This is a genomic window from Flavobacterium sp. GT3R68 (assembly GCF_007109225.1).
GTDB lineage: Bacteria > Bacteroidota > Bacteroidia > Flavobacteriales > Flavobacteriaceae > Flavobacterium.
The window spans coordinates 346,030-402,549 of sequence record NZ_VJZK01000002.1; the positions used below are offsets into that span (position 1 = coordinate 346,030).

The window sequence follows — 56,520 nt, forward strand, 5'->3', positions numbered from 1 at the left end:
TTCAAAATACATATTATAAGTACCCATATCCCCAAAATAGAAACCACTTACCGGCCTCAAACCCATATACAGTATTACAAAAAGCAATATAATTTTTCCTGTAAACTGAAGATATGATTTATTTTTACGCTCATCTATCCCAAGTAATTGTGTATGCAGGACTGTTAATAATACCACCATAAACAACATATTATAGTATATTAGAGTATAGTTCTCTGAAGGGATCCAATCAAACATATTACTTGGTTTGTATGTTTATCAGCAACTGATTCCATTGCTCCATTACCTTCTCACTAGTAAAACGGATTACATTGAACTTTGCCGCTATTCCCATATCTTTTCTCTTACTTTCATTTTTTATGAGTTCTGCTAATCTTTGTGCAAATATACCTATTTCATTGTGAGACGTGAGCCATCCATCCTGATTATGGGTAATTATATTTCGAGGGCCATTTGGGCAATCATAAGAAATAATTGGCAATCCACAAACTTGTGCCTCAAGTAAAACCATCGGAAAACATTCTGTAGCAGAAGTCATAGCATAAATAGAAGCTTTTTGCATTTCTTTTTCCAAGTATGCTGAAGGCCCCGCTAAATGAATATTCGGCACTTCCAACTCCAGTATCAATTGTTTTAATTGTGTTAAAAGTTTATCGTCACCATCACCAAAAATTTTTACTTCCCAGTCCGGAAAATCGGTTGCAATCTGACTCCAGGCTTTAATCAAGTGGTCGAATTGTTTTACCGATGCAATTCTTCCGGCTGCGATAATTGTTTTTTCCCCCGGCAAAGATTTTGCTACGTTGTGAAGCTCTATAAAATTGGGAATAACATATAAATGCTGGAAAGGGTAATACTTTTTCTCGTCGGCACTAAGCACTACTTGTGCCTTATAGCGGCCAAGCAACAAAAAAAGTTGAAACTTGAGTTTCTCCATTATACCCTCCGGCTTTTTGAGTGTCACACCAGAGGAATGGAATTCTTTTATTTTCGGAATTTGCTTCTCGATATAAGGTAAAAAATACTGTTCGGGCGTAAAGTTGACGGATATAATGAAATCAGGCTGTTCGCTTTTAATGTGTTTTTTCAAAGCCTTAAAATGAAAGAAACTTTTTATGAGGTTTTTGGGATGGAAATAACTTTGATTTCGGGCATAATTAATTCCCAAATCAATATGTTTCAGTTTCGCATTTACAGGATATACAAACTCATTATTCCGTTGCTCAGAAGTACACAACACCACTTCATAATTATAATCTGTTAACCAATGGTTTATTTTTTGGGCTAATATTTTCTCAATTCCGCCATGCTGGTATAATTGATCTGTAACGTATAGAATTTTCATCGTTGCAAAGATTTAAATAAATCATCCCACTGCTTTATAATGTTTTCAGGTAAATAACGTAATACGTTTACTTTTGCTTTGGCTCCCATAGTTTTACGCAAATTTTCATTTTCAATTAAATGGGTTATTGCATTTGCCAAGCCCATGACATCTCCGTTGGCCACCAATATTCCATCGGCCTGATCCGTAATAATATCCGAAGGCCCATGCGGACAGTCAAATGACACACAGGGAACGCCGCATGCCATGGCTTCTATCAGAACCATTCCAAATCCTTCGGATCGGGATGGCAAAACCATAATGGAGGCATTCAAATATTTTTCTTCAATATTTTGCACAGGTTCGAAAAACGATACCGAATCTAAAAGGCGGAGTTCTTCTGCCAATTGCACAAAAGTACCTGGAGCATCGCTCTTGCCGTAAATTTCCAATTGCCAATCCGGGTAAACCGCAGTTATTTTTTTCCAAGCCTGCAACAGCAGATCATACCCTTTGTTATAACTGTGGCCTCCTACTGCAATTACCTTTTTTGCTGTAAGAGTTGCAGACTCTTTAGGATAAAACGAAATGGGATTTGGAATCACTTTTACATTACCCGAACTCCATTCTTTTAAATTCCCCTTTGTCAGTACTACAAAAGCGTCAAAACTTTCTGCTTGCCTTTGCATCAAATGGTGCAAAATATACTTTTTTAATTTCGATATATATCCGGTATGTTCTTTATTAAAATTTAAATTTATTGACGCATGTCGCTCATATATTATTGGACATGGTTTCGCTAAAAAGGTGGGCAAAAAGAAACCTTTTAGCCCATCATCACAAACGGAAATTACATTTGGTTTTATAATGTTGACAATTCGTTTTATACCTTTTGTGTATCTTTTCAAATATTCAAATGGATTGCCTCCTACTGCTATACTGTGAAATTTAACTTTAGAATTAAAATCATAGAAAGGTTTTTCCATATTCTCACTCAAACTCACTATATGTACTTCATAATTGTAGTGATCTACCAAATAATTTGTCTTGATGGACAAAACCCGTTCGAGACCACCTGCACCCATAATACCGTTAGTAATGTATAGTAATTTCATTATAGTTTTATTTTTTTCCGGCCAGTTTTAAAAAAAGGCCTGATGCGAATTTAAACAATGCCTGAAATTCTAAGTCTTTTTTAAAGAATAAATAAATAATGATATTGGGTATTATCAAACATAAAAATCCTTTTAGAATCATATTAATTAGCAATGAAAAATTCAAAAAATAGGATATGCCAAAAATCAACAGCAGAGAAACCAGTAATAAAAGCAAATATTTTATGTACTTTTTGACATACGTGATAGGATTTATTTGTAAGGCCAAAATATGAATTATATAAGGGTCGTACCATGCATTAGTAGCCAATCGCGCTATGGCAGTGGCAATTAATATCCCTAATAAACCCAAGTAGGAACCCAATACAAAGGATAAAACCAAATTGATTATTGCTGTTAGTATTATTAAATACTGGCCTTGCTTAAAATACCCTAATGTGGCTTTAAAAGTCCAAACCGCATTTTGCATTCCATATATATAGAAGTTAAAAACTAGAGCCAAAATGACGGAAAGCGGCAGGATAAATTTTGCTCCAATCCAAAGTTGAATAAAATCATTTAGCAATACAATCATAAAAACTGAGGCTAAACCGAACACCCAAAAATTAGCAAAGTTGACCATATTGAAGGTTTCTATTTTTTTTTCATGGCTTTCTTTTAAATTAACATTTGCAATACTCGCTGTTAATCCTGCAAAGACCTGCATGATTAAACCGGATACCAAACCGATCAGAAGATTATAATTAGACAATAAACCTACCATGACCAAACCTGAAAAATAATTTAAAATTAAATTATCCGTGTTATTTACCAGCAATCCTCCTATTTTAATTAAAGCGGTAGATTTTATATTAGAAATGATTTGCTTTTTAGTTGCCGCATCTACCTTTTCATCTTTATATTTATTTAAAAAAGGGTAATATTTATTGACTAGAAACGAAATTACCAGATTACCGCATAACTGAAAAACAGATTGTATTGCCAAGTATAGGATAAAATTCTGATAATAAAGTAAGACCGCAATCTGAACCGTGTTTTGAAGAATAAAAACAACAGTATTCGATTTGGAAATAATATGGCTTCGCTGATCGGCCTGAAAAAGACTTAATTTAAAATAAAAAAAATAGGTTGAAACAGTATTGAAAAGAAACAGCAGATAAATCACCGTTAAATCTTCCGCTATTTTTTGAGGCGGATTTATAACTATATTGTCTAAAAATGGCACGAAAAGCAAACCCCCTATGGCAATCACTCCCGCAATTACCATATAAATCTTACCATATAACCGAACTAAGGCTGCCATTTTACGATGGTCTTTATCAGCAATAGGTTGGTATAAGGCATACAACATCGCACTGCCGATTCCTAATTCAGCAAGCGATAGTAAAGATAAAACATTCGTAAAAAGTCCGTTTACCCCTAAATATTCAACGGCTAAGTATTTGATAAAAATTGTTCTGCAAATAAATCCAAGGATCATCTGGATGAGTTGTGCCATTAATCCAAAGGAAATGTTTTTTAAAGAATTTGATATTCTAGAATTTTCGTTCATTATTTATTCCAAATTGCAATATTGTTTCTATAACGTATTGGATTTCTTTTGCCAGAAACTGATTATAAATCATTCGAAAAAAAGACTAATACAAAGCAGTTTTGAAATCTCCGTTTTAAAGTTGTTTTTTATATAATTTCCAAGTTTGGTTAAATTGCTTGTCACCTTCTTCAAGAACGGAAATTATTCCAGTATCTGCTATTTTAAAATTATACTTTTCAAATAAAGTATCATAATCATGTTTAAACCAGTATAATGATTCTCCCATAAAATCAGAATCAGACATTTCGTTTATATAAACATGTAGCGATATCTCTGTAATTTTTCTAATTACTCTGTCGATATTATCGGGTAAAATTGCGGCTAAAACTCTGGTGGAAAGGATTAAATCGAAATAATTCTCTTCGAATTTTAACTTTTCAATATCCATCAAAATAAAACTACATTCAAGATCCGGATGTTTTTCTTTGCAAAGCTTTATTGCATTTTTAGAAACATCTTGAGCAAAAACTTTTTCGATATTTAATGACTTATATAGTGGAAAACACCTCCCGCTGCCACAACCAATATCCAATATTCTTTTTGGAGATATATTTTTTATAACCCCCTCTATTACACTAAAATCATTTTTTTTATCACCCCAATTTCTATCAATGTTTTTTGCATTTAAATTCCAATAAAAATTTCTTAGAAATAATACTTTAGATTTTAAAATGCGATTCATTAGTATGTTCGCTAACGAATAATAAATTTTTTTAATCATGTAATTTTTTTTTAAATAGTAAATAATAAAACTGGTTTACGCTTTTAGGTAATAAGCTTTTTATAAAAATAAATCTTCGAAAAATAGCATCAAAATATTTAGATCATATTTATTGTTCTCAATGTAAATCCTTGCGTAAAGGGCAAAATATCAAAATGTTGCGAATATACTCCAATTGCTTTGGTATCACCTTGCGAAAAATCAATTGCACCATCTCTCCGCGTAACTTTCATCAGATAATCTAACGCTTTTTCCTTTGATGATAGACACTCTTGTTTTATTTCATCAATTTGGGAAGCATTTGCCAAAAACCAGGCTAAAGTTGCTGTGGTGGAAGAATCAGGGCGGGATTCTTTATTACTCACCATCCAATTCCAACTTCCGTTTTCATTTTGAAACTGCATCGCCATTTTGGCAAACAAAATAACACTTTCGGTAAGTCCATTCTTTTCTATATGATCATTGGGTAATTCTTTCCAAACGTCAATTAATCCAATGGCATACCAGCCCAATCCTCTTCCCCAACCAAATAGCCCAACAGGAAATTTAGTTTTAACATGATAGGTATGACAAGGGATAAACGTGTCTTTGAACATCCCATATTTATTAAACTCTTTAATTTGGTGAATTCCCAAATTGACTGACTCTTCAATATTGAATTTTTTACCATAAGAAATTAAAAAAGGGCAAATAAACCCAATGGTGTCCACAAAACGATAGTCTTTGGCGTGCACTCTGTATAAAACAGTCCTATCTTCTCCAACGAGTTCTTTAAGCAGGTCCCATATGGCATCATAAGCGGGTTTATACTTATCATGATCCAACCAATCAATATTCAGGAAGGCGTAGGAAAGTATAACACCATCAATTTCTTTGGGGATATTTTTCCAACTTCCGGAAGCATCTATTTTTGAATTTACATACCTGTCGATTTGTTCTTTTGTAGCTGCATCATTGGTTTTATAATAGTGTTCCGTTAATCCTAAAACAAGAGCAGCTTCTTGCCAATGCTGAATCGCATTTCGCTTGTAGTTTCCTTTTAAAATGTCTATAATGATTAATCTGTCATTATCAGTAAGTTTTATTGTAGGAGTATGTTTGAGCCAAAACCTGGATTTTTGCAGCACCTTCTGTTTCCAAATGGATGCAGTATCAAATCGCCCAATATGGATACGGCCCTGCCATGTATTAAACAGCGGTACATAGTCGATTAACAGGGTAATTAATACCAGTACTACAAAAGTTATAAAAGCTACATTGAGAAGTAAATTATATGACATAACCTGATTGATTTTCTAATTCCATTGCCATTTTATTTTTCATGGCAGCGGATATTCCATTTTGGATAAGCCCATTTTCGCCATACATTTTAGCTGTTTTCATTAGTTCTTTATGCTTGTCCATCAGTGCATCTGTTTCCATGATAAATTTTGCCGGATTTCCACCGACAACCGTATTATCTTCAACCGATTTAGTCACAACACTGCCTGCTGCAACAATGGCATTTTTTCCAATTGTTACTCCCGGCATGATAACCGCTCTTGCTCCAATGAAACTATTGTCTACGATTTTGACCTTTCCAATCTTTGTGTAACCTAATTTTTTTTGTGTACTTGCATCATGCGCCAATATATAAGCATAAGGAGCAATAACGACATTATTGCCAATTTCAATTAGCCAGCAATGCGAAATATCAAAAACTACTCCCGGATTAATATCGCAATTTGAGCCTAATTTCAGACCCAATTTTAAATAGTCATCCATCCAGATTTCTTCGTTGAGCCATTTTCTAAATCTCGCTCTTAAAAAATTTATTACTTTCATTTTGATAATTATAAGATACCTAATTTATTTAATTATCAATAATTTTATAAAAATTATTGATTTCACTTTCAGTTCCGAAATCTTCTTTGGCCAGATTTTCTGAAAATTCGGTTCGCAGTTCCGCATTATTCATAAGGATCTCAATATTATGTGCAATCGATTCCGGGTCTAAATCGGCTATCAGCCCATTGTAATTATGCTTGATATGATTTCTTGCCACATTGAAATCTGATAACACTATTGGTTTTTTTAGAATTTTTGCTTCAGAAATCACAATTCCAAAACCTTCAAATCGAGCGGTATGCACAAAAATATCAGCCTGTTGCAAATAGGGATAATGGTTTTCTTTAATCCCCAGAAAAACAAAGAAATCATTCAATTGATTTTCATCAATCAAGGCCTTCAATTCCTCTTGATCTTCTCCTTTACCCAGAATATACCATTTGAATTGATATCCTTTATCCGCTAGAATTTTGCATGCCCGGATTGCTAAATCATATCCTTTTTGGTGCGTTAATCTTCCGACGGATAATAATTTAAAGCCTTCTGGAAAATCACTGACATGATATTGGCATAATTTATCTATTATGGATGGCGAGATTATATTTTTAAGTACTTTAAATTTATCCTCAAAATGCGGGAAATTTCTAATGAGTATAGCTCGGCTTTCATTAGAATCGGAAACAATAAAATTTAATTTTGAAAAATAATAATTGTCAATAGTTTTATCCATCATCAATTTTTCATAATCATTCATGACATAACCTATTTTTCGTTTGGCTATCACATTATCTACACAAAAATAATTGGGCATCTTTTCCAAAAAACCAATTGCCACATCATACTTTTTGTTTAATTTCGGAAGTACTTTTTTTAAATATTTCCAAGCTTTTTGCTCCCTTAATGCTGGTATTTTTTCGGTACTATAAATTAACCCCGCCAAAATTCTATACCAAACAAGCTTTAATTTACCAGCTTTTAAATTCTCAATTACTGCTTTTTTTATCGACATATCAAAATAATGATACTGTTCCGGTTCTGGCAATAAGGTCACTTCTGCGGGAATTTGTTTCAAAAAAAGACCTTCGTGTTTAAATAAATATAAGTCAATATTGAATTTGGAATAATCAATAGTCTGAAGTAACGATATCACAGATTTCTCTGCTCCGCCACAATTCAGATTATTAATAATAAAAAGCAATTCTTTTTTAGGGCTATTCATTGATTAAATGATAAAGTTTTGCAATTTCCTGCTCGGTTCCAAAATTTTCTTTTGACAAATTCGATGACAATTCATCTCTTACTTTCTCATTATTGATTAGGTTAATTATTCCATTGGCTATCGATTGGGGATCCATTTCCACTACTATTCCTGAGGCATTATTTTTTATCTGGTCGTTTACCGTACTGAAATTTGTAACCAAAATAGGTTTATTGAGTATCTTGGCTTCATCAATAGCAATTGATTTTCCTTCAAATCTTGAAGTCTGTAAAAAAATAGTTGCCTGTTTTACATACGGATAATGATTCTCTTTTATACCTAGAAAAGAAATGTGGTCTTCTAAATTATTATCTGCTATCTGTTTTAATAATTTTGGTTTTTCAGCCCCTTCCCCTAAAATTATCCAATTAAAATTTTCCCCCGATTCCTTGACTATTTTGAATGCATCGATAGCCAAATCATAGCCTTTTTGAATATCTAACCTCCCTATGGAAACTATATTAATGCCAAGAGGCAGGCTATCTATAGTTTCATCAGCCAATTTATTGATTAAGGATGGAGAAACTATATTAAAGAGTATTTTTATTTTTTCTTTATACTTCGGAAAATTATTGATTAAAACTGTTTTACATTCATCCGAATCGGTAACTATAAAATCTAATTTTTCAAAATAAGCATTGTCAATCGTTTTATCCATTTCTAATTTTTCATAGTCATTATGGATAAAACCTATTTTTTTTGTGGCATTTAATTTTTCAACACAATAATAAACGGGTGATTTTTCCAGAAACCCTAAAGCCACGTCATATTTCTTGTCCGATTTTTTTATACATCTGCTTATGTATTGCCAAACTCTTTGTTCACTTCTTGATTTGTTTTTCTCGGTTTTAAAAATATACCCTGCAACAATCCTATTATAGATAATATCGAATCTTCCCTTAAAAAAACATTCTTTTAGTGCCTTTGATATAGACATATCAAAATATTTGTATTCATCCAGAGGAGGCAAAATAGTAACATTATGACTGACCTGTTTTAAAAACAAACCTTCGTTTTTAAATAACTGCAAGTCAACATTATAAAGATCATAATCAATAGTCTGCAGCAATGAAATCAAAGATTTTTCTGCCCCGCCACAATTTAAATTACTCATTACGAAAATTATATTTTTTTTAATTTGGCTCATCGATTAAGTCATACAGTTTATAAATTTCCTCTTCGGTTCCTATTTTTTCGTTGCTCAAATTTAAAGCAAATTTTCCTATTAATTTTTGATTCTGAATGAGAGTCAGTATTGACTCTGCGATTGATATTGGATTCATTTCAGTAATCAGGCCGTTTTCGCCCGTATTGATTTGGTCTTTAGCTGTACTAAAATTAGTAACAATGATGGGTTTTTTAAGGATTTTTGCTTCATCAACAGCTATAGATTTCCCTTCGTATCTTGAGGGCTGGACATAGACATCAGATTGTTTTAAATAACCATAAGGGTTTTCTTTTAAACCCATAAGAAGGAATGATTCCTGTAATTGATATTCTTTTATCTTTTGCGTTAAAGCATCTCTTTCAGGGCCATCTCCTATAACGTACCATTTAATTTTACTGTTATTTTTCATTAAAATGGAACAGGCCTCAATGGCTAAATCAATTCCCTTTTCCTTACTCAATCTGGCAATAGTAAGGATGTTTATGGACTCTTCATCAAATTTATTTTCTTTTTCAAGTATTGACAAACTGTTGATTATTTGGGGAGACACTATATTTTCAATTACGGCAATTTTAGCATCAATTGCAGGAAAATAAAGATTTAATGACTTTGCACATTCTTCAGAAACGGTTACCAGATGTTGTAAGTTATTAAAATAAAAAGTGTCAAAAGCCGGGTTCATGCCCGATGTACTATAATTGGTATGAATCCATCCTATTTTATTAGAGGAATTGACCTTATCCACTACAAAATATAAGGATGATTTTTCTAAATAACCGATGGCGCAATCGTACTTTTTTTCTAAAGGACGTATAGATTTACTGATATATTTCCATGATTTTTGCTCTGATATGGCTTTATCTTTTTTGATTCTGTTTGCGAAAAAGAATTGTATCCTGGAAATGAGTAAGGAAAATTTTGCCTTAAAAAAATAATGAAGACATGACTTTACCAGTCCTTCGTTAAAGGTTGCAAATGATTTTTCATGCTGAATAATCGTTACCTCTTTAGGCAAAGAATTCAAAAATATACCCGAATTGTTGAATAAAAATAAGTCTACGTTAAATTTTTTAAAATCAAACTGACTCAATAGATTAATCAAACTTTTCTCTGCGCCACCTGCACCTAAACTTGGTATTACAAAAAGTATATTTTTTTTCATATAACATTTATTGTTTTAAAAATGCGGCTAAAATTTCTCCTGCTTCCTGCGCTATAATTTTAATTTTCGGGATTTCTTGTTGAAGCTTGTGTTTTAATTCGACTTCTTCATTTTTCATTTCCTCAAATTTGGAGATAAGTTTATTGCTGTCGGATATCTCATCGATAGATAAAACCAGCTTTTCTTCACCAAAAATATCTTTTGCAATTCCTTTAGATTTAACACTATAACCCAGAACCATTGTTGGAACTGCATTGGAATAAGCCGCAATTGTCGCGTGGGTTCTTGCGCCAATAAAAAATCGCATTCTGGCGATATACCCTTTATATTGTATAGCATTTAGATTATCCGGCAATAATAAAACTCTATTCGAATTATTATATTGCTCAAATAATTGAGACAGAATTGTATAATCATTGGTATGATTTTCGGTGACATGCGGTGTAAAAGCAATAGTCATGTCAGTGGTATCCAAAATGTGTTGAATCAAATTTTGAATTGCCACTAATGAATTTTTATTTTTAGAATATACTAATGGGCTGTAATTTATCCCTATGGTATTGCCTTCCTGCCATCCTTTAGGCAAAGCTAACTCTTCTTTTTCGAGCAAAAATGCACCATCAGAGCATAATTTTACATTGTTAAGCCCTTTACTTTTCAGCATATTATAAGTCAATGACTCCCTTGCAATAATCAAATCAAAGGATTTCAAGTCTGCGAGATTATCCGTGGTAATATCTTCTTCCCCTATTGAACAACCCCAAAGAATTAGCTTTTTTCCAGCTTTTTTGATATTTCTGTTTACTTCATAACGTTCTGGTTGCTCACCATAACAGTAGGCATCACCACCAATAGATAAAAAAACATCCATTTTAGGAATCTGGTCTATAATTTTATGATTCATTTTTCTCAAGGCATACGTATCCTTTTTTAGAATCTTATGCTGAATAGCGGCTATTAAATAATCAATCGATACTTTTTTTATTTTGGAAGCAGACATATCGCATACATATTCCAAACCTTGAAGATGGCTATCCGATTCAGGATCAAAAGAAGCTAAATACAATTTAGAATCTGCAATACTCCTTTTTACTATTTGGGTGCAACTTCTTACTAATGCTTCGCAACCTCTATTTTTACTTCCAGAATGTAAAAACATCATTATTTTCATAGTCTTATTTTTTTATTGTTAATTTCTAAATCTACTGTAAGATGTTGCTAAATACAACTTTATCGTGGATTTGTCTTTAATAGATCGGAGTATAAATCTTTCGTATTTATTTTTATTCTCAAAAAATTGACCAAAATTATTTTTAATAGCTGCCTGCACATCTTCATTGTTTATCATTGCCTTGATATATGAATATCTTTTAACAAAGCCCATCTGTTTTGTGGGATGGAAATACAAATGAATTAATGAAATTACACTGTTTATTAATTTTTCAGATTTCAGTTTAAAGATTTCTTCATCGGTTTGTTTTAAATCCATGTAAAATCTGTAATCAAACATGAAGAGTTGCAATACATTTTGAAAATAATCTTTTTTCAGAATATTTCTTGTTGCACTACCTTCAACTTCCCTGTAATTATATCCTGAATAATCAATATATTTAAAACTGGACATTTTATTAAAGTAAAGCATATTAAAAATATTGTCTTCACTTAAAGCATTTTTTGGAGGAAAAATAATGTTCCATTCCTTTATTATTGATGCTTTAAATAACTTATTGCAGGAAGAATATAAATCATCCGTTTTTATAAGATAAGGCAAAAGCTCATTTTGGATTTCGTCCAATCCTAAAACTTTGTCCGTTGGAAAATTATACCTTGAAATATGTTCCGTTCCGTTAAAATTCCTTTTTATATTGCATACTACCAGATCGCAATTTGAGGATTCCATTTCATCAAAAAGGATTTGATACATCTCTTTTTCTACCCAATCATCGGCATCAACAAAACCGATGTATTTGCCTTTTGCAATGGTTAGCCCGCGATTACGAGCCTCACTAACCCCTTTGTTTTTTTGGTTTATCAAGATAATTCTGGAATCTCTTTCTAAATATTTTTCTAAAACTGACTGGCTATTATCCGTTGAACCATCATTAATAAAAATAAACTCACAATCACCAAAAGTTTGGCTAATGATCGATTCGATACAGTCCTGCAAATAATCTGCTGCATTATAGACGGGAATTATTATGCTTAAAATCGGATTTAACATAAATTGCTATATAAAAGAGTAAAAGTGATAAATTAAAAACATTTATTTACTAAATCCTGAATTTGTGATACTTCCAATTCATAAAAAAGAGGCAATCTCAACAAACAATTCGTAAATTTATCACTGTTTTCAAGTATTCTTCCGTCATGTTTATCCCGATAATAAGAACTATCGTGCAGAGATAAATAATGGAATACTGCATGAAACCCATTCTCTTTTAAAGTGGCTATAAGTTGGTTTCGTTGATCAATATCTCTTGCCACTATATAAAACATATGTCCATTATTATAGGCATAAGATGGTATTTTTGGAAGCAAGATTCCTTTCAAATCAATTTTACTCAAAATATCATAATAAGCATTCCATAATAATATTCTTTTAGCTTGAATTTTATCCAAATTTTCCAACTGCCCCCATAAAAAAGCAGCGATTATTTCAGATGGCAAAAAAGACGAACCCGTATCAACCCAACCATATTTATTGACTTCTCCTCTGTAAAATTCGGCACGGTTAGTTCCTTTTTCCCAAATAACTTCGGCCCGATTAATAAACTGTTCCTCATTGATGACCAACATTCCTCCTTCGCCTGAAACAATATTTTTAGTTTCATGAAAAGAAAAAGCGGCTAAATGCCCAATGGAACCTAATGGCCTCTTAACACCATCTTTGCCTGTATAGAAACTATCTATTGCTTGTGCTGCATCTTCAATAACCAGCAAATCATATTTTTTAGCCAACGCCATTATTGCATCCATATCACAAGAGACCCCTGCATAATGAACGATAACTATTGCTTTGGTTTTAGAAGTAATTAAAGTTTCAATTTTATTTACATCAATGTTTGGATTATCAATATAAGAATCTGCAAAAATAATTTTGGCTCCTTGACGAATAAATGGCAAAGCTGTAGAAACAAAAGTGTAGCTAGGAATGATTACTTCATCATCGGTTTTTATATTTGCCAGAATTGCACACATCTCTAGCGCATCGGTACAAGACGTTGCTAATAAAGTTTTTTTAAAGCCATATTTTGCTTCAAAAAAACCTTGACATAACTTGGTAAAATAACCATTCCCTGAAATTGCGCCATTATTTAATGTCTCATTAATATATATTGACTCTTTTCCAGTTATATAAACTTTGTTAAATGGTATCATGAATTTTGTTTATAAATTTTGCTCAAATGTTATTGATGGCTTGCATCCTAATGTTGTATTAATTTTTGAGGCCTCAACAGTATAACGCAAATCTTGCCCCGGACGATCTTTAACGCACGTAATCAGTTTAGCTGATTCACCATTTTCTCTATCTAATTTTTCTGTTATTAGTATTTTCTCCATATTTACTTTTAAACTCTTTACAGTTTACCGTCAACTTTACAATCTAAAACCCCTTTTACATCGTACAACATACTGTTTGTATTTTGTAAAACCGATAAATCTAAATCCAAAAATGCCGTATGAGCAACTCCTAAAACGACAGCGTCAAATTTTTGATTGGGCAAAACAGTTGATGTTTCTAATCCATACTCCTGTTTTACTGCTGCCGGATTGGCCCACGGATCATATACTGTCACGTTGATACCATAATCTTTTAAAGCGCTAACAACATCTACAATTTTGGTGTTACGGACATCAGGGCAATTTTCCTTAAAGGTGATTCCTAACATCAATAGATCGGCCCCATTAATAGTAATTCCTTTTTTAATCATCAACTTAACAACTTGAGAGGCAACATATTCACCCATACTGTCGTTGAGACGACGCCCTGCTAAAATAATTTCGGAATGATAACCAAACTCCTGCGCCCGCTGTGCCAGATAATAAGGGTCGACCCCAATACAGTGTCCTCCTACCAAACCTGGTTTAAACGGTAAGAAATTCCATTTGGTTCCAGCTGCTTCCAAAACGGCATGCGTATCAATATCCATTAGATTGAATATTTTTGCCAGTTCATTTACAAAGGCAATATTGATATCCCTTTGTGAATTTTCGATGACTTTGGCTGCTTCTGCCACTTTAATGGAAGGTGCTAAATGGGTTCCGGCTGTAATGACTGATTTATACAAATCATCGACCTTTTGCCCAATTTCAGGAGTGGAACCTGCAGTTACTTTTAATATTTTTTCAACCGTATGCTCCTTGTCGCCCGGATTGATTCTTTCCGGCGAATAACCTGCAAAGAAGTCTATGTTGAATTTTAGCCCGGATGTTTTTTCTAAAACCGGCACACATTCTTCCTCAGTTACTCCTGGATAGACTGTAGATTCATAAATTACGATATCCCCTTTTTTCAAAACCTTACCCACGGTTGCGCTGGATTTGTATAACGGAGTTAAATCAGGTCGGTTATTTTTATCCACTGGTGTGGGAACCGTAACAATATAGTAATTGCAATCGGCGATGTCATCTATATTATTAGAGCATAGTAATCCGTTTGGATTGTTGTTGAAATTATCTACTAATACAGATTGTAAAACTGTATCGGGAATCTCTAAAGTACTGTCCGTTCCGGAACGCAATCCTTCAATTCTTACCATATTAATGTCAAATCCAACAACCGGATATTTAGTCGCAAATAATCTTGCTAAGGGGAGACCCACATATCCTAAACCTATAACGGCAATTTTAATACTCATATAGTTATGCTATTTTATTTTTAAATTTTTCTAAAATGAATTTCCCGATATTACTTTAAATTTTCCCAATACCACGCCACGGCCTTTTCCAACCCTTGTTGCATAGAAAATTCGGGATCATAACCCAATAGTTTTTTTGCTTTATCAATACTTGCCAGTGAGTGTGGTATGTCTCCCTCCCTGTGGAGCCCATGAATTGGCTGAATATTTGCAATTTCAGGATCAAAAACTGAGAGGTACTTTTTTAAGGAAGCCATCAAATCGTTCAAAGTGGCCCTGTCGCCATAAGCGGTATTATAAACGGTATTTACTGCTTCAGGGTTTTCGGTCAGCATTGCCAAAACATTCATTTGTATCACATTATCGATATAGGTGAAGTCTCTCGAATAATTCCCATCTCCATTGATTACGGGTTTATCGTGTTTCATCAATTGCATTACAAATTTGGGAATGACAGCTGCATAAGCACCTTCCGGATCCTGATTTCTTCCGAAAACGTTAAAGTAACGCAGTCCAATACTATCTAAACCATACGTCCGGTGGAAGATATCGGCATATAATTCATTTACATATTTGGTAATAGCATAGGGTGACAATGGTTTACCGATCGTATCTTCTACTTTTGGCAAAGCATCAGAATCTCCATAGGTGGAGGAACTGGCCGCATAAATAAATCGTTTCACTTTGGCATCTCTTGCAGCTACAAGCATGTTTAAAAACCCGGAAACATTGACTTCATTACTGGTGATTGGGTCGTAAATCGAACGTGGCACAGAACCCAAAGCCGCCTGATGAAGAATATAATCCACACCATGCACTGCCTTATGGCAATCATCCAGATTCCGAATATCGCCGTCGATTAGTATGAATTTAGGATTATCCAGTAATTCCCGGATGTTTTCCATCTTACCTGTTACGAAATTATCAAGACAGACTACATTATTGTTATGCTTTAATAGGTAGGCGCATAGATTAGACCCAATAAATCCGGCTCCCCCTGTTACTAAAATAACTCTGTTTTCGATTTGGCGCATAGCTAGGTATATCAAATGTTTATTATAAATCAATTTTGCGGCACATTTTCCGTCATCTGGCAATCATAAATCACCAATCCTTTTGATACGTTCTCCTGTGTTATTAAAAAATGCACTTTTCTTTTTATTTCCTTCTCAATTTTAAAAGACAATTGATCAATATATTCGAAATTCAGTTCATTGCCAACCACCACTACTTCAATGGTTCCACTATCATAACCACTGGCATAATCACCGATAACCACTATTTTTTTCACATCGCCCATTCGTTCCAAAATCATGGCAACGATAGCATCGAGTCCGATATGCTGAAAGACTATTTTTTGAAGGGTCGTAAATAAGGGGTGTTTCGTATTTGCTTTGTAGGTCACGCGGTTTTGGATGGCCTCCTTTTCTAAGTAGCCGGCCTCAAAAAGATTGTTCAATTCCTTTCGGATTGCATTGGTGGATTCGTTAAGTTCTTCTGCCAGACCACGCAAATAGCCATTATTGGCAGCGTTGATAAAAAACTTTACCAAAATGCGAATACGGGTTTTTGATGTAATGAGCGTTTCTAACATGGATTCGAACTTAATTTCGAGTAACAAAAGTACTCGTTTTATCAGAAAAGGCCAAACAGGCGGCAAAAAAATAATCGTTTCTTAAAATGCACCCTTTTTCCACGAGACAAAAGTTCTAAAAAACTAATAAACAAATCAACAACTAAAACCTTTTTTGTACTTTGGCTTCCGAATAAAAAAATTATAAATGACACCTATCGCCATATTATCACTGATTATTATTTATTTCGGAATGTTATTTTTCATTTCTCATGTTGTAAGCAAAAAAGACAGTGGCAACGATGCTTTTTTTAAAGCAAATAAAAATTCGAAGTGGTATTTGGTAGCCTTCGGAATGATTGGAACAGCACTTTCCGGCGTGACTTTTATTTCAGTTCCCGGAGAAGTGGGAAATCCCGAAAACCAGTTTAAGTATTTTCAATTTGTTTTAGGAAACGCGATTGGTTTTATCATCATTGCCAAAGTATTGTTACCGCTCTATTACCGAATGAATCTGACTTCCATTTATGGATATATCGAGCAGCGGCTAGGGATAGTTAGTTATAAAACGGCCGCCAGTATTTTCCTGATCAGTCGCACAATCGGTTCCGCGTTCCGATTGTATTTGGTGGTGATTGTATTACAGCGTTATGTATTTGATTTTTACCACATCCCATTTGCAGTGACCGTTTTGATTTCGTTACTTCTGATATTTGCCTATACGTATCGTGGTGGTCTAAAAACTATTATAATTACCGATACTTTACAGACATTTTTTCTGGTTTCTTCGGTTTTCCTGACGATTATTTTTATTTGCCGAAGTCTGGATTTTTCCGCTTTTGAAGCTTTTGAAGCGGTTAAAAACAGTAATTACTCGAAAGTATTTTTCTTTGAAGATGCGATGAAAGGTAATTATTTCTTCAAGCAAATCCTTGGCGGAATTTTTGTAACGATTGCGATGGTTGGTCTGGATCAGGATTTAATGCAGAAGAATCTGAGCTGCAAAAATATTGGCGAAGCCCAGAAAAACATGTTTACTTTCACAGGGATTTTTGTGATTATCAACATTTTCTTTTTGAGCGTAGGAGCCCTACTGTATATCTATGCCAGTAAAAACGGAATTGAAGTGCCTGTCGATTTGATTACCGGCAAACCGAGAACCGATTTGTTATTTCCTGAAATTGCGTTTCATCATTTGACACTGTTTCCGGCAATCGTTTTTCTACTTGGACTGACGGCTGCTACTTTCGCCACGACGGATTCAGCTTTGACGGCATTAACCACATCATTTTGTGTGGATTTTTTAGGGATGGATAAAACCGAAAACATCAATAAACCTAACATTGTGCGTACCCGTCATTTTGTTCACATTGGATTCTCGATGCTGATGTTTCTGGTGATTGTGATTTTCAATGCGATTAATGATGCTTCGGTGGTGAGCATGATTTTCAAGATTGCATCTTATACTTATGGCCCGCTGTTAGGTTTGTATGCTTTTGGGTTGTTTATGAAATCCAAAACGGTCCATGACAAGTGGGTTCCTTTTATTTGTGTTTTGTCTCCGGCGATTTGTTTTCTGATCAGTACCAATTCGGCCACACTTTTGGGCGGTTATGTTATCGATAATGAATTGATCATCATCAACGGACTTATTACTTTCCTTGGTTTATTAGCCATCAGTAGACCGGCAACCGAGCAAACCCGATTCTAATCTCATCATTTTTTACTATAAAAAAAGAGTCCTGAAATTATCGGGACTCTTTTTATGATAATTTGTTCTTTAGCCCTGATGAAAGCGGCATCCCACGCTTTTTTGGCGTGGATAAAGCGGACAGCAGGAATAGAATTTCACCCTATTCCCGCGCTTTTCGCTCCGGAAAATTTTAGAATTGATTGGTCGCCAGCAGCACTAGGGTGCAGGCGATTTCGACTTTGATATTGTTCAGCTTCAACAACTGGTAAAACTCAGGGTTCTCTGTTCCGGGATTAAAAATCACGCGTTTTGGGGCGGCTTCAACAATATAATTATAGTAGTCACGCTGGCGCATTGGATTCAAATACAGCGTAACCGTATCAACGTTTTTTAAGGGAATCGCTTTGGTCTGGATTTTAATTCCGGCCACTTCACCGGCATTTTGGCCAATTGCCAAGACGGAATGACCTTTTTCAACCAAGCTTTCGATAGCCATAAAAGCATATCGGGTTGGTTTTGACGAGGCACCCAGTACCAGCGTTTTTTTATTTTTCATTTGAATAAGTTTATCTCTTACAAAAGTAGTGAAAATTCTATAGCCTGTTTTCAATTAAAATCAATATCTTTCGTTAGCAGAAGCTTAAATAAAAGGATAAAAGAATGCTTTTATAGTAACCTTTTCTTAATCACAAGCGTATCACGGAGCCTATCTAAACCAACTAATTTTGTAAAAAAACATGGAGCTTTTTATTTACTTATTCGCGGCACTTTTTTCAGTTTTGAACCCTATTGGAACCGTCCCTATTTTCGTTGGTCTTACCCAGCATGATGATAAAAGAGAACGTTCAAGGATTTCCTTATGGACCGCGATTAATGTCTGCATCATTTTGATTATTTCTTTTTTCGTGGGTGAATATGTCTTGTCCTTCTTCGGAATCAGTATTGAAGCGTTACGAATTGCGGGCGGAATAGTAATTGCCACTTCCGGATTCTCCCTACTGACAGGTAAATTCAACAAAAAAAGAGGAGTGGGTAAAAAAGTGGAAAGCGATGCGCAGAAAAGAAATGATATAGCACTGACTCCCCTTGCCATTCCAATGCTTGCCGGACCCGGATCTATTTCTTTGTTGATTGCTTTTTATCATGAACATCATACCACACCAGAAGTGGTGGTATCTATGTTGGCGATTATTGCCGTTGCCGTTGCCATTTTCATCATCCTCAGAAGTGCTCATTATTTAGCCAAAATACTGGGAGCTTCCGGAATTGTGGCAATCTCGAGAATAGTAGGTTTTATTGTCATCGCTATCGGAGTACAATACATTATCAGTTCGCTGATTATAATCGTCAAAGGAAATATGTTATAAAAAAAAGAGGCTGCCTTTCGGGCAGCCTCTTTTTTTATACTTCTTCTTCCAAAGGAAGGAAAATCTCGGCCATCATACATCGGGCGCTACCGCCTCCGCAGGCTTCTATGGTGTCCAGGCTGGAGCTCACGATAGTGACGTGCTCTTCCAGTTGGGCAATTTGCTTTTTAGTCAGGCTTTTATATGCTGAAGTACTCATTACCAAATATCTTCGGTCATCGGCACCTTTTACTTCCAACATATTGCCTGCAAAATTATCAAGTTGGTCTTCGGTTATCAGGACTACTTCTTTATCATCACCTTTCAAACTGTCGAGAACCATTTTGCGCTCTTTTTTGTCATCGATACAATCAGCACAAATAACGGCATAGGTTTCCCCAATACACATCATTACGTTGGTATGGTAAATCGGTTTTCTTTCCCCATTTACAGTATGGAATGCTTCAAAAATCACCGGATTCATGTCGAAATCTTCACAGAATTCGATGAATAATTCTTCGTCTGCTCTCGGAGATAAGGCACAGTAGGCTTTCCCATTGTCACGGTCCAGTACAATACTTCCGGTTCCTTCCAGATAATAGCCGTCGCTTTCAGCGGAACTGTAATCGACCAGGTTTTCGATATGGAATCCGTTATCCTCCAAAATGTCCAAAATATCCTCACGGCGTTCCTTTCGGCGATTCTCGGCAAACATCGGATACAGTCCAACATCACCATTTTCGTGGAATGAAATCCAGTTGTTCGGAAAGACGCTATCCGGGGTATCGGGATCTGCAGTATCCTCAACAACAATTACGTTAACACCCACAGCACGTAGTTTGTCAACGAACGCATCAAATTCCTGTTGCGCTTTTGCGTTGACTGTCGCGGGTAACAATCCGTCAATAACCTTTTGATAGTAATTATTTACAGTCGTTTGTTCGTTCATCCGGAAAGCCACCGGGCGAATCATCAAGATGGAGTTGGTCGTTTGATTCACAGTTTATTTTTTTAAGGTCTTAGTAATTTCTTCAACGATATCAAATGTTATTTCTGCCATTTTATTTTCTTTTTCATCCAGACAAGGATTGACTTCTACTACTTCTATGCAGACCGTTTTCGGGTTATTCGCTAGGGAGATTAAAATTTCTTTTGCTTCCTCCGGCTTCAAACCATTTTTAACCGGTGTCCCTGTTCCGTAGGAAGTTAGGTCGGGATCCATGGAATCTACATCGAAAGATACATAGATAATATCGCAATCTTTTAATTTTTCTTCGATAATTGGCATCATCGCCTGAACACTTTTTTGGCGGATTTCGGCAACATCAATTTTTTGAATGCCCAAACGGTCCAAGATGCGATTTTCCTGATCTTCGGTATCGCGGACGGCGATGTAAACGATGTCTTCAGGTTTTATTTTTGGAGCACTATTACCTATGGATTTGAGTTGATTCCACAGCGAAATTGTTTCGGCATCCACATCATTCCTTTTACATTCGATATTATCTTCATTTAATGCTGTCGCCAAAGGCATTCCGTGCATATTTCCGGAAGGGGTTGTGTATGGTGTATGAATATCAGCATGCGCATCTATCCAAATGACACCCAATCTTTTTTGGGGAAATGCAGTTTTGATTCCCGCTATCGTCCCTCCTGCCGAACCGTGATCTGCTGCTAATACAATCGGAAAAGAATGGTTGTTTAAAATTCCGGATACTGAACTGTTGAGCTCTTTATATACGCTTACTAATCCATCGATTCGTTTTGCAAATCGAAATGAGGTGGATTGATCTAAAAAGTAATTGACATTTTGAAGTTGCTGAACTTCATTTTCCCCAAAAATAGGACTTTCATTTTTTCGGGCTGCTGCTATTATGGCTTCCGGCCCTAAAGAGGCGCCCCGGGTACCGGCAGTAATTTCAGATTTGTTTATTAAAAAAATAACATTTTTACTCATAAAATATTGATTTGGGATGTATCTTCTTCTCACATCTACATCTGAAGAATGGTTGATATAAGCAAATATAAAAAAAGCTTCTCGAATAGGAGAAGCTTTCTTTTATTATTAAATGGAATAATTGATATTTTATCTATTATCCATTGGTTTAAAATCTCTTAAGGCATACCCTGTGTAGACTTGTCTTGGGCGACCGATTGGCTCTTTGTTGACACGCATTTCTTTCCATTGTGCAATCCAGCCCGGTAAACGTCCGATGGCAAATAATACGGTAAACATATCCGTTGGAATTCCGAGTGCACGGTAAATAATTCCGGAATAGAAATCCACGTTCGGATATAACTTTCTGGAAACGAAGTATTCGTCTACCAAGGCAGACTCTTCCAGTTTTTTGGCAATGGCCAAGATTGGATCGTCTACTCCTAATGTGGCCAATACTTCATCAGCTGCTTTTTTGATGATTTTTGCTCTTGGGTCAAAGTTTTTATATACTCGGTGTCCGAATCCCATCAAACGGAACGGATCATCCTTATCTTTTGCTTTGGCTAAATATTTATCAGCGTCACCACCATTTTTCTGGATTTCTTCCAACATTTCCAAAACCGCCTGGTTTGCTCCACCATGCAATGGTCCCCAAAGTGCAGAAACACCGGCTGAGATAGAAGCGAATAATCCAGCGTGGGAAGAACCTACCATTCTTACCGTAGAGGTAGAACAGTTTTGTTCGTGATCTCCGTGAAGGATGAATAATTTATCTAATGCATCGATTACCGTTGGGTTTGGCTTGTATGGTTCTGTTGGCAATTCGAACATCAATCGCATAAAGTTCTCCACATACCCTTTGGTATTATCGTAATAATTCAGTGGGAAGCCCATGCTTTTTCTGTAGGTCCAAGTTGCAATTACCAGAAATTTACCCATAGTTTTACAAACGGCCTCATACATTTCTTTTTCATTATCAACATTTACCGATTTAGGGTTGAATGCTGTTAACGCACTTGTCAGACAAGACAAAACTCCCATTGGGTGGGCGTTTTTAGGAAAACCATCAATGATGTTTTTCATTTCCTCATTTACAAGCGTATATTTTCGAATATCGGTTTCAAATCTTTCTAATTCAGTCTTGCTTGGCAATTCTCCGAAAATCAACAAATAAGATACTTCAAGAAAACCTGCCTTATCTGCTAAATCTTCAATTGAATAGCCTCTGTAACGTAAAATACCTTCTTCTCCATCAAGAAAGGTAATTTCACTTTTACATGAACCTGAATTTTTATAACCCGGATCAATGGTGATCGCTCCAGATAAATCACGTAGTTTGTTTATATCGATAGCAACCTCATTTTCGCTTCCTACTATTACCGGAAACTCATACTTCTTACCATCTAATTCTAATATTGCTGTTTTTGACATAATATGTTCGGGGATTTTAATGTATTGGAATTATAATTTAACAAATCTAAGGAATTCCATAGTAATTAAAAAATGAAAATCGCATTGATATCATTAATTATCATCAAAAAATAACAAAAAAACCAATGATGAACATTGGCTTTTTGATTTATAACAGAATAGCTGTAAAAACTATTTGATTTTGAATGCTCTTTGAGCAGGAAAATAAGCAACATCGCCCAATTCCTCTTCAATACGAAGCAACTGATTGTACTTGGCCATACGGTCAGAACGGGAAGCCGAACCGGTTTTGATTTGGCCACAGTTCAACGCCACCGCTAAATCAGCAATGGTGTAATCTTCGGTTTCTCCGGAACGATGAGACATTACCGATGTATATCCGGCATTGTGCGCCATGTTTACGGCAGCGATTGTTTCGGTCAACGTACCGATTTGGTTTACTTTAACCAAAATGGAATTGGCAGTATTTTCTTTGATTCCTTTAGACAGACGCTCTACATTGGTCACGAACAAATCGTCACCCACCAATTGTACTTTGTTTCCGATTTTGTCAGTCAGGTATTTCCAGCCTGCCCAATCATCTTCCTGCATTCCATCTTCAATAGAGATTATTGGATATTTGGAAGCTAATTCTGCTAAATAATCCGCTTGTTCTTCTGAAGTTCTGATTTTTCCATTAGAGCCTTCAAATTTAGTATAATCGTATTTTCCGTTTACATAAAATTCAGAGGCGGCACAGTCTAACGCAATCATGATTTCATCACCGAACTTATAACCTGCGCTTTCCACTGCTTTCTTAATGGATTCAATGGCATCTTCGGTACCTCCGACAAGATTTGGTGCAAAACCGCCTTCGTCACCTACCGCAGTTGAAAGTCCTCTGTCATGCAACCCTTTCTTCAAATGATGAAAGATTTCCGTTCCCATTTGCATTGCCTCAGAGAATGTTTTTGCCTTAACGGGCATAATCATGAATTCCTGAAACGCAATCGGCGCATCAGAATGCGATCCTCCATTGATGATATTCATCATCGGAACCGGTAAGGTATTGGCAGAAACACCACCAATGTAACGATACAACGGCAATCCTAATTCATTGGCAGCAGCTTTGGCGACAGCCAAAGAAACCCCTAAAATAGCGTTTGCACCTAAATTGGATTTATTAGGTGTACCGTCCAATTGAATCATCATTTGGTCCACCAAATTTTGTTCGAAAACCGAAGTTCCCAATAATTCTTCAGCAATGGTTGTATTTACATTCTCCACGGCTTTCAAAACTCCTTTACCTAAAAAGGCTTTTCCCCCGTCACGTAATTCTACTGCTTCATGTTCTCCGGTAGACGCTCCGGATGGAACCGCTGCTCTTCCCAAAACACCATTTTCAGTAACTACATCTACTTCAATAGTAGGATTTCCTCTGGAATCAAAGATCTGTCTTGCGTGAATTTTGATAATAATACTCATATTGTACAGGTTGTATAGTAATTAGTTTTTTGACTTTTTAATGTTTTCGATAAACTCATCGAACAGATATGAAGCATCATGAGGACCAGGACTGGCTTCCGGGTGGTATTGCACAGAGAAACAATTTTTGTTTTTCATGCGCATTCCCGCTACCGTTCCGTCGTTCAGGTGCAGATGGGTAATTTCGAAATCAGGGTGTTGTTCCAATTCTTCTTTGTTCACTGCAAAACCATGGTTTTGGGAAGTGATTTCGCCTTTGCCCGCTATCAGGTTCATCACCGGGTGATTGATTCCGCGGTGACCATTGAACATTTTGTATGTTGAGATTCCGTGTGCCAATGCGATTACCTGATGGCCTAAACAGATTCCGAATAACGGTTGGTTGTTCTCTAATATCTGAGAAGCAATTTTTTGTGCACCCACTAACGGATCCGGATCTCCGGGACCGTTTGAAAGGAAAAAACCGTCTGGATTAAATCCTGCCAAATCCTCATAGGCTGCATTGTACGGGAAAACTTTGATGTAGCAATCTCTTTTGGCCAAATTACGAAGGATATTTTTCTTGATTCCAAGATCCAGTGCGGCAATTTTATAGGTTGCATTTTCATCGCCTACAAAATAAGGCTCTTTGGTGGATACTTTGGATGCCAATTCCAATCCATTCATATCAGGCACCTCTTTAAGCATTGCTTTCAATTCGTCGATAGATTTACCATCTGTCGAGATTACCGCATTCATCGCGCCGTTATCCCGGATATAGCTAACCAAGGCACGAGTGTCGACATCGGAGATGCAAACCAGATTGTGTTTGGTGAAATAATCTTCCAGACTTCCTGATGCGTCGGGTCTTGAATAATTAAAACTGAAGTTTTTACAAACCAGACCGGATATTTTAATTTCGTCCGCTTCGATTTCATTTTCGTGGACCCCGTAATTTCCGATGTGTGGATTGGTGGCGACCATGATTTGGCCGTAATAGGAAGGATCGGTGAAGATTTCCTGATAGCCTGTCATTCCGGTATTGAAACAAACTTCGCCAAAAGCGGTTCCTTCTATACCGATTGATTTGCCATGAAAAATGGTTCCGTCGCTTAGTAAAAGAATGGCTTTTTTTCTATTTGCGTATTTCATTCGTAGTTATTTTTTTTTACAACGGTCTCATGGAACTCGCCAGGCTCGTTTCATTTGTGTTGTTGTTGTTGTGTTGCGATTGCAAATTTAATTGAATTTGTGGGTTTCTGAAAATTTAATTTCTCGGGAAGCCACAATTTACTCTTTAGCCCTGATGGAAGTGGAAATCCCACGCTTTTTTTGCGTGGATTGCAGCGAACAGCAGGAACAGGATATCTTGAGAAGCCGGAATTTCTGCTCCCAAAAAATGGACAAAAAAAAAGGACAAACTATTAAAAGTTTATCCTTGATTTTTATTGAATAGTGATTTTCATCTTTATTCTGCAGCGTCAGTTGAAGTTTCAGTTTCGGCAGCTGGAGCTTCAGTAGCTTCGTCTGCTTTCTTAGCTTTTCCACCACGACGGCTTTTAGCTTTTTTCACTTCTTTTTTACCACCGTTGTAAAGTTCGTTGAAATCTACCAGTTCGATCATTGCCATATCAGCATTATCTCCCAAACGATTTCCAACTTTGATGATACGAGTGTAACCACCCGGACGATCTCCTACTTTTGCAGCTACGTCTCTGAACAGGTCAGTTACCGCATATTTGCTTCTCAAGTAAGCAAAAACGATACGTCTGTTGTGAGTAGTATCAGCTTTTGATTTTGTTATAAGCGGCTCAACGAATTGTTTAAGCGCTTTTGCTTTAGCGACAGTAGTGTTAATACGTTTGTGCTCGATAAGAGAACAAGCCATATTAGCCAACATAGCTGCTCTATGTCCTTTCTGTCTGCTTAAGTGATTGAATTTTTTTCCGTGTCTCATGACGTATTTTTTTTAACTTCATCTTGCTGCAATCCACCTTGGAGAGCAAATTATGAAGTAATTTATTCTTTATCTAGTTTGTATTTTGCCAAATCCATTCCGAAGGTTAAATTTTTAACTGCTACAAGTTCATCTAGTTCAGTTAACGATTTTTTACCGAAATTACGGAATTTCATCAGGTCATTTTTATTGAATGATACTAAGTCACCTAATGTATCAACTTCAGCCGCTTTCAAACAATTTAATGCTCTCACTGACAAATCCATATCAACAAGCTTAGTTTTAAGCAATTGTCTCATATGCAATGATTCCTCATCGTATGATTCAGTTTGTGCAATTTCGTCAGCCTCAAGTGTAATTCTTTCGTCAGAAAACAACATGAAATGGTGAATCAAAACTTTGGCAGCTTCAGTAAGGGCATCTTTAGGATTGATTGAACCGTCAGTTTTTATTTCAAAAACCAATTTTTCATAATCTGTTTTTTGCTCTACACGGAAGTTTTCAATAGCATACTTAACGTTTTTTACCGGAGTAAAGATCGAGTCAGTAAATATTGTTCCAATTGCTGCATTCTGTTTTTTGTTTTCCTCTGCAGGAACATAACCTCTACCTTTTTCAATGGTCAATTCGAAATTCAAATTGATTTTAGGGTCTAAATTACAGATAACCAGTTCTGGGTTCAGAACTTGGAAACCTGAGATAAACTTTTGAAAATCACCAGCAGTAAGTTGATCTTTACCTGTAACAGAAATCGTAACCGATTCATTATCCACATCTTCGATCTGACGTTTGAAACGTACTTGTTTAAGATTAAGGATAATTTCTGTAACATCTTCAACAACTCCTGAGATAGTAGAAAATTCATGATCTACACCTTCGATACGAACCGATGTGATTGCGTATCCTTCTAAAGCAGAAAGCAAAACTCTTCTAAGTGCATTACCAACTGTCAATCCGTAACCAGGTTCTAAAGGTCTAAATTCGAATTTACCTTCAAAATCGGTTGAATCGATCATGATAACTTTATCGGGCTTCTGAAAATTAAATATTGCCATAAATTTCGACTAATGTCAGTTATTATTTGTTGTACAACTCTACGATTAATTGTTCTTTGATGTTTTCTGGAATTTGCAATCTTGCAGGAACAGAAACAAAAGTACCTTCTTTGATATCGTTATTCCAAGTAATCCACTCATAAACATGACTAGAATTAGATAAAGAACGTTCGATAGCTTCTAATGATTTAGATTTTTCACGAACAGCAACTTTATCACCCGGTCTCAAGTGGTAAGAAGCGATATCCACCACTTCACCGTTTACAGTGATGTGTCTGTGAGAAACCAATTGTCTGGCGCCTCTTCTAGAAGGAGCGATACCCATTCTGAATACTACGTTGTCTAATCTAGCTTCACATAATTGTAAAAGAACTTCACCAGTAACACCTTTAGTAGCTGATGCTTTTTTGAATAAGCCTCTGAATTGTTTTTCTAAAATTCCGTAAGAATATTTAGCTTTTTGCTTTTCCATTAACTGGATTGCGAACTCAGATTTTTTACCTCTTTTTTTAGCCATCCCGTGTTGTCCAGGTGGGTAATTTCTTTTTTCGAAAGATTTGTCATCTCCGAAGATTGCTTCGCCAAATTTACGAGCAATTCTAGTTTTTGGACCAGTATATCTTGCCATTTCTAAAAATTAAATTAAGGTAGAGATTATGAATTCAGGTCATATCCTCCGATAATCTTGTATTCTACCTAGTTATACTTAAATATAATTATACTCTACGTCTTTTCGGAGGACGACATCCGTTGTGTGGCATTGGCGTAACATCGATAATCTCTGTAACTTCAATTCCACCGTTATGCAAAGAACGGATGGCAGACTCACGTCCGTTTCCTGGTCCTTTTACATACACCTTTACTTTTTTAAGTCCTGCTTCCAACGCTACTTTACTACAATCTTCTGCTGCCATCTGAGCTGCATATGGAGTGTTCTTTTTAGAACCTCTAAAGCCCATTTTACCAGCTGAAGACCAAGAAATAACTTCACCTTTTTTGTTTGTCAAAGAAATGATGATGTTGTTAAAAGTTGCACTGATGTGTGCTTCTCCCGTTGATTCAACAATGACTTTACGTTTTTTTGTACTTGCCTTAGCCATACTACTTATTATTTAGTTGCTTTTTTCTTGTTGGCAACAGTTTTTCTCTTACCTTTTCTTGTTCTAGAGTTGTTCTTAGTTCTTTGTCCTCTTAATGGAAGACCAGATCTGTGACGGATACCTCTATAACATCCAATGTCCATAAGACGTTTGATGTTCAAAGAAACTTCTGAACGCAATTCACCTTCAATTTTGAATGTTGATACGGCCTCACGAATTGCTCCGATCTCCTCATCATTCCAATCTTGAACTTTTTTGTCTTGGCTAACTTGAGCTTTTTCTAAAATCTCAATAGCTCTACTTTTTCCTAATCCGAAGATATAGGTTAGTGCAATAACACCTCTCTTATTTTTCGGGATATCTACCCCTGCAATTCTTGCCATAACTATCCTTGTCTTTGTTTAAATCTAGGATTCTTTTTGTTAATTACGTACAATCTCCCTTTTCTTCGCACGATAACGCACTCGGGACTTCTCTTTTTAACTGATGCTCTTACTTTCATTGTGAATAGCCTTTAATATCTATAAGTAATTCTTGCTTTTGACAAATCATAAGGGCTCATTTCCAGTTTCACTTTATCACCAGGTAATAATTTGATATAATGCATACGCATTTTACCGGATATGTGAGCAATTACAATATGTCCATTTTCTAACTCTACACGGAACATCGCATTTGATAATGCTTCAATGATGGATCCGTCTTGTTCTATTGCTGATTGTTTTGCCATATATTAAGCTACTGCTTTTCTATTTTTACCACTCTTCATCAATCCATCATAATGTTTGTTCAACAGATAGGAATTGATTTGTTGAATAGTATCTATTGCAACACCAACCATGATTATTAATGACGTTCCGCCAAAAAACATCGCCCAAGATTGTTGAACATCCATAATACTTACTACAATGGCTGGGAACACAGCAATTAAGGCAAGGAATAAGGAACCTGGGAAAGTAATTAAAGACATCACTTTATCTAAAAAGTCAGATGTTTCAACTCCTGGTCTGATACCCGGAATGAATCCACCGCTTCTCTTTAAATCATCAGCCATTTTATTTGTAGGAACAGTAATGGCAGTATAAAAGAATGTAAAGACAACAATTAATGTTGCGAATACAAAGTTATACCAGAATCCGAACATATTACTGAATGCTCCTGCAATAGAGGTTGAGACATCGGATTTTGACAAACCTGCCAAAGCAGCCGGAATAAACATTATCGCCTGTGCAAAGATAATTGGCATTACACCCGATGCATTAAGCTTTAATGGGATCCATTGTCTGTTTCCACCCATCATATCTTGTTCAAAGTCACCAGAAACTGTTCTTCTGGCGTATTGTACAGGAATTTTACGGATAGCCATTACCAATAAGATACATGCAATAATCACTAACAACCAAACAATGATCTCGATAACCAATAACATTGGTCCACCGTTATTATTGGTAACTCTGGTTGTGAACTCTTGTATGAATGCTTGTGGCAATCTCGCCAAGATACCCACCATAATTAATAGTGAAATACCGTTTCCGATTCCTTTATCAGTAATTTTTTCTCCTAACCACATGGCAAAAATTGTCCCTGTAACTAAAATGATCACTGATGAGAATAAGAATGAGAAAGAATCAAATCCTAATAAAAAGGCGCTGCTTGGTAATGTTCTATATAAGTTATAGATATAACCCGGCCCTTGTACCAGAGTAATCACGATAGTTAACCAACGTGTAATCTGATTAATTTTCTTTCTTCCACTTTCACCATCACTTTGTAGTTTTTGCAGATAAGGAACCGCGATTCCCATCAACTGTACTACAATAGATGCTGAGATGTAAGGCATGATACCTAAAGCAAAAACCGAAGCTTTTGAAAAAGCACCACCCGTGAACATGTCAAGAATTGAACCAATACCATTTTTTGTTTGACCGGCTAAACTATGTAATTGCGTAGCGTCAATACCTGGTAGAGTAACATGAGCTCCAAAACGATAAACCAAAAGAAGACCCAAAGTAATTAGGATTCTATTTTTCAGTTCCTCGATTTTCCAAACATTAATAAGTGATTCAATAAATTTCTTCATCGTAGAAAAATTATATTGTTACGGCTTCTCCACCAGCAGCCTCAATAGCGGCTTTTGCAGTAGCAGTAAATTTGTGAGCGGTTACCTTTAATTTAGCTGTCAATTCTCCTCTACCTAAAATCTTAACGATTTCATTTTTGGTAGCCAAACGGTTTGAAACAAACACTGTCATATCAACAGTATCGGTGATCATTCCATTATCAACTAATAATTGAAGCGTATCAAGGTTAACACCTTCGTAATTCTTACGATTGATGTTTGTGAAACCAAACTTAGGCACACGTCTTTGAAGTGGCATTTGCCCTCCCTCAAAACCAATCTTTTTAGAATAACCAGAACGAGATTTTGCTCCTTTGTGACCTCTTGCAGAAGTACCACCTTTTCCAGAACCTTCTCCTCTACCTAATCTTTTATTTTGATTGTGCGTAGAACCTTCAGCAGGTTGTAAGTTACTTAAATTCATAACAGTATTTGTTATTTAGCTTCCTCTACAGAAACTAAGTGTTTAACTTTGTTTATCATCCCAAGGATTGCAGGATTTGAATCATGCTCTACAACTTGTCCCATTTTCTTAAGACCTAAAGCAAGCAGACCTCTCTTTTGTGTAAGAGGACAGTTGATTTTGCTTCGAACTTGTTTTACTAATAATTTAGCCATAATTTCCTTGAATTAACCTTTAAAAACTTTCTCTAAAGAAACTCCACGTTGTTTTGCAACAGTGTATGCGCTTCTCATTTGTAATAAAGCATCAAAAGTTGCTTTCACTACGTTGTGAGGATTTGATGATCCTTGAGATTTAGACAATACATCGTGAATTCCAACTGATTCAAGAACTGAACGAACAGCTCCACCAGCAATAACTCCTGTACCATGAGAGGCCGGAATTAAGAATACACGTGCACCACCAAATTTACCTTTTTGTTCGTGAGGAACAGACTGACCGTTCAAAGGAATTTTCACAAGATTTTTCTTTGCATCTTCTACTGCTTTCGCAATTGCTTCAGAAACGTCTTTAGATTTTCCCAATCCGTGACCAACCACTCCATTTTCATCACCTACCACTACAATTGCAGAAAAACCGAAAGCTCTACCACCTTTTGTAACTTTAGTAACACGATTAACACTTACCAGACGATCTTTTAATTCAAGACCACTTGGTTTTACTAGCTCTACATTCTTGTATTTACTATTAGACATACTATATTAGAATTTAAGTCCAGCCGCTCTCGCGCCTTCTGCTAATGATTGAATACGACCGTGATACAAATAACCTCCTCTATCGAAAGTTACTGCATCAATCCCGGCTTTTAACGCTTTTTCACCTACAAGTTTTCCAACTGCGTTTGCGATTTCTACGTTAGTACCTTTACCTACTTCTTTTTCTCTTGAAGATGCAGCCAATAAAGTTACTCCATTCACATCATCAATAAGTTGTGCGTAGATTTCTTTATTGCTTCTGAATACAGAAAGTCTTGGTTTAGTAGCAGTACCACTAATAGTCTTTCTAATTCTGAACTTGATTCTCTGTCTTCTATCAGATTTTGTTAATGACATAATCTTATTTTTTAAGCTGATTTACCTGCTTTTCTTCTTAATACTTCACCCACAAATTTAACCCCTTTTCCTTTATAAGGCTCTGGCTTACGGAAACCTCTGATTTTCGCAGCTACCTGTCCTAAAAGTTGTTTGTCGAAAGACGTTAATTTTACAATTGGGTTTTTACCTTTTTCAGATATTGTTTCTAAAACTACTTCAGGAGCAATTTCCAAAACGATATTGTGAGAGAAACCTAAAGCCAAGTCCAATTTCTGTCCTTGATTTGAAGCTCTATAACCTACACCTACTAATTCTAAAGATTTAGTAAAACCTTCTGACACCCCTAAAATCATGTTATTGACTAAAGATCTGTACAGTCCGTGTTTTGCTCTGTGGTCTTTGTGATCAGATGATCTGCTCACAAGAACCTGACCGTCTTCAACTACAACAGTAATGTCCGAAAACTCCTGTGTAAGTTGACCATTTTTTCCTTTTACTGTAATGATACCTTCCTTAACTTCTACAGTTACTCCAGCAGGGATTACAATTGGATTTTTACCTATTCTTGACATCTTATAAGTCTTTTAAAATTAGTATACGTAACAAATTACTTCACCACCTACATTTAATTGTTTCGCTTGTTTTCCGGTCATAAGACCTTTAGACGTTGAAACAATCGCAATTCCTAATCCGTTAAGGATTCTAGGTATTTTAGAAGAACCTGCGTACTTACGTAAACCTGGTTTACTAATTCTTTGGATATCTTTAATTACCGGCTCTTTAGTATCTTTATCATACTTCAAAGCGATTTTGATTGAACCCTGAACAGCGTTGTCCTCAAATTTGTAACTCAAGATATAACCTTGATCAAATAAGATCTTTGTTATTTCTTTTTTTAGATTAGAAGCAGGAATTTCGACAACTTTGTGGTTTGCAGCCACAGCGTTTCTAACTCTTGTCAAATAATCCGCAATAGGATCTGTATACATGTGTATTGATTTGCGGTTATGGTTTTCGAGGGATACTCATCCATCGAACCTTTAACCAATTTATAAATGTTTAATTACCAGCTGGCTTTCTTAACTCCTGGTATCAATCCGTTGTTTGCCATCTCACGAAATGTAACACGTGAAACACCAAATTGACGCATATATCCTCTTGGTCTTCCAGTTAATTTACAACGATTGTGCAAACGAACAGGCGAAGCGTTTTTCGGTAATTTTTGCAAACCTACGAAATCTCCGGCTTCTAACAAAGCTTTTCTTTTCTCAGCATATTTTGCAACCGTTTTTTCTCTCTTCACCTCACGGGCTTTCATTGATTCTTTAGCCATATCTTAATTCTTTTTAAAAGGTAATCCCAGTTCAGCCAATAACGATTTTGCTTCCTTATCTGTTTTCGCAGAAGTAACAAACGTAATATCCATACCAGAAATCTTGTTCACTTTATCAATATCAATTTCAGGGAAAATGATTTGTTCTAAAACTCCTAAGTTATAGTTACCTCTTCCGTCGAAACCAGTAGCTTTGATACCGCTGAAATCTCTAACTCGTGGTAAAGAAGAAGTGATAAGTCTGTCTAAAAACTCATACATTCTTTCTCCACGCAAAGTAACTTTTGCACCAATTGGCATTCCTTTTCTCAATTTGAAAGACGCAACGTCTTTCTTAGAGATAGTAGCAATTGCTTTTTGTCCAGTAATTTTTGTCAACTCTTCCACTGCATAGTCGATAAGTTTCTTGTCAGATACTGCTGCACCAACTCCTTTACTTAACACGATTTTTTCCAATTTTGGAACTTCCATCACGTTTTTGTAACCGAATTCTTCTTTAAGAGCAGAGATTACTCTGTTCTTATATTCATCTTTTAGTCTAGGTATATAAGCCATCACTATAGTACTTGATTAGATTTTTTTGAAAATCTTACTTTTTTATCTCCTTCTACTCTAACTCCTGTTCTTGTAGCTTCCTTAGTTTTAGGATCTATTAGAGACAGGTTAGAAATTTGTATAGGAGCCTCTTTCTTAACGATTCCTCCTTGAGGGCTTTTCGCACTTGGCTTCGTATGTTTTGAAACCATGTTTACGCCTTCAACGATCGCTTTGTTCTTCTCACGGTCAACCTTTACAATTTTCCCTTCAGAACCTTTATGGTCTCCGGTAATCACTCTAACGATATCTCCTGTTTTTATTTTTAGCTTTATCATCTTAAAAATAATTAAAGCACTTCAGGTGCTAATGATACAATTTTCATGAATTGTTTTTCACGAAGTTCTCTTGCTACCGGACCAAAAACACGAGTTCCTCTCATTTCACCAGCAGCGTTCAACAATACGCAAGCGTTATCGTCAAATCTGATGTATGAACCATCGGCTCTTCTCACTTCTTTTTTGGTACGTACAACCACTGCAGTCGAAACAGCTCCTTTTTTAACGCTTCCGTTAGGGGCTGTATCTTTAATTGATACTACAATCTTGTCTCCAACAGAGGCATACCTTCTTTTGGTACCTCCTAAAACACGGATAGTTAAAACTTCTTTAGCTCCTGTGTTATCTGCTACTTTTAGTCTTGATTCTTGTTGTACCATAATTATTTAGCTCTTTCAATGATTTCAACTAACCTCCAACATTTAGTTTTACTCATAGGACGCGTTTCGCTAATCCTTACAGTATCTCCAATGTTACAGTCGTTCGTTTCGTCGTGTGCGTGATACTTTTTAGTTTTCAACACGAACTTACCGTATAATGGGTGTTTTACTTTACGTACTTCTGCAACAACAATAGATTTATCCATTTTGTCCGAAGTAACAACACCAACTCTTTCTTTTCTTAAATTTCTTTTTTCTTCCATCTTTCAGCAGAATACAGTTATTGTAACTCTCTTTTAGTAAGTTCTGTAGCTAATCTGGCAACTGTTCTTCTTACACTTCTAATTTGAAGTGGGTTCTCAATTGGTGAAATAGCGTGAGCCATTTTCAGATCAGCATATGTTTTCTTAGTCTGGCTAAGCTTTTCTTGCAACTCTGCTGCAGAAAGATCTTTTATTTCTGATTGTTTCATAATATAATATAGATTATGCTTCGAAATCTCTAGCAACAACGAATTTCGTTTTCACTGGAAGCTTTTGAGCTGCAAGACGTAACGCCTCTTTTGCAACTGACAAAGGTACTCCTCCAACTTCAAACATAATTCTTCCGGGTTTAACAACAGCAGCCCAATATTCAACGGCTCCTTTTCCTTTACCCATACGTACCTCAAGAGGCTTCTTAGTAATTGGTTTGTCTGGAAATATTTTGATCCATAATTGTCCTTCTCTCTTCATGAAACGAGTTGCAGCGATACGCGCAGCTTCGATTTGACGAGAAGTTAAGAACATTCCATCTTCATGTACAGATTTAATACCAAACATTCCATTAGAAAGTTCATGCCCTCTTTGAGAGTTCCCTTTCATTTTACCCTTTTGTACCTTACGGTATTTTGTTCTTTTAGGCTGTAACATTTTACTTTAGTTTAAAAATTTACTTTCGTTTACGAGCGTCTGGTTTTCCACCTTTATTAAAAGGCTTTCTGTCTCCTCTTGGAGCATCGCCACCTTTACCACCACCAGTACCAGATTGCTTTTTGTCCATTCCGGCAAGTGGAGAAAGATCTCTCTTTCCATAAACTTCACCTTTCATGATCCATACTTTGATACCCATTCTACCATAAGTAGTATGCGCTTCAGCCAAAGCATAGTCAATATCGGCTCTGAAAGTTGATAGAGGAATTCTACCTTCTTTGAAACCCTCTGAACGAGCCATCTCTGCACCATTCAAACGACCAGAAATCAAGACTTTGATACCTTCCGCGTTCATACGCATAGAAGCAGCAATAGCCATTTTGATTGCACGTCTGTAAGAAATCCTGCTTTCGATTTGACGACAGATGCTTGTAGCAACTAGATACGCGTCAAGTTCAGGTCTTTTGATTTCAAAGATGTTGATTTGAACCTCTTTGTCAGTAATTTTCTTAAGTTCTTCCTTCAACTTGTCTACCTCTTGTCCACCTTTTCCAATGATAATTCCTGGTCGGGCTGTAGTGATAGTAACGGTTACAAGTTTCAAAGTTCTCTCGATGATTACTTTTGATACACTAGCTTTTGATAAACGAGCATGGATGTACTTTCTGATTTTATAATCTTCGGCAAGTTTATCACCGTAATCATTTCCACCATACCAGTTTGAGTCCCATCCTCTGATGATACCAAGTCTATTTCCAATTGGATTTGTCTTTTGTCCCATCTTTAGTTTGCTTGTGTGTTATTATTAATAGATCCTAACACGATTGTAACGTGATTAGAACGTTTTCTAATTCTGTGTGCGCGACCTTGTGGAGCTGGACGAAGTCTTTTCAACATCATTCCACCATCTACACGGATCTCTTTTACGAATAAGCCTGCTTCTTCCATATTAGCGTCAGGGTTTTTTGCTTGCCAGTTGGCAATTACAGATAAAACCAATTTCTCTAATTTTCTAGAAGCTTCTTTAGAGCTGAATCTTAAAATATTCAACGCTCTCTCCACTTTCTGACCTCTTACCAAGTCTGCTACTAAACGCATTTTTCTAGGTGAAGTAGGGCAGTTATTCAATTTCGCGAAAGCCAAAGACTTATTAGCCTCTTTTCTCGCATCTGCTGTTTCTCTTTTACGAACTCCCATTGCTTCTTATTTTTTACCTTTATTTTTTGCTCCAGCATGACCTCTAAAAGATCTGGTTGGTGAAAATTCTCCTAATTTGTGACCTACCATGTTTTCTGTTACGTAAACTGGTACAAACTGACGACCGTTATGAACTGCGATTGTTTGTCCAACAAAGTCTGGAGTAATCATCGAAGCTCTAGACCATGTCTTTACTACTCCGTTTTTACCTTTCTCGATGTTTTCCTGAACTTTCTTGTCTAACTTATAATGAACGAAAGGTCCTTTTTTTAATGAACGTGCCATATCTTATTATTTCTTTCTACGTTCTACGATATACTTGTTACTCGGGTTTTTCTTAGAACGAGTTCTATAACCTTTAGCTGGTATTCCATTTCTTGAACGTGGATGTCCACCAGAAGAACGACCTTCACCACCACCCATTGGGTGATCGACAGGGTTCATTGCAACAGGTCTTGTTCTAGGTCTTCTTCCTAACCATCTTGTTCTACCTGCTTTTCCAGATACAACTAATTGGTGGTCAGAATTTGAAACAGCTCCAATTGTAGCCGAACAAGTCAACAAGATCAATCTTGTTTCTCCAGAAGGCATTTTGATTGTTGCGTATTTTCCATCTCTTGCCATTAATTGAGCAAATGTTCCTGCAGAACGAGCAATAACCGCTCCCTGACCTGGACGTAACTCAATACAAGATATAACAGTTCCCAATGGGATTCTGCTTAATGGCAATGTATTACCAATTTCCGGTTGCGCATCAGCACCAGAAACTAATTTCTGACCAACTTGCAATCCGTTTTGAGCAATAATATAAGTTTTCTCACCATCAGCATAAGCTAATAAAGCGATAAACGCAGTACGATTTGGATCGTATTCGATTGATTTCACTGAAGCTGGAATTCCATCTTTAGTTCTTTTGAAATCAATAATACGATATCTCTGCTTGTGACCACCACCCGTATAACGCATGGTCATCTTTCCTTGACTATTTCTACCTCCAGAGTTTTTTATCGGCGCTATCAAAGAGCGTTCCGGCTTATCAGTTGTAATGGCGTCATAACCATTCACAACTCTAAATCGCTGACCTGGGGTAATAGGTTTTAATTTTCTTACTGACATTTTTCTAGTCTAGATATTGTTGTAAAAATCAATTGTTTCTCCTTCTTGTACTTGTACAAACGCTTTCTTAGCAGCATTTGTCTTTCCACTGATTAAACCACTTTTAGTGTATTTTGTAGTTCTATCCGGTCTTACGTTCATCGTATTGACACTTACTATAGTTACTCCGTAAGCAGCCTCAACAGCTTTCTTAATTTGTATCTTGTTAGCTTTCTTGTCTACGAAGAATCCAAAGCGGTTTAAAACTTCACTTTCTTTGGTTACTTTTTCAGTCACTATAGGTTTTATTATAATGCTCATATCCTATTATTTGCTTAAATTTTCTTCAATTCCCTCTAAAGAACTTTCTAAAAGCACTAAATTATTAGCGTTAAGAATCGCGTAAGTGCTTAATTCACTGTTACTTACGACGTTAGAGGCCTTCAAATTACGTGACGACAAATATACATTTTTATTTGAATCACCCAACACAAATAAAGATTTTTTATTTTCTAACCCTAAAGCTTTCAAAACGTTAATGAAATTTTTAGTGTTTGGTGTTTCAAAATTAAAGTCTTCGATGACCATAATATTTGACTCTTTTGCTTTGATTGAGAAAGCTGATTTTCTGGCCAATCTTTTCAATCCCTTATTCAATTTGAATGAATAACTTCTTGGTCTTGGTCCGAAAACTGTTCCCCCACCTTTAAACAACGGATTCTTTGCACTACCCGCACGAGCAGTACCAGTTCCTTTTTGTTTTTTTATCTTACGAGTACTTCCCGCTACTTCAGCTCTTTCTTTAGCTTTGTGCGTTCCTTGTCTTTGATTAGCAAGATATTGCTTCACATCAAGGTATACTGCGTGATTGTTTGGTTCTATACCAAATACTGAATCAGAAAGTTGAACTTTTCTTCCAGTATCTTTTCCGTTGAAATCTAATACTTTTGCTTCCATTACTTCTGAATGATTACGTAAGAGTTTTTGCATCCAGGAACGCATCCTTTGATTACAAGTAGGTTCTTATCAGCCACTACTTTCAAAACTCTTAGATTTTGTACTTTTACATTGTCTCCACCCATTCTTCCGGCCATACGCATTCCTTTGAATACTCTAGACGGATAAGATGAAGCTCCCACAGAACCTGGCGCTCTTAAACGGTTGTGCTGACCGTGAGTTGCTTGTCCAACACCACCAAAACCGTGACGTTTCACAACCCCTTGAAAACCTTTACCTTTAGATACACCTTGTACATCTACAAACTCTCCTTCTTCAAAAATAGAAACATCAATAAGATCTCCTAATTTTTGTTCAGTTGCAAAATCTTGGAATTCAACGACTTTTTTCTTAGCAACAGTTCCAGCTTTTTTAAAGTGACCTAAAGCCGCTTTTGTGGAATGTTTCTCGTTTTTGTCATCGAAACCCAGTTGCAACGCTTCATACCCGTCAACACCTTTGGTTCTGACTTGGGTAACAACACACGGCCCAGCTTCGATTACTGTACAAGGAATGTTCTTCCCGTTTTCGTCGAAAATGCTAGTCATGCCGATTTTTCTACCAATTAACCCAGACATAATTATTATTTATTAATTATTAATTATTAAATATAAAATATAGAACACTGCATTTTAAGCAAACCCTATTTTTTAAGTGGCTGCAAATATATAACTTATTTACATACAAACTCAAAAAATATTTTTTACCTAAATGCAGGTTCTTTTATTCTCTAAAGATACTTAAACCTTGATCTCTACTTCAACACCACTTGGTAACTCTAACTTCATTAGAGCGTCAATTGTTTTTGATGAAGATGAATAAATGTCGATCAATCTCTTGTATGACATTACTTCAAATTGCTCTCTCGCTTTTTTGTTAACGTGTGGAGAACGTAGAACAGTGAAAAGTTTTTTGTGTGTTGGCAATGGGATTGGCCCTGTTACTACTGCACCTGTACTTTTTACAGTTTTTACAATCTTTTCAGCAGACTTGTCTACCAACATGTGATCGTAAGATTTTAGTTTTATTCTGATTTTTTGACTCATTTTCTTAAAGATTAAGCGTTTCCTTTTGCTTTTTTGATAACTGCTTCTGAAATATTAGCAGGTGTTTCAGCATAGTGTGAGAACTCCATTGTTGAAGTCGCTCTACCTGATGAAAGTGTTCTTAATGTTGTTACATAACCAAACATTTCTGATAATGGCACATCGGCTTTGATGGTTTTAGCACCAGCTCTGTCACCCATGTCATTTACCTGACCTCTACGACGGTTGATATCACCTACGATATCTCCCATGTTTTCTTCAGGAGTAATAACTTCCATTTTCATGATTGGCTCAAGTATAACAGCACCTGCAGCTTTAGCCACTTCTCTGTACCCCATTCTTGCAGCTAACTCAAAAGAAAGCGCATCAGAATCCACCGGGTGGAAAGATCCGTCTGTTAAAGTTACTTTCAAGCTATCCACTTGGTAACCTGCAAGAGGCCCTTGTTTCATAGCTTCTCTGAAACCTTTTTCTACAGATGGAATATATTCTTTAGGAACGTTACCACCTTTTACAGCGTTGATAAACTGTAACCCTTTAGGCACTTTTCCATCAACTTCATCAGCTGGTTCAAGTGTAAATACGATATCACCGAATTTACCACGTCCACCTGATTGCTTTTTGTAAGTTTCTCTGTGAGTTGCACTTTTTGTAAAAGCTTCTTTGTATTCAACTTGAGGCTCACCTTGGTTTACTTCAACTTTGAATTCACGTTTCATACGATCTACAAGGATATCCAAGTGAAGCTCACCCATACCAGAGATAATAGTCTGACCAGAAGCCTCATCAGTTCTAACTGTAAACGTTGGATCTTCTTCAGCTAGTTTAGCCAAAGCCATACCCATTTTATCTACGTCAGCCTTAGTTTTAGGCTCAATTGCAATACCAATTACCGGCGCAGGGAATTTCATTGACTCAAGAATGATTGGGTGTTTTTCATCACACAATGTATCTCCAGTTTTGATATCTTTAAATCCAACTGCCGCTCCAATATCACCTGCCTCGATGTAATCGATTGGGTTTTGTTTGTTAGCGTGCATCTGGTAGATACGGGAAATTCTTTCTTTGTTTCCAGAACGCGTATTCAACACGTAAGAACCTGCGTCCAAACGACCTGAATAAGCACGGAAGAATGCCAAACGACCTACGAATGGGTCAGTAGCAATCTTAAATGCAAGAGCAGCGAACGGCTCTTTTACATCTGGCTTACGTAATATTTTAACTTGATCTTCTTCTAACAATTCAGCGTCATCAGGATGAATTCCTTCGATACCTTCTTTGTCCATTGGAGATGGCAAATACTTACAAACTGCATCCAACATAAATTGAACTCCTTTGTTTTTGAAAGAAGAACCAGCAATCATCGGAATGATAGCCATGTCCATCACAGCAGCTCTTAATGCAGTGTTGATTTCTTCCTCTGTAATAGAGTTTTCATCTTCCATGAATTTCTCAAGCAAAGTCTCATCATAATCAGCAACTGCCTCAATAAGAATCGATCTGTATTCTTTCACTTCTTCAAGCATATCTTCCGGAATAGGCACAATATCATATGTCGCACCCATACCTTCTTCATGCCATACGATAGCTTGGTTTTTCACCAAGTCTACCACACCTTTGAAATCATTTTCTTCACCAATTGGTAAAGTGATTGCAACGGCATTAGATTTTAACATGTCTCTTACTTGTTGACATACCATCAAGAAGTTAGAACCTTGTCTGTCCATTTTGTTAACGAATCCAATACGTGGCACTCTGTATTGATCAGCTAATCTCCAGTTAGTTTCTGACTGAGGCTCAACACCATCAACAGCACTAAATAAGAAAACCAAACCATCAAGTACACGCAACGAACGGTTTACTTCAACTGTAAAGTCAACGTGTCCCGGGGTATCGATAATATTAAAGTGATAAGGCAATGTTTCAGGTAAAACTTTACCTTGCTCGGTAGGGAAATTCCATTCACAAGTTGTAGCAGCAGAAGTAATTGTAATACCTCTTTCCTGCTCTTGTGCCATCCAGTCCATTGTTGCAGCACCATCGTGTACTTCACCAATTTTGTGTGATTTTCCAGTATAGAATAATATACGCTCCGTTGTTGTTGTTTTACCAGCATCAATGTGAGCAGCAATTCCTATGTTTCTTGTATATTTAAGTTCTCTAGCCATTTCTTAAGAATTAAAATCTAAAGTGAGAGAATGCCTTGTTAGCCTCTGCCATCTTATGAGTATCCATTCTCTTTTTAACAGCAGCACCTTCTTCTTTAGCCGCAGCTAAAACTTCAGACGCCAGTCTTTGAGCCATCGATTTTTCATTTCTTCTTCTTGCATAAAGAATCATCCATTTCATCGCCATAGAAATTTTTCTATCTGGACGAATTTGCATTGGGATTTGGAATGTAGCTCCACCAACTCTACGGCTACGTACTTCTACGTGAGGCATAACGTTTGTTAAAGCATCTTTCCAGATCTCTAATGATGATTTTTCTGCATCTTGCTTCTTAGCCTCTACGATATCAATTGCATCATAAAATACTTTGAAAGCTGTTGATTTTTTACCATCCCACATTAAGTTGTTCACAAAACGTGTTACCAGCTGGTCATTAAACCTTGGATCTGGTAAAAGTGGTCTTTTCTTTGCCGCTCTTTTTCTCATGTCTTTTCTTTAAAAGATTTTAAAATTACTTTTTAGCTTCTTTTGGGCGTTTAGCTCCATACTTAGATCTTCTTTGTGTTCTTCCTGCCACACCTGATGTATCAAGCGCACCACGCACAATGTGGTATCTAACTCCTGGTAAATCTTTTACCCTTCCACCCCTAACTAATACTATCGAGTGCTCTTGTAGATTGTGTCCTTCTCCAGGGATGTAAGCATTCACTTCGTTACCATTTGTCAAACGTACACGCGCAACTTTACGCATTGCAGAGTTTGGTTTTTTTGGTGTAGTAGTGTAAACACGCGTACAAACCCCTCTTCTTTGAGGACAAGAATCTAAAGCAACCGATTTACTCTTCTTAGTTATCTGAGTTCTTCCTGTTCTTACTAATTGTTGAATTGTTGGCATAATTAAATACTAAATATTTTTTATGATTTTAATTTCCCGCTTTTTACGGGGTTGCAAATGTACGAATTGTTTTTTTCTAAACAAATCTTAATTCATTAATTTTCAATCTAATCACTCAACTATTTATTTTATATAACAAAATCTATTTTTTTACGTTACTTTTATCCAAATTCAACACGGCCTTGAAAAGGATTTTTATTTTATTTCTACTACTGTATTTTGGCTGGAATTCTTCGGCCCAAAATTTCTATCTGAAGATATCCGGAGAAAACCCTTCCGACAAAACCACAATCGATTCTATTGGTTATACTGTCCAACATCCCAATGTAAAATCTGTTTTTGATGAAAGCAGGCTGTTTTCGGAAAAGCTTACCAAATTTGGCTATATCGAAAATGAAACCTTCGGAAACACAAGACCAAACGACAGTACCTTTTTATTTCAATTACGCTTAGGAAAAAGAACTGAATTTATACATTTATATATAGGTACGAATACTGAACTCCAATCCCTAGGGATTATTGTTTCCAAAAAAGACACCCTGCCTGTTCGATTTGCCGAGATTGAAGGTTTTCTGAACCAGACTTTAGCCAAATTAGAAGCCAAAGGCTATTCATTAGCCAAACTGCAGCTCGTGAATTTCAAGACTCTCAACAATTCCCTTTTTGCAGAATTGCATCTGGAAAAAGGAAACAAAAGGCAACTCAACGATATCGTTATTAATGGGTATGACAAATTTCCGGAAGGACATAAAAAAAATATCCAAAGACTCTATAGGAACAAAACATTCAATCAGGAAAATCTAAGCAAGATTCACAGTGATTTTGAGAAGTTCCGCTTTGTCAACCAAACCAAATATCCGGAAATACTCTTCACCAAAGATACCACCAAAGTCTATGTGTATCTGGAAAAATCGAAACCTAACAAATTTGACGGTTACATTGGATTCTCCAATGACGACGAAAGCAAACTTGCTTTTAACGGTTACCTTGATTTGCTATTGGTCAACAATTTGAATGTTGGCGAAGAATTTACCTTATACTGGAAAAGCGATGGTAACGATCAAAAAACCTTCAATATTGGAATCGAATTGCCCTATATTTTCAGAAGTCCTTTTGGATTGAAAGCCAGTTTGAATATTTTCAAACAAGACAGTACTTTCCAAAATACGAAAACCGCTCTCGATATAGGCTATTTTTTTAATTACAACACCCGACTGTATCTTGGATATCAGGCAACGTCCTCCAGCGACATTCAAAATCAGAACAATTTTAGCATCAGCGATTATTCCAATGCATTTGTAACGACTAATTTTGAATTTACGGATTTCAAAAGAGACGACTTTATTTTCCCTGAGAAAACAAAACTAAATCTTAAAATCGGTTATGGAACCCGGGATTCCAATTTAAAATCTAATCAGCAGCTATTTGCGGAGACAGATGTGAAACATGCTTTTTATTTAAATGAGAAAAACAGCATTTATACCCGAAGTCAGAATTTCTATCTGCAGAGCGACAACTACATAACCAATGAACTGTTTCGTTTCGGAGGCATAAATTCCATCCGGGGATTTAACGAAAATAGTCTTCAGGCGAATTTATTTACCTCCTTACTAACTGAATATCGGTATTTAGCGGCTTCCAATATATATATTCACTCGATAATTGACTATGGCTATTTCAAAGACAAAACAACCGAAAACAGTGGAAGCCTTTTGGGATTAGGCTTCGGGTTCGGACTACTGACCAAAAACGGACTTCTCAATTTGGTCTATGCAAACGGAAGCACAAAAGAACAAAGCATAAAACTCTCCAATTCAATAGTTCATATTAGCTTCAAGGCGGTATTTTAAATTACTTTCACAAAATCTGGTTTTTTGTTAGGAGAATTAACTTTTTAAAATGGTGGTATTGTAGGTTCTATTTTCACCATACCTGCTTACACAACTTCTTATACGTTCAATATCGAAACGATACAGGATTTATTACCGGAAGGCACTGAAAATTTCAAAATTAAGGTGTATTCCAGAAGAAACCTGAAAGGAACTGCAAGCGATTTCACTATTGATTTGGCAATCGAAAATTTCACTTCTACTGAATTAGTTGCAAAATTAGATACCCTTCAGTAAAGAAAAAAAAATTTATACCAAAACTGAAGAGGAAAAAATAAAATATTTTTGCTTTAAAAAGGAAACATTCACTTGTTTTCCTTTTTTTTTATAAAATTTTTAAGAAACCCCATTGTGCTCTTTTTTAAAGAAGGTAGATTTTCGAAAATCTCCGTAAAGCCAGTATTTGTTACTGTTTGTAAGAATTTATAACCCAAAAATTAGCTTCAACAATGTTATAATTATGCCAATTAGAACCGTAAAATTTATTTTTTTCGTCAATTAAATGTGATATACTGATAAATTTTACTAATTTTTGTTAGGAAAATTAACTTTTTATTAGGAAATTTGGCACAACTAACAAAAAATCATTAACAATGAAATCAAAATTTAAGATTTTCTTAGCATCGATACTGATGCTGTTTGTGCAGATGAGTTTTGCACAAGAAAAGACTGTTTCTGGTATTGTCACTGACCAAAACGGATTACCTATTCCAGGAGTGAATGTCCTTCTAAAAGGGGCGACCACCGGAACTCAAACTGATTTTGATGGTAATTTTAAAATGGTTGCCGACCAGGGCCAGATATTAGTATTCAGTTATCTTGGTCTGCAAACAAAAGAAGTGGCAGCAACATCTAACATGAAAGTCCAAATGAAGGACGACGCAGTTGAACTCGAAGGGGTCGTTGTAACGGCTTTAGGTATTAAAAGAGAGAAAAAAGCTTTAGGATACGCTTCACAAAAGCTTGAGGGAAGTGATCTCAATCAAACCCCAACCAATAACTTTATAAACAATTTAGCAGGTAAAGTTGCCGGCCTGGAAATTAGAAAAAATGCTAATTTTGGTGGCTCCAGTAATATCGTGTTGAGAGGTACGAAAAGTATAACGGGAAACAACCAAGCTTTAATGGTAGTTGATGGTGTGCCAATTAACAACGCCAATTTAAATACAGCAGATGCCGGAAAAGGAAGAGACGGATTTGATTTTGGAAACTCCGCTTCTGATATTGACCCAAATAGTATCGAATCTTTAACAGTCCTTAAAGGGGCTGCAGCGACAGCTTTATACGGCAGTCAGGCGTCTAATGGCGCGATAATGATTACCACTAAAAAAGGAAAACAAAACACAGGTCTGGGCATTACGTTCAGTTCAACCACTTCTACAGGAATGTATGACAAGGACACTTTTCCCAAGTACCAAAAAACATACGGACAAGGATATGCCGGACCGGACAGTTTTATACCTGCAGATGTAAATGGGGATGGCGTTGATGATTTGCTGGCTCCATCAGGAGATGATGCATCTTATGGAAATGCCTTTGATCCCGCTTTGATGGTATATCAATGGAATGCATTTGTTGAAGGAAATCCTAATTTCGGTCAACCAACTTCTTGGGTGGCGGCAAAAAATGATCCTGGAAAATTTTTCCAAAATTCACTTGGAGTTGTTAACAGTCTTAATTTAAATGGAGGAGATGACAAATCTACTTTTAATTTTGGTTTTGCAAACAACTACGAAACCGGAATATTACCTAACAGTAGGTTAAACAGAAATAATTTAAATGGTAATTTTTCAAGAAAGTTATCTGAAAAATTAAATGTTGCCGCTTTTTTAACTTTCACAGATCAATCTACTGTTGGTAGAAACAATGTGGGATATGGGGACAACTTGATGGGAAGCTTCCGACAATGGTGGCCGGTAAATGTTGATATCAAAGAATTACAGCAAGAATATTTCAGAAACCATCAAAATGTTACATGGAATATGGCTGATCCAACAGGGGGAGACTTATCGCCAGCATTTTGGAACAACCCATACTGGGACAGATATCAAAATTACTCTTCTGATGAAAGAACCCGAATTATTACTGGTGGTAATATAAGTTATGATCTTACTAAAGATTTGAATGTTTTAGGTCGCGTTACAGTCGACACATCGAATGATAGACAAGAAATGCGCAAAGCTGTCGGCAGTCACGCAGAAGAATTCGGCCTGAGTCAATTAGATGAAACCTCCGGATACAATCTTTATACTCGGAGTTTCCTACAAACAACTTATGATTTTCTAGCTACATACGATTTTAAATTAAATGACGATTTTGGAGCTAAACTTTTAGGAGGAACTTCATTTATCAAAGCAAAAGTTGACGAATTTGAAGGCTCGACCACTGGCGGATTAGCAGCACCTAATTTATATACTCTGGCAAATTCGAACGTATTTGTTGCTCCTGTAGAAGAAGAGTACAATTATGAAAAATTTGGGGTATTCGGTCAACTTTCTTTGGATTTCAAAAAAACTTTATATTTAGAAGGTTCATACAGACTGGATAACACAACTGCATTACATCCAAATCACGATAATTACTCTTACTATTCTATCGGCGCCAGCTTTTTATTTTCAGAAATATTCAAAAAAGATTGGCTTGATTTAGGTAAATTAAGAGCTAGTTATGCCGAAGTTGGAAATGACCCGGCAAACGGGAGACTTGGGGCAAGGCTGAATAATGGATTAGTAGGCAGCAATCCTACTTTTGGAAATAGTGCAGTTTTTGTTGAATATGACAAACTGAGAAATGAAAACCAAAAGTCCTGGGAATTTGGATTGGAAGCAGCGCTGCTCAACAGGAGGTTTAATTTCGATATGTCAGTATACAAAACAAATACCTTCAATCAGGTTATCAATGTACCTCAATCTTCATCAACCGGTTATGCAAGCTCACAAATTAATGCAGGTGAGCTTCAAAACCAAGGGATTGAAGTTGCTCTATCCGGGTACCCAGTTAAAAATAAAAATTTTCAATGGATGATTGGGGTTAACTGGTCTAAAAATGAGAATGAATTAATTAAATTAGATGAAGGCAGATCAAACCTGCAATTAGCAACTTTCCAAAGTGGGGTTTCTTTAAATGCGACGGTAGGACAACCTTATGGGACACTACGAGGTTCGGATTTCGTATATGATGCCAATGGCAACAAAGTAATTGACGAAGATGGATTTTACGTAACTGAGGATGACAAAGTATTGGGTGATATTCAAGCAGATTGGATTGCTGGTATAACCAATAGAATTACCTATAAAAACCTTTCATTTAATTTTCTTATTGACATTAAAAAAGGAGGTGATTTATTCTCACTTGATCAGGAATACGGTCAGTATACGGGTGTATTAGCTGGTTCAGATGGAAATAATGACTTAGGGAACCCAATTAGAGATCCATTAACTGGCGGTCCTGACAGTGGTGGTGTGATTTTGGATGGAGTGTTTGAAGATGGAACTCCTAACGACATTAGAATCGATGCTTCAACAGCTGGGGCCGCATTTGGTAGTGGGGCTGCACCTAATAAAGCATTTATATACGATGCTTCATATGTAAAACTTAGAGAAGTTGGATTGACCTATACTGTGCCATTAAAACTATTAGAGAGAACCGCTATTAAAGGAATGTCAGTTAGTTTCTTAGGTAATAATCTATGGATCATTGATAAAAAACTTCCATTTGCTGATCCAGAAGCTGGTACATCATCAGGTAATATTCAAGGATATCAGTCGGGAGTTATGCCCTCTGAAAAAGTTTATTCGTTTAACGTTAAAGTAAATTTCTAATATGAAAAAGCTATTTTCAATCGTAACGCTGTTAGTGCTACTAACAAGTTGCAATAACAACACTGAAGACTTCAACAATAATGAAGATGCTTCATATAATGTGCCAGCCGAAACTTTATTCACCAATTCTCAATTAGAGTTGGTAAATCAAATGACTACTCCAAGTGTCAACTTAAATCCATTTCGTTTTTTCTCCCAATATTGGGCGCAAACTACATATAATGATGAATCAAGATATAGATTGACTACCCGAAAAGTATCGGATAATCATTGGGATGCATTGTACCGAAATGTGCTTGGAAATTTAGAATCAGCTAAAGATGTAATAACTACAGAGAGTGCTTCAGTCGAGCAGCAGAATAAACTTGCTATCATCGAGATTCTTCAGGTATACACCTTTCAGATTTTAGTTGATACTTATGGCGATATTCCCTATACTGATGCTTTGACTTTACCTGCTATAAAATTACCTCGTTATGATGATGATGCAACCATCTATCCAAAATTAATAACCAGATTGGACGCTGCTATCGCTAATCTTGACGATACAGAAGGATCTTTTATCACAGGAGATGTTTTATTTAATGGCGATGTCCAAAAATGGAAACTGTTTGCAAATACACTAAAGCTGAAATTAGGAATTAATTTATCTGATTTTGACCCAGCTTTAGCACAATCGACAGTCGAAGCTGCATACGCTGCGGGAGTGATATTAACGAATACTCAGAATGCTACCTTTAATTATCCTGCTGCTGCCCCTAATTACAATCCTATATATGGAGATTTAGAGGCCAGCAATAGAAATGATTTCGTTGCAGCTAACACTCTAGTTAATGTGATGAATACCTTAGATGATCCGCGCCGCGCGGTATACTTCAACGATGTAGACGATAGCGGAATTTATATTGGAGGGATTTATGGCGCTGCCAATAATGATTTCACGGCATTTTCTCAAATTGGTGACAAATTCAGAGCTGCCGACTTACCTGCAGAGCTTTTCGAAGCGACTGAAGTTAATTTTTATTTAGCAGAAGCCGCAGCCAGAGGTTTCAATGTTGGAAACACTGCCGAATATTATTACAATAATGCTATCCGATCTTCTTTTGAATACTGGGGTGTAGCAGGTGTTGATGCTTATTTACTAAAACCGGAAGTTGCCTATACAACTGCAACTGGAACATGGCAACAAAAAATTGGAACACAGGCATGGATTGCACTTTTCAATAGAGGGTTTGAATCATGGAATTTCTACAGAAGATTAGACTTCCCGACACTAGTAGCGCCTGCAAATGCTGTAGCCGCTGCAAATGGTCAGGTACCTACTCGACTTACTTACCCTTCAACCGAACGTACTGTTAATGGTGAAAATTATCAGGCCGCTGTTACTGCAATGGGCGAAGACAGACTAAGAGGTAATGTCTTTTGGGATGTAAACTAAAATTTGTTTTATTTGAGTTATTTCTTTAAACCATCCGCGTAGGCGGATGGTTTTTTTTTATAACTTTGCGCCATGGAAAAAGAACACCTTATTTTTGGAATACGAGCAATAATTGAAGCCGTACAATCTGGCAAAGAAGTAGATAAAGTCTTCATTCAAAAAGACGCTTCAAGCGAATTAATGAAAGATTTGATGAAAGTGATGAAGCGCAATAACGTGAACTTCTCCTATGTTCCAGTTGAAAAACTGAACCGACTGACTCCAAACAACCACCAGGGCGCCGTCGCCAGTATTTCCCCTATCTCCTTTTTTGATTTAGAAACGCTGATCGAAACTGTACTGGAAAATGGTAAAAAACCTCTTTTTCTAATTTTGGATCAAATTTCGGATGCGCGTAATTTTGGAGCTATCATAAGAACTGCAGAATGCACCGGTGTCAATGGAATCATTGTCCAAAAAGCAGGTTCAGCACCTGTGAATGGCGATACCGTAAAAACCTCAGCAGGAGCTGTATTTAATATTCCTATCTGTAAAGTAGAACATATCAAAGATGCTATTTTCCTATTGCAGGGAAGCGGTATCAAAACCGTGGCCGCAACCGAAAAAACAGACCAAAATATTTATGACATCTCATTAAATGAACCTGTAGCGATTATAATGGGGTCGGAAGATCGCGGTGTAAATCCTTCTGTTCTTAAAATTGTGGATGAGAAAGCCAAATTACCAATGTTCGGTACTATCGGTTCTCTGAACGTTTCTGTGGCTTGCGGTGCCTTTTTATACGAAGCCGTTCGTCAAAGAAGTTAGACCCCCTAAAACACTAAATATATGAAAATGAAACATTTAAAATCTTTGCTCGTTGCATTCATTCTCACAATATCTACACTCACTTTTTCCTTTGCGCAAGAAAAAAAGACAGCAATATCTGTAATTAAAACGAATATTTATTGTGATCATTGCAAAGAATGTGAGACCTGTGGTAAAAATTTTCAAACGAAAATGTTGAAAATTTACGGTGTAAAGATGTACGAACTTGATGAAAAAGCAATGACAATCACTGTTTATTATAATATTAAAAAAACAAATTTAGAAACTATAAAAAAGGAAATTTCTAAACTGGGTTATGATGCAGACGATATTAAAGCCGATAGCAAAGCCTACGAAAATTTAGATAATTGCTGTAAAAAAGCATAATCCTCTATAGATATACTCAAAATACAAATATTGTTAAAAACCGGAGCGAGAGTTTCGGTTTTTTTTATGGATGTCATTCCCGCTATTGCATTTAAACCTTCATTACATTGCGGAGCTACCGGCGCAAATGAAATTCACTGAACACAAAATTAAATAAACATTAGGTGAACTAACCGGGGCTATTGGAGCAATCATTTTTTGGTTTATTATTTTTCTCTTTTTCGATTATTTCATAGACTACAGGCATATTCGAAATATAATAATTATAAGGCGCCACATCCTGAAATTCTTCCAAGAATTCGTCTTTCGGCAAATTGACAAAATTGCCATGGGCATCAAACCGCTGTAAAAACTTATCCTGATCAGCATTGAAATCGGGCCGTTCCCAATCGTATTTAATCAGTTTTTTATATTCGGGTGTGCGGAAACCGACCGCAAAACCAAATCCGGTAATTAATCCCGCCAAATGCCCTTCCCAGGAAATGCCTTCTTCAACATTGGGGAACACATACCAGACCAAGCTTCCATAAAAAGTTATCACCAGCAGCGAAAGCGCCACCAATCGATAATACTTGGTCATCATGCCTTTGAAAAAGATAAAACTGACCAGCACATAAATTAAACCGCTGGCTCCGATATGATAAGACTCCCGCCCTATTACCCAGGTCAGCAATCCGGAAACCAATATCCCAAATCCCAATATTTTAAAAGTGAGTTCCTTATAAAAAAAGCGCAGTGCTGCAATAAGAATTAGCAGCGGAATGGAATTGTTATATAAATGCTCAATGTTTCCGTGAATAAACGGACTGAAAAGCACGCCCCGTAATCCTTCGAACGTTCTGGGAAAAATACCCCATACGCCAAAATCTACATTAAAACGGTATTCAATCCAGAAAACGACCCACAACAGCAGTACGGAGAAGAAAGGCAATATCAAAACCGAAGGGGAAAATTGAAAATGATTGTCGTTCATGGATTTTGGGAATTAAACAATTATTGTTTATTCTATCTCAAAAATATAACCAAACCAAAACAGGTGCTATTTTGTCAGTTAACGTCAATTTTCATTACTAATTATCGTAATTCCTACAAAAAGTCCCTAGCCCTGATGGAGCTGATATCCCGCGTTTTTTTTACGCGGATAAAAGCGAGAGCAGGAAAATGATTTGTTAAAATGCCAGAAATTACCGCTCCAAAAAATTAAAAAATCATTAATTTTACAACATGGAAGCACCTTTAGCAGAACGGATCCGTCCGCAGAAATTAGAAGATTACCTGAGTCAGCTGCACCTTGTAGGACCAAACGGCTCACTGACGCAGCAAATCGCGAAAGGGATTATTCCGTCCTTAATTTTCTGGGGACCGCCCGGAACCGGAAAAACGACGTTGGCGCAGATTATTGCGCAGGAATCCAAACGCCCTTTTTACATATTGAGCGCTATCAATTCTGGGGTAAAAGACATTCGCGATGTGATTGAAAAGGCAAAACAGAGTGGCGGGTTGTTTACCACAAAAAATCCAATATTATTTATTGATGAGATTCACCGATTCAGCAAATCGCAACAGGATTCGTTGTTGGCCGCAGTAGAGAAAGGATGGATTACTTTGATAGGCGCCACGACTGAAAATCCGAGTTTTGAGGTTATACCCGCTTTACTGTCGCGTTGTCAGGTGTACATCCTGAATCCGTTTTCGAGAGAAGATTTGGAAGCTTTATTGCAGCGCGCCATGACCCAGGATATGTTTTTGAAGGAGAAAAAAATTAATTTACATGAATCCGAAGCTTTAATGCGACTTTCCGGCGGCGATGGACGCAAGCTATTAAATATTTTTGAACTGGTCGTAAACGCATCCAATGAAGATGAAATTTTGATAACCAACGAGAAAGTTTTACAGTTGGTGCAGCAAAATACAGTTTTATATGACAAAACTGGTGAACAGCATTATGACATCGTTTCGGCATTTATAAAATCGATTCGGGGAAGTGATCCCAACGGAGCGGTCTATTGGCTGGCGAGGATGATTGAAGGTGGCGAAGATGTAAAATTCATAGCACGCCGGATGCTAATTCTTTCCAGCGAAGATATCGGAAATGCGAATCCCACGGCTTTTATTATGGCCAACAATACCTTTCAGGCCGTGTCGACCATCGGTTATCCCGAAAGCCGGATTCTCCTGAGCCAATGTGCGGTTTATCTGGCGACATCACCAAAAAGCAATGCGAGTTACATGGCCATCAATCAGGCACAGCAATTGGTCAAACAAACCGGCGATTTACCGGTGCCGATTCATCTGCGGAATGCGCCCACTAAATTAATGAAGGAATTGGGATATGGTGAGGAATACAAATATTCGCATGATTATGCCAATAATTTTGCTAATCAGGAATTTCTGCCCGACGCTCTTTCTGAAACGGTAATTTACAATCCCGGAAACAATTCAAGAGAAAACTCCACACGTGAATTCCTTAAAAACCGTTGGAAAGATAAATACGGGTATTAAAATTTCACTTTAAAAGTTTCGGACATTAATTTGCCTCCCACATAGTATTCGAAAATCCAATCCGCATTTTTGAAATACAGAATTCCTTTTCCCTGATTGCCCTCAGCAATGTAAATTTCTTTTACAGAGGTATTGTAAATTTTTAAGACCACTTTCGGGGCGCTGTCAATCAATTGGAATCCGTTTTCTATCGGTTGCGCAAACAAGGCAGCCCCACCATTCGAAGTATTGGCATTTACTGGAACCACTTCTTTTTTTATGGTCGCACCATCATTTGTGGTTTTCACCACTACAGTTTCCACGCTGGTCACCGAACCATTGTATTTATAGCCTAAAGCATCAAATGAACTGAAAGCTTCCCGGAGTGCCTGATTGTAGGCTATCTGGTATGCTTTTTCCTTGCTTTTTCCTTCTGCCGATGTAAACAAGACATTGTTTTTGCAGTCTTTCAGAACCACATTCAGTTTGGTCATAAACATTGTACCGTGGCTCTCCACGTCGACATATACCTTATTGCAATTCTGATCGGCCACTTCCGCAGGCAAAATATCAGTACCAAAATAGGTAACAAAACCATATTTTTCCATAAACATCTTGGTCATCGTATTCATCCGGTATTGATCCTTTTCTTTTAAAAAAGCGAATTTGGAAGGGACGATAGCATATTTATAATCGTTAATGGACTGCGAAAATCCAAGACCGGAAGTCAGCACTAAAAGCACTACTAAATATTTTTTCATGTTTAAAGGTAATTTTTTAATTGTAATAAATGGGAAACCTGTTTTATATCAGGATCAATTTGCAAACCGTTTTCCTTGAACAATATGGCATCCAGACCAAATTCCAAAGCGCCCTGAACATCAGCCTCGATGCAGTCACCAATCATGATGCTGTTTTCTTTTTTGGCTTGAGCCTTTTTTAATGCATATTCAAAAATAATCGGGTTTGGTTTTTTAACTCCGACCATTTCTGAATTCGTTACCGTTTGGAAATAATGGCTGATATTGGAATTATCCAGTTTGTTTTTCTGAATTTCATCAAACCCATTTGTAATAATATGCAATTTGTATTTTGGCTGCAGATAATTCAAAAGTTCAATGGCACCATCTAACAAATGGTTGAATTGGGGCAAATAATGAATGTATTCCAGCGACAAAAATACTACTTTTTCATCTTCGATTTCATACTTTATCGCGTCAAAAGTAACCTTCAGCCGATCAAATCGCAATTGATTATGGGTAATCAATTCTTTACGGTACAATTTCCAATATTTTAAATTTATCGGAACATAATGCGTCAGAAATAACCCGAGGTCGACTTCGATATTATGTTTTTTAAAAATGGCTTCAAATGCCAAAGCCGAATTCTTTTCAAAATCCCACAGCGTATGATCCAAATCGAAAAAAATATCTGAAATTTTCATTTTGATTTATTTATTCGAATCTACAATCAAAAAATAGTCCAGCTTTTCCAAAAGAAAATCTCCCCGCTGATTGACTGCTACTATTTTTCCGTTTTTATCTATCAGGATGTTTAAAGGAATTCCCTTGATTTCAAATTGCTTGGTGACTTTGCCTTCCCAACCGCCAGTCTCAATCAAATTAGTCCAGGTAAGCTTATCGCTTTCCAATGCTTTTTTCCAATTCCCATCATAGGTATCAATCGAAATACTGACAATTTCAAAATTTTTGCTTTTGCATTTTTCATATATTTTGACCAATTCTTTATTGTTGACTCTGGTCGGTTTATACCAAGAGGCCCAAAATTCGATCAATACAAATTTCCCCTTGAAATCACTGATGTTTATTTTTTTTCCAAATTGGTTGGGAAGAGTAAAATTTTCCAATTGCTTTCCTTCTGCCAATTTTTTAGAAAGTTTAGGATTATTCCGGATAATCAGACTGTCTTTTTCAATTTCTTTTTTCTTCTTTTTAACCACTACGGCAGACAAATCCTTTAATTGGTCTACTGACAATAATCCTGTTTTTTTTGATTTTACTACAAGGAAATCCAAAATCGGATAATCCGGATTTCCGGTTACGGATTCATAATATTTCTTGAATATTTTTTTGTTTTTTTCTTCTTTGGAGAGTGAACTCTTTTCAATTACTTTCTGATAGTCGTCAATTTCTGCCATCAGTTCCTGGGTCTTCGAGCCGGAGATTTTTTTAATTTCTATATCATTGATGTCTTCATTTCCGTTTTTAAAAACCGAGGTCGCTACCGTGATTTCAATGGGGCTGTTTTCCAGATAAAACAAAGCTACTGTAGAGGTTGGCTTCAATGTCAACGATGCTTGCGCGGCATTCGCCAATTTACCGGAAAAATTAAATTTTTTATCCACTACAAGGCAACTGTCTTTGATATAGTCCGATCCGTATGCCCTAAGGTATATATAATCGGAATAATCTCCTTCCACCACTCCTTTTATGGAATAGCCATTTTTGATTAGCTGGGCATGCATAAGAGTACCGCAACAAAGAAACAATAGGACCAATATTTTATTCATGATTCGGAGTTTAATTCTACAGGATTCCTTCATCTGCAAAGCTAAAGTAACTGTTTTCCGTTACAATCAAATGGTCCAACACTTTTATATCC

At 36.4% G+C, this 56,520-nt stretch carries 67 protein-coding genes and 1 pseudogene (2 of these 68 cut by a window edge); 8 read left to right on the forward strand and 60 right to left on the reverse strand.

Annotation, left to right across the window (positions count from 1 at the left end):
• The 17 genes and pseudogenes from FNW07_RS05905 to FNW07_RS05985 form a co-directional block, all read right to left on the reverse strand.
• Nucleotides 1-180: the start of an EpsG family protein gene (locus tag FNW07_RS05905; RefSeq protein ID WP_255512731.1), read on the reverse strand. 858 nt of this gene lie to the left of the window's left edge; the window shows 180 of its 1,038 coding nt (coding positions 1-180); it begins with the start codon at nt 178-180; its stop codon lies beyond the left edge, outside the window.
• A 58-nt stretch (nt 181-238) separates the two neighbouring features.
• Nucleotides 239-1,345 carry a glycosyltransferase family 4 protein gene (locus tag FNW07_RS05910; RefSeq protein ID WP_126743910.1) on the reverse strand — a complete coding sequence of 369 codons (1,107 nt, stop codon included), beginning with the start codon at nt 1,343-1,345 and terminating at the stop codon, nt 239-241.
• Nucleotides 1,342-2,439, reverse strand: a complete 1,098-nt coding sequence (locus tag FNW07_RS05915) for a glycosyltransferase family 4 protein (RefSeq protein WP_126743911.1) — start codon at nt 2,437-2,439, stop codon at nt 1,342-1,344. The genes FNW07_RS05910 and FNW07_RS05915 overlap by 4 nt, the downstream gene beginning before the upstream one ends.
• A 7-nt stretch (nt 2,440-2,446) precedes the next feature.
• Nucleotides 2,447-3,991, reverse strand: a complete 1,545-nt coding sequence (locus FNW07_RS05920) for a lipopolysaccharide biosynthesis protein (RefSeq protein ID WP_126743912.1) — start codon at nt 3,989-3,991, stop codon at nt 2,447-2,449.
• Between the two features lie 115 nt (nt 3,992-4,106).
• Nucleotides 4,107-4,754 carry a class I SAM-dependent methyltransferase gene (locus tag FNW07_RS05925; RefSeq protein ID WP_126743913.1) on the reverse strand — a complete coding sequence of 216 codons (648 nt, stop codon included), beginning with the start codon at nt 4,752-4,754 and terminating at the stop codon, nt 4,107-4,109.
• 98 nt (nt 4,755-4,852) lie between these two features.
• On the reverse strand, nt 4,853-6,034 hold the full coding sequence (locus FNW07_RS05930; RefSeq protein WP_126743914.1) for a glycoside hydrolase family 88 protein: 1,182 nt from the start codon (nt 6,032-6,034) through the stop codon (nt 4,853-4,855).
• Nucleotides 6,024-6,578: a DapH/DapD/GlmU-related protein gene (locus FNW07_RS13985; protein WP_126743915.1), complete on the reverse strand. Its 555-nt coding sequence runs from the start codon at nt 6,576-6,578 to the stop codon at nt 6,024-6,026. Before FNW07_RS13985 ends, FNW07_RS05930 begins: the two co-directional genes overlap by 11 nt.
• A gap of 28 nt (nt 6,579-6,606) precedes the next feature.
• Nucleotides 6,607-7,800, reverse strand: coding sequence for a glycosyltransferase (locus FNW07_RS05940; protein WP_126743916.1), 1,194 nt, complete (start codon nt 7,798-7,800; stop codon nt 6,607-6,609).
• A complete protein-coding gene (locus FNW07_RS05945) occupies nt 7,793-8,953 on the reverse strand; it encodes a glycosyltransferase (protein ID WP_199745229.1) in 1,161 nt (386 codons plus the stop codon). Before FNW07_RS05945 ends, FNW07_RS05940 begins: the two co-directional genes overlap by 8 nt.
• 19 nt (nt 8,954-8,972) lie before the next feature.
• Entirely contained in the window at nt 8,973-10,169 is a 1,197-nt protein-coding gene (locus tag FNW07_RS05950) for a glycosyltransferase (protein WP_126743917.1), read from the reverse strand.
• A 7-nt stretch (nt 10,170-10,176) separates the two neighbouring features.
• A complete protein-coding gene (locus FNW07_RS05955) occupies nt 10,177-11,340 on the reverse strand; it encodes a polysaccharide pyruvyl transferase family protein (RefSeq protein ID WP_126743918.1) in 1,164 nt (387 codons plus the stop codon).
• Nucleotides 11,341-11,358: 18 nt separating this feature from the next.
• Nucleotides 11,359-12,390, reverse strand: coding sequence for a glycosyltransferase (locus FNW07_RS05960; RefSeq protein WP_126743919.1), 1,032 nt, complete (start codon nt 12,388-12,390; stop codon nt 11,359-11,361).
• A 32-nt stretch (nt 12,391-12,422) separates the two neighbouring features.
• On the reverse strand, nt 12,423-13,547 hold the full coding sequence (gene rffA, locus FNW07_RS05965) for a dTDP-4-amino-4,6-dideoxygalactose transaminase (RefSeq protein ID WP_126743920.1): 1,125 nt from the start codon (nt 13,545-13,547) through the stop codon (nt 12,423-12,425).
• 12 nt (nt 13,548-13,559) lie between these two features.
• Nucleotides 13,560-13,718, reverse strand: a pseudogene (locus FNW07_RS05970) (dTDP-glucose 4,6-dehydratase); the annotation flags it as partial.
• A gap of 29 nt (nt 13,719-13,747) precedes the next feature.
• Nucleotides 13,748-15,028 carry a nucleotide sugar dehydrogenase gene (locus tag FNW07_RS05975; RefSeq protein WP_185964624.1) on the reverse strand — a complete coding sequence of 427 codons (1,281 nt, stop codon included), beginning with the start codon at nt 15,026-15,028 and terminating at the stop codon, nt 13,748-13,750.
• A 50-nt stretch (nt 15,029-15,078) separates the two neighbouring features.
• Entirely contained in the window at nt 15,079-16,062 is a 984-nt protein-coding gene (locus FNW07_RS05980; protein ID WP_126743921.1) for an SDR family oxidoreductase, read from the reverse strand.
• Nucleotides 16,063-16,091: 29 nt separating this feature from the next.
• Entirely contained in the window at nt 16,092-16,622 is a 531-nt protein-coding gene (locus tag FNW07_RS05985; RefSeq protein WP_126743941.1) for an ArsR family transcriptional regulator, read from the reverse strand.
• 187 nt (nt 16,623-16,809) lie between these two features.
• Between FNW07_RS05985 and FNW07_RS05990 the strand changes: the two genes are divergently transcribed.
• The gene (locus FNW07_RS05990) at nt 16,810-18,312 is read left to right on the forward strand and encodes a sodium:solute symporter (protein ID WP_126743922.1); all 1,503 of its coding nucleotides are present in this window, start codon (nt 16,810-16,812) and stop codon (nt 18,310-18,312) included.
• A gap of 172 nt (nt 18,313-18,484) precedes the next feature.
• Here FNW07_RS05990 and FNW07_RS05995 read toward each other — a convergent pair whose 3' ends face one another.
• A complete protein-coding gene (locus tag FNW07_RS05995; RefSeq protein ID WP_126743923.1) occupies nt 18,485-18,850 on the reverse strand; it encodes a CoA-binding protein in 366 nt (121 codons plus the stop codon).
• Nucleotides 18,851-19,031: 181 nt separating this feature from the next.
• Between FNW07_RS05995 and FNW07_RS06000 the strand changes: the two genes are divergently transcribed.
• Entirely contained in the window at nt 19,032-19,661 is a 630-nt protein-coding gene (locus tag FNW07_RS06000; RefSeq protein ID WP_126743924.1) for a MarC family NAAT transporter, read from the forward strand.
• Between the two features lie 34 nt (nt 19,662-19,695).
• On the opposite strand, the gene ctlX is transcribed toward FNW07_RS06000, so the two are convergent.
• The 37 genes from ctlX to rpsL all read right to left on the reverse strand — a co-directional run bounded on the left by ctlX (nt 19,696) and on the right by rpsL (nt 43,075).
• Nucleotides 19,696-20,640 carry a citrulline utilization hydrolase CtlX gene (ctlX, locus tag FNW07_RS06005; protein WP_126743925.1) on the reverse strand — a complete coding sequence of 315 codons (945 nt, stop codon included), beginning with the start codon at nt 20,638-20,640 and terminating at the stop codon, nt 19,696-19,698.
• A 3-nt stretch (nt 20,641-20,643) separates the two neighbouring features.
• A complete protein-coding gene (locus tag FNW07_RS06010; protein ID WP_126743926.1) occupies nt 20,644-21,597 on the reverse strand; it encodes an arginase in 954 nt (317 codons plus the stop codon).
• Between the two features lie 129 nt (nt 21,598-21,726).
• The gene (locus tag FNW07_RS06015; protein ID WP_126743927.1) at nt 21,727-23,010 is read right to left on the reverse strand and encodes a citrate synthase; all 1,284 of its coding nucleotides are present in this window, start codon (nt 23,008-23,010) and stop codon (nt 21,727-21,729) included.
• A 171-nt stretch (nt 23,011-23,181) separates the two neighbouring features.
• Entirely contained in the window at nt 23,182-24,474 is a 1,293-nt protein-coding gene (eno, locus tag FNW07_RS06020) for a phosphopyruvate hydratase (RefSeq protein ID WP_126743928.1), read from the reverse strand.
• A gap of 21 nt (nt 24,475-24,495) precedes the next feature.
• Entirely contained in the window at nt 24,496-25,605 is a 1,110-nt protein-coding gene (carA, locus tag FNW07_RS06025; protein ID WP_126743929.1) for a glutamine-hydrolyzing carbamoyl-phosphate synthase small subunit, read from the reverse strand.
• A 316-nt stretch (nt 25,606-25,921) separates the two neighbouring features.
• On the reverse strand, nt 25,922-26,410 hold the full coding sequence (gene rplQ, locus FNW07_RS06030) for a 50S ribosomal protein L17 (protein ID WP_126743930.1): 489 nt from the start codon (nt 26,408-26,410) through the stop codon (nt 25,922-25,924).
• Between the two features lie 62 nt (nt 26,411-26,472).
• Nucleotides 26,473-27,465, reverse strand: coding sequence for a DNA-directed RNA polymerase subunit alpha (locus FNW07_RS06035; protein WP_126743931.1), 993 nt, complete (start codon nt 27,463-27,465; stop codon nt 26,473-26,475).
• Nucleotides 27,466-27,487: 22 nt separating this feature from the next.
• Nucleotides 27,488-28,093, reverse strand: a complete 606-nt coding sequence (gene rpsD / locus FNW07_RS06040) for a 30S ribosomal protein S4 (protein WP_126745300.1) — start codon at nt 28,091-28,093, stop codon at nt 27,488-27,490.
• 88 nt (nt 28,094-28,181) lie between these two features.
• Nucleotides 28,182-28,565: a 30S ribosomal protein S11 gene (gene rpsK / locus FNW07_RS06045; RefSeq protein ID WP_108776509.1), complete on the reverse strand. Its 384-nt coding sequence runs from the start codon at nt 28,563-28,565 to the stop codon at nt 28,182-28,184.
• Nucleotides 28,566-28,573: 8 nt separating this feature from the next.
• Entirely contained in the window at nt 28,574-28,948 is a 375-nt protein-coding gene (gene rpsM, locus FNW07_RS06050; protein WP_126745301.1) for a 30S ribosomal protein S13, read from the reverse strand.
• A gap of 2 nt (nt 28,949-28,950) precedes the next feature.
• Entirely contained in the window at nt 28,951-29,067 is a 117-nt protein-coding gene (gene ykgO, locus FNW07_RS06055; protein WP_108736932.1) for a type B 50S ribosomal protein L36, read from the reverse strand.
• Between the two features lie 12 nt (nt 29,068-29,079).
• Nucleotides 29,080-29,295, reverse strand: coding sequence for a translation initiation factor IF-1 (gene infA / locus FNW07_RS06060; protein ID WP_007136545.1), 216 nt, complete (start codon nt 29,293-29,295; stop codon nt 29,080-29,082).
• 3 nt (nt 29,296-29,298) lie between these two features.
• Nucleotides 29,299-30,645: a preprotein translocase subunit SecY gene (gene secY / locus FNW07_RS06065; protein WP_126745302.1), complete on the reverse strand. Its 1,347-nt coding sequence runs from the start codon at nt 30,643-30,645 to the stop codon at nt 29,299-29,301.
• 10 nt (nt 30,646-30,655) lie between these two features.
• On the reverse strand, nt 30,656-31,108 hold the full coding sequence (gene rplO, locus FNW07_RS06070) for a 50S ribosomal protein L15 (RefSeq protein ID WP_126745303.1): 453 nt from the start codon (nt 31,106-31,108) through the stop codon (nt 30,656-30,658).
• Between the two features lie 11 nt (nt 31,109-31,119).
• Complete coding sequence (gene rpmD, locus FNW07_RS06075; RefSeq protein ID WP_126745304.1) at nt 31,120-31,302, reverse strand: 50S ribosomal protein L30; 183 nt, start codon at nt 31,300-31,302, stop codon at nt 31,120-31,122.
• 12 nt (nt 31,303-31,314) lie between these two features.
• Nucleotides 31,315-31,842 (reverse strand): 30S ribosomal protein S5, encoded by a 528-nt coding sequence (rpsE, locus tag FNW07_RS06080; RefSeq protein WP_035668102.1) that lies wholly within the window; start codon nt 31,840-31,842, stop codon nt 31,315-31,317.
• A 6-nt stretch (nt 31,843-31,848) separates the two neighbouring features.
• Complete coding sequence (gene rplR / locus FNW07_RS06085; protein WP_126745305.1) at nt 31,849-32,199, reverse strand: 50S ribosomal protein L18; 351 nt, start codon at nt 32,197-32,199, stop codon at nt 31,849-31,851.
• Nucleotides 32,200-32,210: 11 nt separating this feature from the next.
• On the reverse strand, nt 32,211-32,753 hold the full coding sequence (gene rplF / locus FNW07_RS06090; protein ID WP_126745306.1) for a 50S ribosomal protein L6: 543 nt from the start codon (nt 32,751-32,753) through the stop codon (nt 32,211-32,213).
• An 18-nt stretch (nt 32,754-32,771) separates the two neighbouring features.
• A complete protein-coding gene (gene rpsH / locus FNW07_RS06095; protein WP_126745307.1) occupies nt 32,772-33,170 on the reverse strand; it encodes a 30S ribosomal protein S8 in 399 nt (132 codons plus the stop codon).
• 74 nt (nt 33,171-33,244) lie between these two features.
• A complete protein-coding gene (gene rpsN, locus FNW07_RS06100; protein WP_126745308.1) occupies nt 33,245-33,514 on the reverse strand; it encodes a 30S ribosomal protein S14 in 270 nt (89 codons plus the stop codon).
• Nucleotides 33,515-33,517: 3 nt separating this feature from the next.
• A complete protein-coding gene (rplE, locus tag FNW07_RS06105; RefSeq protein ID WP_126745309.1) occupies nt 33,518-34,069 on the reverse strand; it encodes a 50S ribosomal protein L5 in 552 nt (183 codons plus the stop codon).
• A 2-nt stretch (nt 34,070-34,071) separates the two neighbouring features.
• Nucleotides 34,072-34,386 carry a 50S ribosomal protein L24 gene (gene rplX / locus FNW07_RS06110; protein ID WP_126745310.1) on the reverse strand — a complete coding sequence of 105 codons (315 nt, stop codon included), beginning with the start codon at nt 34,384-34,386 and terminating at the stop codon, nt 34,072-34,074.
• A gap of 11 nt (nt 34,387-34,397) precedes the next feature.
• Nucleotides 34,398-34,766 carry a 50S ribosomal protein L14 gene (gene rplN, locus FNW07_RS06115; RefSeq protein WP_026717863.1) on the reverse strand — a complete coding sequence of 123 codons (369 nt, stop codon included), beginning with the start codon at nt 34,764-34,766 and terminating at the stop codon, nt 34,398-34,400.
• Nucleotides 34,767-34,768: 2 nt separating this feature from the next.
• Nucleotides 34,769-35,029 (reverse strand): 30S ribosomal protein S17, encoded by a 261-nt coding sequence (gene rpsQ / locus FNW07_RS06120; protein WP_126745359.1) that lies wholly within the window; start codon nt 35,027-35,029, stop codon nt 34,769-34,771.
• A 17-nt stretch (nt 35,030-35,046) separates the two neighbouring features.
• On the reverse strand, nt 35,047-35,238 hold the full coding sequence (rpmC, locus tag FNW07_RS06125) for a 50S ribosomal protein L29 (protein ID WP_047774317.1): 192 nt from the start codon (nt 35,236-35,238) through the stop codon (nt 35,047-35,049).
• A gap of 13 nt (nt 35,239-35,251) precedes the next feature.
• Nucleotides 35,252-35,677, reverse strand: coding sequence for a 50S ribosomal protein L16 (rplP, locus tag FNW07_RS06130; protein WP_007803637.1), 426 nt, complete (start codon nt 35,675-35,677; stop codon nt 35,252-35,254).
• A 19-nt stretch (nt 35,678-35,696) separates the two neighbouring features.
• Nucleotides 35,697-36,458, reverse strand: coding sequence for a 30S ribosomal protein S3 (rpsC, locus tag FNW07_RS06135; RefSeq protein ID WP_144265614.1), 762 nt, complete (start codon nt 36,456-36,458; stop codon nt 35,697-35,699).
• Between the two features lie 2 nt (nt 36,459-36,460).
• Complete coding sequence (gene rplV, locus FNW07_RS06140; RefSeq protein ID WP_144265615.1) at nt 36,461-36,874, reverse strand: 50S ribosomal protein L22; 414 nt, start codon at nt 36,872-36,874, stop codon at nt 36,461-36,463.
• Nucleotides 36,875-36,880: 6 nt separating this feature from the next.
• Nucleotides 36,881-37,159 carry a 30S ribosomal protein S19 gene (gene rpsS, locus FNW07_RS06145; RefSeq protein WP_144265616.1) on the reverse strand — a complete coding sequence of 93 codons (279 nt, stop codon included), beginning with the start codon at nt 37,157-37,159 and terminating at the stop codon, nt 36,881-36,883.
• A 6-nt stretch (nt 37,160-37,165) separates the two neighbouring features.
• Nucleotides 37,166-37,990: a 50S ribosomal protein L2 gene (gene rplB / locus FNW07_RS06150; RefSeq protein ID WP_144265617.1), complete on the reverse strand. Its 825-nt coding sequence runs from the start codon at nt 37,988-37,990 to the stop codon at nt 37,166-37,168.
• 9 nt (nt 37,991-37,999) lie between these two features.
• Nucleotides 38,000-38,290, reverse strand: a complete 291-nt coding sequence (gene rplW / locus FNW07_RS06155; RefSeq protein WP_126745354.1) for a 50S ribosomal protein L23 — start codon at nt 38,288-38,290, stop codon at nt 38,000-38,002.
• Nucleotides 38,291-38,296: 6 nt separating this feature from the next.
• The gene (gene rplD / locus FNW07_RS06160) at nt 38,297-38,926 is read right to left on the reverse strand and encodes a 50S ribosomal protein L4 (protein ID WP_126745355.1); all 630 of its coding nucleotides are present in this window, start codon (nt 38,924-38,926) and stop codon (nt 38,297-38,299) included.
• Complete coding sequence (rplC, locus tag FNW07_RS06165; protein WP_126745356.1) at nt 38,926-39,543, reverse strand: 50S ribosomal protein L3; 618 nt, start codon at nt 39,541-39,543, stop codon at nt 38,926-38,928. The genes rplD and rplC overlap by 1 nt, the downstream gene beginning before the upstream one ends.
• Nucleotides 39,544-39,705: 162 nt before the next feature.
• Nucleotides 39,706-40,011, reverse strand: a complete 306-nt coding sequence (rpsJ, locus tag FNW07_RS06170; RefSeq protein WP_011963470.1) for a 30S ribosomal protein S10 — start codon at nt 40,009-40,011, stop codon at nt 39,706-39,708.
• Nucleotides 40,012-40,022: 11 nt separating this feature from the next.
• Nucleotides 40,023-42,179, reverse strand: a complete 2,157-nt coding sequence (gene fusA / locus FNW07_RS06175; protein WP_126745343.1) for an elongation factor G — start codon at nt 42,177-42,179, stop codon at nt 40,023-40,025.
• A 10-nt stretch (nt 42,180-42,189) separates the two neighbouring features.
• On the reverse strand, nt 42,190-42,666 hold the full coding sequence (rpsG, locus tag FNW07_RS06180) for a 30S ribosomal protein S7 (RefSeq protein ID WP_108902316.1): 477 nt from the start codon (nt 42,664-42,666) through the stop codon (nt 42,190-42,192).
• A 25-nt stretch (nt 42,667-42,691) separates the two neighbouring features.
• Nucleotides 42,692-43,075 carry a 30S ribosomal protein S12 gene (rpsL, locus tag FNW07_RS06185; protein ID WP_007136570.1) on the reverse strand — a complete coding sequence of 128 codons (384 nt, stop codon included), beginning with the start codon at nt 43,073-43,075 and terminating at the stop codon, nt 42,692-42,694.
• 182 nt (nt 43,076-43,257) lie between these two features.
• On the opposite strand from rpsL, the gene FNW07_RS06190 reads away from it, so the two are divergent.
• The 5 genes from FNW07_RS06190 (at nt 43,258) to FNW07_RS06210 (ending at nt 51,417) form a co-directional block, all read left to right on the forward strand.
• Nucleotides 43,258-44,925, forward strand: coding sequence for a hypothetical protein (locus tag FNW07_RS06190; RefSeq protein WP_126744836.1), 1,668 nt, complete (start codon nt 43,258-43,260; stop codon nt 44,923-44,925).
• 632 nt (nt 44,926-45,557) lie between these two features.
• Entirely contained in the window at nt 45,558-48,785 is a 3,228-nt protein-coding gene (locus FNW07_RS06195; protein WP_126744837.1) for a SusC/RagA family TonB-linked outer membrane protein, read from the forward strand.
• Nucleotide 48,786: 1 nt separating this feature from the next.
• Entirely contained in the window at nt 48,787-50,223 is a 1,437-nt protein-coding gene (locus FNW07_RS06200) for a SusD/RagB family nutrient-binding outer membrane lipoprotein (RefSeq protein WP_126744838.1), read from the forward strand.
• 72 nt (nt 50,224-50,295) lie between these two features.
• Entirely contained in the window at nt 50,296-51,030 is a 735-nt protein-coding gene (rlmB, locus tag FNW07_RS06205; protein ID WP_126744839.1) for a 23S rRNA (guanosine(2251)-2'-O)-methyltransferase RlmB, read from the forward strand.
• A gap of 27 nt (nt 51,031-51,057) precedes the next feature.
• Nucleotides 51,058-51,417 (forward strand): cation transporter, encoded by a 360-nt coding sequence (locus FNW07_RS06210; protein ID WP_158626873.1) that lies wholly within the window; start codon nt 51,058-51,060, stop codon nt 51,415-51,417.
• A gap of 169 nt (nt 51,418-51,586) precedes the next feature.
• On the opposite strand, the gene FNW07_RS06215 is transcribed toward FNW07_RS06210, so the two are convergent.
• Nucleotides 51,587-52,390 carry a rhomboid family intramembrane serine protease gene (locus FNW07_RS06215; RefSeq protein ID WP_126744841.1) on the reverse strand — a complete coding sequence of 268 codons (804 nt, stop codon included), beginning with the start codon at nt 52,388-52,390 and terminating at the stop codon, nt 51,587-51,589.
• A gap of 251 nt (nt 52,391-52,641) precedes the next feature.
• Between FNW07_RS06215 and FNW07_RS06220 the strand changes: the two genes are divergently transcribed.
• A complete protein-coding gene (locus tag FNW07_RS06220) occupies nt 52,642-53,919 on the forward strand; it encodes a replication-associated recombination protein A (RefSeq protein ID WP_126744842.1) in 1,278 nt (425 codons plus the stop codon).
• Here the strand turns inward: FNW07_RS06220 and FNW07_RS06225 are convergent.
• The 4 genes in view from FNW07_RS06225 to radC are tightly spaced (at most 16 nt apart) and all read right to left on the reverse strand, a layout consistent with a single transcriptional unit that may run on beyond the window.
• A complete protein-coding gene (locus tag FNW07_RS06225; RefSeq protein ID WP_126744843.1) occupies nt 53,916-54,659 on the reverse strand; it encodes a hypothetical protein in 744 nt (247 codons plus the stop codon). The two genes, FNW07_RS06220 and FNW07_RS06225, sit on opposite strands and share 4 nt — an antisense overlap.
• A gap of 2 nt (nt 54,660-54,661) precedes the next feature.
• Complete coding sequence (locus FNW07_RS06230; RefSeq protein WP_126744844.1) at nt 54,662-55,342, reverse strand: YjjG family noncanonical pyrimidine nucleotidase; 681 nt, start codon at nt 55,340-55,342, stop codon at nt 54,662-54,664.
• Between the two features lie 6 nt (nt 55,343-55,348).
• Nucleotides 55,349-56,428 carry a TlpA disulfide reductase family protein gene (locus FNW07_RS06235; protein WP_158626874.1) on the reverse strand — a complete coding sequence of 360 codons (1,080 nt, stop codon included), beginning with the start codon at nt 56,426-56,428 and terminating at the stop codon, nt 55,349-55,351.
• 16 nt (nt 56,429-56,444) lie between these two features.
• Nucleotides 56,445-56,520, reverse strand: the 3' end of a protein-coding gene (gene radC / locus FNW07_RS06240; RefSeq protein ID WP_126744846.1) for a DNA repair protein RadC. It continues 620 nt past the right edge of the window; only the last 76 of its 696 coding nucleotides appear in the window; its start codon lies beyond the right edge, outside the window — the gene reads right to left on this strand; its stop codon occupies nt 56,445-56,447.

Coding starts and splice junctions, on each gene's coding strand:
- FNW07_RS05910 (WP_126743910.1), bottom strand. CDS start 1,345: ATGAAAATTCTATACGTTACAGATCAATTATACCAGCATGGCGGAATT.
- FNW07_RS05915 (WP_126743911.1), bottom strand. CDS start 2,439: ATGAAATTACTATACATTACTAACGGTATTATGGGTGCAGGTGGTCTC.
- FNW07_RS05920 (WP_126743912.1), bottom strand. CDS start 3,991: ATGAACGAAAATTCTAGAATATCAAATTCTTTAAAAAACATTTCCTTT.
- FNW07_RS05925 (WP_126743913.1), bottom strand. CDS start 4,754: ATGATTAAAAAAATTTATTATTCGTTAGCGAACATACTAATGAATCGC.
- FNW07_RS05930 (WP_126743914.1), bottom strand. CDS start 6,034: ATGTCATATAATTTACTTCTCAATGTAGCTTTTATAACTTTTGTAGTA.
- FNW07_RS13985 (WP_126743915.1), bottom strand. CDS start 6,578: ATGAAAGTAATAAATTTTTTAAGAGCGAGATTTAGAAAATGGCTCAAC.
- FNW07_RS05940 (WP_126743916.1), bottom strand. CDS start 7,800: ATGAATAGCCCTAAAAAAGAATTGCTTTTTATTATTAATAATCTGAAT.
- FNW07_RS05945 (WP_199745229.1), bottom strand. CDS start 8,953: ATGAGTAATTTAAATTGTGGCGGGGCAGAAAAATCTTTGATTTCATTG.
- FNW07_RS05950 (WP_126743917.1), bottom strand. CDS start 10,169: ATGAAAAAAAATATACTTTTTGTAATACCAAGTTTAGGTGCAGGTGGC.
- FNW07_RS05955 (WP_126743918.1), bottom strand. CDS start 11,340: ATGAAAATAATGATGTTTTTACATTCTGGAAGTAAAAATAGAGGTTGC.
- FNW07_RS05960 (WP_126743919.1), bottom strand. CDS start 12,390: ATGTTAAATCCGATTTTAAGCATAATAATTCCCGTCTATAATGCAGCA.
- rffA (WP_126743920.1), bottom strand. CDS start 13,547: ATGATACCATTTAACAAAGTTTATATAACTGGAAAAGAGTCAATATAT.
- FNW07_RS05975 (WP_185964624.1), bottom strand. CDS start 15,028: ATGAGTATTAAAATTGCCGTTATAGGTTTAGGATATGTGGGTCTCCCC.
- FNW07_RS05980 (WP_126743921.1), bottom strand. CDS start 16,062: ATGCGCCAAATCGAAAACAGAGTTATTTTAGTAACAGGGGGAGCCGGA.
- FNW07_RS05985 (WP_126743941.1), bottom strand. CDS start 16,622: ATGTTAGAAACGCTCATTACATCAAAAACCCGTATTCGCATTTTGGTA.
- FNW07_RS05990 (WP_126743922.1), top strand. CDS start 16,810: ATGACACCTATCGCCATATTATCACTGATTATTATTTATTTCGGAATG.
- FNW07_RS05995 (WP_126743923.1), bottom strand. CDS start 18,850: ATGAAAAATAAAAAAACGCTGGTACTGGGTGCCTCGTCAAAACCAACC.
- FNW07_RS06000 (WP_126743924.1), top strand. CDS start 19,032: ATGGAGCTTTTTATTTACTTATTCGCGGCACTTTTTTCAGTTTTGAAC.
- FNW07_RS06010 (WP_126743926.1), bottom strand. CDS start 21,597: ATGAGTAAAAATGTTATTTTTTTAATAAACAAATCTGAAATTACTGCC.
- FNW07_RS06015 (WP_126743927.1), bottom strand. CDS start 23,010: ATGTCAAAAACAGCAATATTAGAATTAGATGGTAAGAAGTATGAGTTT.
- eno (WP_126743928.1), bottom strand. CDS start 24,474: ATGAGTATTATTATCAAAATTCACGCAAGACAGATCTTTGATTCCAGA.
- carA (WP_126743929.1), bottom strand. CDS start 25,605: ATGAAATACGCAAATAGAAAAAAAGCCATTCTTTTACTAAGCGACGGA.
- rplQ (WP_126743930.1), bottom strand. CDS start 26,410: ATGAGACACGGAAAAAAATTCAATCACTTAAGCAGACAGAAAGGACAT.
- FNW07_RS06035 (WP_126743931.1), bottom strand. CDS start 27,465: ATGGCAATATTTAATTTTCAGAAGCCCGATAAAGTTATCATGATCGAT.
- rpsD (WP_126745300.1), bottom strand. CDS start 28,093: ATGGCAAGATATACTGGTCCAAAAACTAGAATTGCTCGTAAATTTGGC.
- rpsK (WP_108776509.1), bottom strand. CDS start 28,565: ATGGCTAAGGCAAGTACAAAAAAACGTAAAGTCATTGTTGAATCAACG.
- rpsM (WP_126745301.1), bottom strand. CDS start 28,948: ATGGCAAGAATTGCAGGGGTAGATATCCCGAAAAATAAGAGAGGTGTT.
- ykgO (WP_108736932.1), bottom strand. CDS start 29,067: ATGAAAGTAAGAGCATCAGTTAAAAAGAGAAGTCCCGAGTGCGTTATC.
- infA (WP_007136545.1), bottom strand. CDS start 29,295: ATGGCAAAACAATCAGCAATAGAACAAGACGGATCCATCATTGAAGCA.
- secY (WP_126745302.1), bottom strand. CDS start 30,645: ATGAAGAAATTTATTGAATCACTTATTAATGTTTGGAAAATCGAGGAA.
- rplO (WP_126745303.1), bottom strand. CDS start 31,108: ATGAATTTAAGTAACTTACAACCTGCTGAAGGTTCTACGCACAATCAA.
- rpmD (WP_126745304.1), bottom strand. CDS start 31,302: ATGGCTAAATTATTAGTAAAACAAGTTCGAAGCAAAATCAACTGTCCT.
- rpsE (WP_035668102.1), bottom strand. CDS start 31,842: ATGTCTAATAGTAAATACAAGAATGTAGAGCTAGTAAAACCAAGTGGT.
- rplR (WP_126745305.1), bottom strand. CDS start 32,199: ATGTCATTAACAAAATCTGATAGAAGACAGAGAATCAAGTTCAGAATT.
- rplF (WP_126745306.1), bottom strand. CDS start 32,753: ATGTCAAGAATAGGTAAAAATCCAATTGTAATCCCTGCTGGAGTAACT.
- rpsH (WP_126745307.1), bottom strand. CDS start 33,170: ATGTATACAGATCCTATTGCGGATTATTTGACAAGAGTTAGAAACGCT.
- rpsN (WP_126745308.1), bottom strand. CDS start 33,514: ATGGCTAAAGAATCAATGAAAGCCCGTGAGGTGAAGAGAGAAAAAACG.
- rplE (WP_126745309.1), bottom strand. CDS start 34,069: ATGGCTTATATACCTAGACTAAAAGATGAATATAAGAACAGAGTAATC.
- rplX (WP_126745310.1), bottom strand. CDS start 34,386: ATGATAAAGCTAAAAATAAAAACAGGAGATATCGTTAGAGTGATTACC.
- rplN (WP_026717863.1), bottom strand. CDS start 34,766: ATGGTACAACAAGAATCAAGACTAAAAGTAGCAGATAACACAGGAGCT.
- rpsQ (WP_126745359.1), bottom strand. CDS start 35,029: ATGGAAGAAAAAAGAAATTTAAGAAAAGAAAGAGTTGGTGTTGTTACT.
- rpmC (WP_047774317.1), bottom strand. CDS start 35,238: ATGAAACAATCAGAAATAAAAGATCTTTCTGCAGCAGAGTTGCAAGAA.
- rplP (WP_007803637.1), bottom strand. CDS start 35,677: ATGTTACAGCCTAAAAGAACAAAATACCGTAAGGTACAAAAGGGTAAA.
- rpsC (WP_144265614.1), bottom strand. CDS start 36,458: ATGGGACAAAAGACAAATCCAATTGGAAATAGACTTGGTATCATCAGA.
- rplV (WP_144265615.1), bottom strand. CDS start 36,874: ATGGGAGTTCGTAAAAGAGAAACAGCAGATGCGAGAAAAGAGGCTAAT.
- rpsS (WP_144265616.1), bottom strand. CDS start 37,159: ATGGCACGTTCATTAAAAAAAGGACCTTTCGTTCATTATAAGTTAGAC.
- rplB (WP_144265617.1), bottom strand. CDS start 37,990: ATGTCAGTAAGAAAATTAAAACCTATTACCCCAGGTCAGCGATTTAGA.
- rplW (WP_126745354.1), bottom strand. CDS start 38,290: ATGAGCATTATAATAAAACCTATAGTGACTGAAAAAGTAACCAAAGAA.
- rplD (WP_126745355.1), bottom strand. CDS start 38,926: ATGGAAGCAAAAGTATTAGATTTCAACGGAAAAGATACTGGAAGAAAA.
- rplC (WP_126745356.1), bottom strand. CDS start 39,543: ATGTCTGGGTTAATTGGTAGAAAAATCGGCATGACTAGCATTTTCGAC.
- rpsJ (WP_011963470.1), bottom strand. CDS start 40,011: ATGAGTCAAAAAATCAGAATAAAACTAAAATCTTACGATCACATGTTG.
- fusA (WP_126745343.1), bottom strand. CDS start 42,179: ATGGCTAGAGAACTTAAATATACAAGAAACATAGGAATTGCTGCTCAC.
- rpsG (WP_108902316.1), bottom strand. CDS start 42,666: ATGAGAAAAAGAGCGGCAAAGAAAAGACCACTTTTACCAGATCCAAGG.
- rpsL (WP_007136570.1), bottom strand. CDS start 43,075: ATGCCAACAATTCAACAATTAGTAAGAACAGGAAGAACTCAGATAACT.
- FNW07_RS06195 (WP_126744837.1), top strand. CDS start 45,558: ATGAAATCAAAATTTAAGATTTTCTTAGCATCGATACTGATGCTGTTT.
- FNW07_RS06200 (WP_126744838.1), top strand. CDS start 48,787: ATGAAAAAGCTATTTTCAATCGTAACGCTGTTAGTGCTACTAACAAGT.
- rlmB (WP_126744839.1), top strand. CDS start 50,296: ATGGAAAAAGAACACCTTATTTTTGGAATACGAGCAATAATTGAAGCC.
- FNW07_RS06210 (WP_158626873.1), top strand. CDS start 51,058: ATGAAACATTTAAAATCTTTGCTCGTTGCATTCATTCTCACAATATCT.
- FNW07_RS06215 (WP_126744841.1), bottom strand. CDS start 52,390: ATGAACGACAATCATTTTCAATTTTCCCCTTCGGTTTTGATATTGCCT.
- FNW07_RS06220 (WP_126744842.1), top strand. CDS start 52,642: ATGGAAGCACCTTTAGCAGAACGGATCCGTCCGCAGAAATTAGAAGAT.
- FNW07_RS06225 (WP_126744843.1), bottom strand. CDS start 54,659: ATGAAAAAATATTTAGTAGTGCTTTTAGTGCTGACTTCCGGTCTTGGA.
- FNW07_RS06230 (WP_126744844.1), bottom strand. CDS start 55,342: ATGAAAATTTCAGATATTTTTTTCGATTTGGATCATACGCTGTGGGAT.
- FNW07_RS06235 (WP_158626874.1), bottom strand. CDS start 56,428: ATGAATAAAATATTGGTCCTATTGTTTCTTTGTTGCGGTACTCTTATG.